This window comes from Phyllobacterium lublinensis, assembly GCF_020164435.1.
Taxonomy (GTDB): Bacteria; Pseudomonadota; Alphaproteobacteria; order Rhizobiales; family Rhizobiaceae; genus Phyllobacterium; species Phyllobacterium lublinensis.
This window is the reverse complement of record NZ_JAIUDQ010000013.1, coordinates 1-56,842: the sequence shown is the minus strand read 5'-3', so window position 1 is coordinate 56,842 and position 56,842 is coordinate 1. Positions and strand designations below refer to the sequence as shown.

Annotated in this window: 55 protein-coding genes, 1 other RNA gene, 1 pseudogene and 1 riboswitch (1 of these 58 cut by a window edge); of the genes and pseudogenes, 28 read left to right on the top strand and 29 right to left on the bottom strand. The window is 57.8% G+C overall.

From position 1 onward, the window contains the following. The 4 genes and pseudogenes from K9U38_RS15915 to K9U38_RS15900 all read right to left on the bottom strand — a co-directional run. Positions 1 to 114, bottom strand: partial view of a response regulator transcription factor gene (locus tag K9U38_RS15915; protein WP_224495329.1) — the 5' portion only. 612 nt of this gene lie to the left of the window's left edge; only the first 114 of its 726 coding nucleotides appear in the window; its start codon is at positions 112 to 114; the stop codon falls past the left edge of the window. Next, positions 111 to 488: a response regulator transcription factor gene (locus tag K9U38_RS15910; protein ID WP_224495328.1), complete on the bottom strand. Its 378-nt coding sequence runs from the start codon at positions 486 to 488 to the stop codon at positions 111 to 113. Before K9U38_RS15910 ends, K9U38_RS15915 begins: the two co-directional genes overlap by 4 nt. Next, positions 464 to 1,132 carry a response regulator transcription factor gene (locus K9U38_RS15905; RefSeq protein ID WP_224495327.1) on the bottom strand — a complete coding sequence of 223 codons (669 nt, stop codon included), beginning with the start codon at positions 1,130 to 1,132 and terminating at the stop codon, positions 464 to 466. Before K9U38_RS15905 ends, K9U38_RS15910 begins: the two co-directional genes overlap by 25 nt. Further along, positions 1,129 to 3,030 (bottom strand): annotated as a pseudogene (locus K9U38_RS15900) (PAS domain-containing sensor histidine kinase); the annotation flags it as partial. The pseudogene K9U38_RS15900 and the gene K9U38_RS15905, both read right to left, overlap by 4 nt. A gap of 399 nt (positions 3,031 to 3,429) precedes the next feature. Here K9U38_RS15900 and K9U38_RS15895 point away from each other — a divergent pair. Together K9U38_RS15895 and K9U38_RS15890 are read left to right on the top strand one after the other, a co-directional pair. After that, positions 3,430 to 3,888, top strand: coding sequence for a carboxymuconolactone decarboxylase family protein (locus K9U38_RS15895; RefSeq protein ID WP_224495325.1), 459 nt, complete (start codon positions 3,430 to 3,432; stop codon positions 3,886 to 3,888). 58 nt (positions 3,889 to 3,946) lie between these two features. Beyond that, positions 3,947 to 4,228, top strand: a complete 282-nt coding sequence (locus K9U38_RS15890; RefSeq protein ID WP_224495324.1) for a GNAT family N-acetyltransferase — start codon at positions 3,947 to 3,949, stop codon at positions 4,226 to 4,228. Positions 4,229 to 4,490: 262 nt separating this feature from the next. On the opposite strand, the gene K9U38_RS15885 is transcribed toward K9U38_RS15890, so the two are convergent. Beyond that, positions 4,491 to 4,667, bottom strand: coding sequence for a hypothetical protein (locus K9U38_RS15885; RefSeq protein WP_224495323.1), 177 nt, complete (start codon positions 4,665 to 4,667; stop codon positions 4,491 to 4,493). Positions 4,668 to 4,714: 47 nt separating this feature from the next. On the opposite strand from K9U38_RS15885, the gene K9U38_RS15880 reads away from it, so the two are divergent. The 6 genes from K9U38_RS15880 to K9U38_RS15855 all read left to right on the top strand — a co-directional run bounded on the left by K9U38_RS15880 (position 4,715) and on the right by K9U38_RS15855 (position 10,446). After that, entirely contained in the window at positions 4,715 to 5,128 is a 414-nt protein-coding gene (locus tag K9U38_RS15880; RefSeq protein ID WP_224495322.1) for a cupin domain-containing protein, read from the top strand. A gap of 353 nt (positions 5,129 to 5,481) precedes the next feature. Then, positions 5,482 to 6,234 (top strand): SDR family oxidoreductase, encoded by a 753-nt coding sequence (locus K9U38_RS15875; RefSeq protein ID WP_224495321.1) that lies wholly within the window; start codon positions 5,482 to 5,484, stop codon positions 6,232 to 6,234. Positions 6,235 to 6,394: 160 nt separating this feature from the next. After that, the gene (locus K9U38_RS15870) at positions 6,395 to 7,072 is read left to right on the top strand and encodes a response regulator transcription factor (protein WP_370631964.1); all 678 of its coding nucleotides are present in this window, start codon (positions 6,395 to 6,397) and stop codon (positions 7,070 to 7,072) included. Positions 7,073 to 7,139: 67 nt separating this feature from the next. Then, positions 7,140 to 7,547 carry a response regulator transcription factor gene (locus K9U38_RS15865; protein ID WP_224495319.1) on the top strand — a complete coding sequence of 136 codons (408 nt, stop codon included), beginning with the start codon at positions 7,140 to 7,142 and terminating at the stop codon, positions 7,545 to 7,547. Between the two features lie 75 nt (positions 7,548 to 7,622). Further along, positions 7,623 to 9,632: a PAS domain-containing sensor histidine kinase gene (locus K9U38_RS15860; RefSeq protein WP_224495318.1), complete on the top strand. Its 2,010-nt coding sequence runs from the start codon at positions 7,623 to 7,625 to the stop codon at positions 9,630 to 9,632. 214 nt (positions 9,633 to 9,846) lie between these two features. Then, on the top strand, positions 9,847 to 10,446 hold the full coding sequence (locus K9U38_RS15855) for a glutathione S-transferase C-terminal domain-containing protein (protein ID WP_224495317.1): 600 nt from the start codon (positions 9,847 to 9,849) through the stop codon (positions 10,444 to 10,446). A 225-nt stretch (positions 10,447 to 10,671) separates the two neighbouring features. Here K9U38_RS15855 and K9U38_RS15850 read toward each other — a convergent pair whose 3' ends face one another. The 3 genes from K9U38_RS15850 to K9U38_RS15840 all read right to left on the bottom strand — a co-directional run bounded on the left by K9U38_RS15850 (position 10,672) and on the right by K9U38_RS15840 (position 13,037). After that, entirely contained in the window at positions 10,672 to 11,493 is an 822-nt protein-coding gene (locus K9U38_RS15850) for an alpha/beta fold hydrolase (RefSeq protein WP_224495414.1), read from the bottom strand. A 586-nt stretch (positions 11,494 to 12,079) separates the two neighbouring features. After that, positions 12,080 to 12,313 (bottom strand): tautomerase family protein, encoded by a 234-nt coding sequence (locus K9U38_RS15845; RefSeq protein ID WP_224495316.1) that lies wholly within the window; start codon positions 12,311 to 12,313, stop codon positions 12,080 to 12,082. A gap of 13 nt (positions 12,314 to 12,326) precedes the next feature. Then, positions 12,327 to 13,037 (bottom strand): SDR family NAD(P)-dependent oxidoreductase, encoded by a 711-nt coding sequence (locus K9U38_RS15840; protein ID WP_224495315.1) that lies wholly within the window; start codon positions 13,035 to 13,037, stop codon positions 12,327 to 12,329. Between the two features lie 242 nt (positions 13,038 to 13,279). Here K9U38_RS15840 and K9U38_RS15835 point away from each other — a divergent pair, with 242 nt between their 5' ends. Together K9U38_RS15835 and K9U38_RS15830 are read left to right on the top strand one after the other, a co-directional pair. Further along, on the top strand, positions 13,280 to 14,212 hold the full coding sequence (locus K9U38_RS15835) for a LysR family transcriptional regulator (protein WP_224495314.1): 933 nt from the start codon (positions 13,280 to 13,282) through the stop codon (positions 14,210 to 14,212). 296 nt (positions 14,213 to 14,508) lie between these two features. Further along, complete coding sequence (locus K9U38_RS15830) at positions 14,509 to 15,534, top strand: DUF3095 family protein (protein WP_224495313.1); 1,026 nt, start codon at positions 14,509 to 14,511, stop codon at positions 15,532 to 15,534. Positions 15,535 to 15,597: 63 nt separating this feature from the next. Here K9U38_RS15830 and msrA read toward each other — a convergent pair whose 3' ends face one another. The 3 genes from msrA to K9U38_RS15815 are packed head-to-tail and all read right to left on the bottom strand — an operon-like array spanning position 15,598 to position 16,781. Next, the gene (gene msrA, locus K9U38_RS15825) at positions 15,598 to 16,107 is read right to left on the bottom strand and encodes a peptide-methionine (S)-S-oxide reductase MsrA (RefSeq protein WP_224495312.1); all 510 of its coding nucleotides are present in this window, start codon (positions 16,105 to 16,107) and stop codon (positions 15,598 to 15,600) included. Then, on the bottom strand, positions 16,104 to 16,553 hold the full coding sequence (msrB, locus tag K9U38_RS15820) for a peptide-methionine (R)-S-oxide reductase MsrB (RefSeq protein WP_224495311.1): 450 nt from the start codon (positions 16,551 to 16,553) through the stop codon (positions 16,104 to 16,106). Before msrB ends, msrA begins: the two co-directional genes overlap by 4 nt. 57 nt (positions 16,554 to 16,610) lie before the next feature. Next, positions 16,611 to 16,781 (bottom strand): hypothetical protein, encoded by a 171-nt coding sequence (locus K9U38_RS15815; protein ID WP_224495310.1) that lies wholly within the window; start codon positions 16,779 to 16,781, stop codon positions 16,611 to 16,613. A gap of 119 nt (positions 16,782 to 16,900) precedes the next feature. Here K9U38_RS15815 and K9U38_RS15810 point away from each other — a divergent pair, with 119 nt between their 5' ends. Continuing rightward, positions 16,901 to 17,368: a MarR family winged helix-turn-helix transcriptional regulator gene (locus K9U38_RS15810; protein WP_224495309.1), complete on the top strand. Its 468-nt coding sequence runs from the start codon at positions 16,901 to 16,903 to the stop codon at positions 17,366 to 17,368. A 51-nt stretch (positions 17,369 to 17,419) separates the two neighbouring features. Here K9U38_RS15810 and K9U38_RS15805 read toward each other — a convergent pair whose 3' ends face one another. The 5 genes from K9U38_RS15805 to K9U38_RS15785 form a co-directional block, all read right to left on the bottom strand. Further along, positions 17,420 to 17,836: an organic hydroperoxide resistance protein gene (locus K9U38_RS15805; protein ID WP_224495308.1), complete on the bottom strand. Its 417-nt coding sequence runs from the start codon at positions 17,834 to 17,836 to the stop codon at positions 17,420 to 17,422. A 211-nt stretch (positions 17,837 to 18,047) separates the two neighbouring features. Beyond that, a complete protein-coding gene (locus tag K9U38_RS15800; RefSeq protein ID WP_224495307.1) occupies positions 18,048 to 19,808 on the bottom strand; it encodes a cytochrome c biogenesis protein DipZ in 1,761 nt (586 codons plus the stop codon). A 249-nt stretch (positions 19,809 to 20,057) separates the two neighbouring features. Next, a complete protein-coding gene (locus tag K9U38_RS15795) occupies positions 20,058 to 21,380 on the bottom strand; it encodes a sensor histidine kinase (RefSeq protein WP_224495306.1) in 1,323 nt (440 codons plus the stop codon). Further along, positions 21,377 to 22,117, bottom strand: a complete 741-nt coding sequence (locus tag K9U38_RS15790; protein ID WP_224495305.1) for a response regulator — start codon at positions 22,115 to 22,117, stop codon at positions 21,377 to 21,379. Before K9U38_RS15790 ends, K9U38_RS15795 begins: the two co-directional genes overlap by 4 nt. A gap of 43 nt (positions 22,118 to 22,160) precedes the next feature. Beyond that, positions 22,161 to 23,213, bottom strand: a complete 1,053-nt coding sequence (locus K9U38_RS15785; protein ID WP_224495304.1) for an alpha/beta fold hydrolase — start codon at positions 23,211 to 23,213, stop codon at positions 22,161 to 22,163. A gap of 253 nt (positions 23,214 to 23,466) precedes the next feature. Between K9U38_RS15785 and K9U38_RS15780 the strand changes: the two genes are divergently transcribed. From K9U38_RS15780 to K9U38_RS15760, 5 genes are all read left to right on the top strand, one after another. Beyond that, positions 23,467 to 24,534: a porin gene (locus K9U38_RS15780; protein WP_224495303.1), complete on the top strand. Its 1,068-nt coding sequence runs from the start codon at positions 23,467 to 23,469 to the stop codon at positions 24,532 to 24,534. A 100-nt stretch (positions 24,535 to 24,634) separates the two neighbouring features. Next, entirely contained in the window at positions 24,635 to 25,552 is a 918-nt protein-coding gene (locus tag K9U38_RS15775) for a bifunctional helix-turn-helix transcriptional regulator/GNAT family N-acetyltransferase (RefSeq protein ID WP_224495302.1), read from the top strand. Positions 25,553 to 25,690: 138 nt separating this feature from the next. After that, the gene (locus K9U38_RS15770; protein ID WP_224495301.1) at positions 25,691 to 26,155 is read left to right on the top strand and encodes a MarR family winged helix-turn-helix transcriptional regulator; all 465 of its coding nucleotides are present in this window, start codon (positions 25,691 to 25,693) and stop codon (positions 26,153 to 26,155) included. Then, positions 26,148 to 27,353 carry an HlyD family secretion protein gene (locus K9U38_RS15765; protein ID WP_224495300.1) on the top strand — a complete coding sequence of 402 codons (1,206 nt, stop codon included), beginning with the start codon at positions 26,148 to 26,150 and terminating at the stop codon, positions 27,351 to 27,353. The genes K9U38_RS15770 and K9U38_RS15765 overlap by 8 nt, the downstream gene beginning before the upstream one ends. Then, positions 27,346 to 28,899, top strand: coding sequence for a DHA2 family efflux MFS transporter permease subunit (locus K9U38_RS15760; protein ID WP_224495299.1), 1,554 nt, complete (start codon positions 27,346 to 27,348; stop codon positions 28,897 to 28,899). The genes K9U38_RS15765 and K9U38_RS15760 overlap by 8 nt, the downstream gene beginning before the upstream one ends. A gap of 23 nt (positions 28,900 to 28,922) precedes the next feature. On the opposite strand, the gene K9U38_RS15755 is transcribed toward K9U38_RS15760, so the two are convergent. After that, entirely contained in the window at positions 28,923 to 30,302 is a 1,380-nt protein-coding gene (locus tag K9U38_RS15755) for an FAD-containing oxidoreductase (RefSeq protein WP_224495298.1), read from the bottom strand. Positions 30,303 to 31,085: 783 nt separating this feature from the next. On the opposite strand from K9U38_RS15755, the gene K9U38_RS15750 reads away from it, so the two are divergent. Continuing rightward, positions 31,086 to 32,012 carry a transglutaminase-like domain-containing protein gene (locus tag K9U38_RS15750; RefSeq protein ID WP_224495297.1) on the top strand — a complete coding sequence of 309 codons (927 nt, stop codon included), beginning with the start codon at positions 31,086 to 31,088 and terminating at the stop codon, positions 32,010 to 32,012. A gap of 200 nt (positions 32,013 to 32,212) precedes the next feature. After that, complete coding sequence (locus K9U38_RS15745) at positions 32,213 to 32,473, top strand: hypothetical protein (RefSeq protein WP_224495296.1); 261 nt, start codon at positions 32,213 to 32,215, stop codon at positions 32,471 to 32,473. A 294-nt stretch (positions 32,474 to 32,767) separates the two neighbouring features. Here K9U38_RS15745 and K9U38_RS15740 read toward each other — a convergent pair whose 3' ends face one another. From K9U38_RS15740 to ffs, 10 genes are all read right to left on the bottom strand, one after another. Beyond that, positions 32,768 to 33,883, bottom strand: coding sequence for an ABC transporter substrate-binding protein (locus K9U38_RS15740; RefSeq protein ID WP_224495413.1), 1,116 nt, complete (start codon positions 33,881 to 33,883; stop codon positions 32,768 to 32,770). Positions 33,884 to 33,903: 20 nt separating this feature from the next. Further along, positions 33,904 to 35,064: a CaiB/BaiF CoA transferase family protein gene (locus K9U38_RS15735; RefSeq protein WP_224495295.1), complete on the bottom strand. Its 1,161-nt coding sequence runs from the start codon at positions 35,062 to 35,064 to the stop codon at positions 33,904 to 33,906. Beyond that, positions 35,061 to 35,615 (bottom strand): MaoC family dehydratase, encoded by a 555-nt coding sequence (locus K9U38_RS15730; protein WP_224495294.1) that lies wholly within the window; start codon positions 35,613 to 35,615, stop codon positions 35,061 to 35,063. Before K9U38_RS15730 ends, K9U38_RS15735 begins: the two co-directional genes overlap by 4 nt. 211 nt (positions 35,616 to 35,826) lie before the next feature. Continuing rightward, positions 35,827 to 36,825 carry a glutathione S-transferase family protein gene (locus tag K9U38_RS15725; protein ID WP_224495293.1) on the bottom strand — a complete coding sequence of 333 codons (999 nt, stop codon included), beginning with the start codon at positions 36,823 to 36,825 and terminating at the stop codon, positions 35,827 to 35,829. 104 nt (positions 36,826 to 36,929) lie between these two features. After that, complete coding sequence (gene ilvD, locus K9U38_RS15720; RefSeq protein WP_224495292.1) at positions 36,930 to 38,603, bottom strand: dihydroxy-acid dehydratase; 1,674 nt, start codon at positions 38,601 to 38,603, stop codon at positions 36,930 to 36,932. 67 nt (positions 38,604 to 38,670) lie between these two features. Beyond that, complete coding sequence (locus K9U38_RS15715) at positions 38,671 to 39,927, bottom strand: lytic murein transglycosylase (protein ID WP_370631963.1); 1,257 nt, start codon at positions 39,925 to 39,927, stop codon at positions 38,671 to 38,673. A 9-nt stretch (positions 39,928 to 39,936) separates the two neighbouring features. Next, complete coding sequence (recR, locus tag K9U38_RS15710; RefSeq protein ID WP_224495291.1) at positions 39,937 to 40,542, bottom strand: recombination mediator RecR; 606 nt, start codon at positions 40,540 to 40,542, stop codon at positions 39,937 to 39,939. A 420-nt stretch (positions 40,543 to 40,962) separates the two neighbouring features. Further along, entirely contained in the window at positions 40,963 to 41,286 is a 324-nt protein-coding gene (locus K9U38_RS15705; RefSeq protein WP_106711780.1) for a YbaB/EbfC family nucleoid-associated protein, read from the bottom strand. Between the two features lie 19 nt (positions 41,287 to 41,305). Beyond that, entirely contained in the window at positions 41,306 to 43,168 is a 1,863-nt protein-coding gene (locus K9U38_RS15700; RefSeq protein WP_255607315.1) for a DNA polymerase III subunit gamma/tau, read from the bottom strand. A 73-nt stretch (positions 43,169 to 43,241) separates the two neighbouring features. After that, an RNA gene (ffs, locus tag K9U38_RS15695) (signal recognition particle sRNA small type) lies at positions 43,242 to 43,338 on the bottom strand. Between the two features lie 69 nt (positions 43,339 to 43,407). Here ffs and K9U38_RS15690 point away from each other — a divergent pair. Then, the gene (locus K9U38_RS15690) at positions 43,408 to 43,812 is read left to right on the top strand and encodes an HIT domain-containing protein (protein WP_224495410.1); all 405 of its coding nucleotides are present in this window, start codon (positions 43,408 to 43,410) and stop codon (positions 43,810 to 43,812) included. A 53-nt stretch (positions 43,813 to 43,865) separates the two neighbouring features. Next, positions 43,866 to 44,807, top strand: a complete 942-nt coding sequence (nudC, locus tag K9U38_RS15685; RefSeq protein ID WP_224495290.1) for an NAD(+) diphosphatase — start codon at positions 43,866 to 43,868, stop codon at positions 44,805 to 44,807. Here the strand turns inward: nudC and K9U38_RS15680 are convergent. After that, on the bottom strand, positions 44,804 to 45,661 hold the full coding sequence (locus K9U38_RS15680; protein ID WP_224495289.1) for a prephenate dehydratase: 858 nt from the start codon (positions 45,659 to 45,661) through the stop codon (positions 44,804 to 44,806). The two genes, nudC and K9U38_RS15680, sit on opposite strands and share 4 nt — an antisense overlap. A gap of 2 nt (positions 45,662 to 45,663) precedes the next feature. Beyond that, the gene (locus K9U38_RS15675) at positions 45,664 to 46,401 is read right to left on the bottom strand and encodes a 3-deoxy-manno-octulosonate cytidylyltransferase (protein ID WP_224495288.1); all 738 of its coding nucleotides are present in this window, start codon (positions 46,399 to 46,401) and stop codon (positions 45,664 to 45,666) included. A 258-nt stretch (positions 46,402 to 46,659) separates the two neighbouring features. Between K9U38_RS15675 and K9U38_RS15670 the strand changes: the two genes are divergently transcribed. The 8 genes from K9U38_RS15670 to K9U38_RS15635 all read left to right on the top strand — a co-directional run. Next, positions 46,660 to 47,289 carry a c-type cytochrome gene (locus tag K9U38_RS15670; protein ID WP_224495287.1) on the top strand — a complete coding sequence of 210 codons (630 nt, stop codon included), beginning with the start codon at positions 46,660 to 46,662 and terminating at the stop codon, positions 47,287 to 47,289. Between the two features lie 162 nt (positions 47,290 to 47,451). Next, positions 47,452 to 49,326, top strand: a complete 1,875-nt coding sequence (locus K9U38_RS15665; protein ID WP_255607302.1) for an extracellular solute-binding protein — start codon at positions 47,452 to 47,454, stop codon at positions 49,324 to 49,326. Further along, complete coding sequence (locus tag K9U38_RS15660) at positions 49,323 to 51,194, top strand: extracellular solute-binding protein (RefSeq protein WP_224495286.1); 1,872 nt, start codon at positions 49,323 to 49,325, stop codon at positions 51,192 to 51,194. The genes K9U38_RS15665 and K9U38_RS15660 overlap by 4 nt, the downstream gene beginning before the upstream one ends. 30 nt (positions 51,195 to 51,224) lie before the next feature. Continuing rightward, positions 51,225 to 52,328, top strand: a complete 1,104-nt coding sequence (locus K9U38_RS15655) for a microcin C ABC transporter permease YejB (protein WP_224495285.1) — start codon at positions 51,225 to 51,227, stop codon at positions 52,326 to 52,328. After that, positions 52,328 to 53,467, top strand: a complete 1,140-nt coding sequence (locus K9U38_RS15650; RefSeq protein WP_224495284.1) for an ABC transporter permease — start codon at positions 52,328 to 52,330, stop codon at positions 53,465 to 53,467. Before K9U38_RS15655 ends, K9U38_RS15650 begins: the two co-directional genes overlap by 1 nt. Then, positions 53,464 to 55,092 (top strand): ABC transporter ATP-binding protein, encoded by a 1,629-nt coding sequence (locus K9U38_RS15645; protein ID WP_224495283.1) that lies wholly within the window; start codon positions 53,464 to 53,466, stop codon positions 55,090 to 55,092. Before K9U38_RS15650 ends, K9U38_RS15645 begins: the two co-directional genes overlap by 4 nt. After that, a complete protein-coding gene (locus K9U38_RS15640; RefSeq protein WP_224495282.1) occupies positions 55,089 to 56,048 on the top strand; it encodes a 2-hydroxyacid dehydrogenase in 960 nt (319 codons plus the stop codon). Before K9U38_RS15645 ends, K9U38_RS15640 begins: the two co-directional genes overlap by 4 nt. A 70-nt stretch (positions 56,049 to 56,118) precedes the next feature. Next, a riboswitch (FMN riboswitch) is annotated at positions 56,119 to 56,280 on the top strand. Between the two features lie 79 nt (positions 56,281 to 56,359). Continuing rightward, the coding region (locus K9U38_RS15635) for a 6,7-dimethyl-8-ribityllumazine synthase (RefSeq protein ID WP_224495281.1) at positions 56,360 to 56,842 on the top strand (483 nt) is incomplete at its 3' end.

The window sequence follows — 56,842 nt, the reverse complement described above, 5'->3', positions numbered from 1 at the left end:
CACAAGGATGACCAAGGGACGATCAACCTCTTCGCCGACCCACTTTCCCGCGGTTTGGGATCGTTTCAGTACCGTGTTTTTGTAGCTGTCACTCATTTGATAACTAACACTCATCGGGAATCCTCCTTTCCAGTCAGAGCGTCACCAATCGCTGCGAGCAATGCCTGCCCGTCGAATGGCTTTCTAAAAAACCGGTTGTGCTTTGCCTGCGGCAGCTCGGCAATTTCGTGGCGGCCGGTGATCAGGATCACGGGTAGGCCAGGGCGTCTCTCGCCCAGTAAGCGTTGCAACTCGAAGCCATCCATGCCGGGCATGCCGATATCGGTGATCAGACAATCGATTTCCGGCAGCGCGTCGCTGTTCAGCAGCATCTGACCCGATGAGAACGGCCGCACAGCGTGCCCCGCCGACTCAAGCAGGTCGGCGAGGGATTCGAGCAGGCGCCGATCATCATCGACAATCGCTACCACGGATTTCGAGTTGTACATTCTTGTAAGCTTCCTGAACGTCTGGAATGAGTGATCGGGATCTGCAGCTTTTCAGCAATTCGCACGAGGTCGGCGAACGATGCTGCTTGCATCTTGTGCATTATCTTGCTGCGGTGGATTTCAAGTGTGATTTCACTGATGCCGAGTTCTGCGGCTGCCTGCTTGTTGAGTAGCCCACTGACGACAAGCGGCAATACCTCGCGTTCCCGGGGTGTAAGGGCATCCAACCGGCGAACAAGTTCGGCCAGTTCCGCGCGCACCGATCGCTGTTCGCGGTCCCGGTTGATTGCCGCCCGAACCGCCGTAACGAGCTCTTGCTCTCCAACCGGCTTGGTCAGAAAATCCACAGCACCGCCCTGAATAGCCCGAACGGACGATGGTATGTCGCCATGGCCGGTAATGAATACGATCGGCGGATGGACGTCGTCGGAGAGCTGCTTCTGAAACTCCAGGCCGTTGATGTCAGGCAACTCGATATCCAGGATGAGGCATGCAGGAAGATCCGGTTTCACAGCGGCGATATAGTCCGCGGCGACGGCAAATGTTCTGGATTGCCACCCCAACGACTCGAGCAACTCGCTGATTGCCTCGCGCACCCTTGCGTCGTCGTCCACAACAAATACGATTTCATCCAGCAGGCTCATGGCGCCTCGCTTGCCTCCAACGGCAGCGTGAAGGCGACGGTCGCTCCCCGCGTCTCGTTGTTGGCAGTCCAGAGCCGGCCGCCATGCGATTCGACAATCGAACGGCAGATGGCGAGGCCCATGCCCATACCGTGTTGCTTGGTGGTGAAGAACGGCTCGAATACGCGCTCGACGTCCTCAAAACCCGTTCCCTCGTCGCGAACCTCGATGCGTATTGCGTCGGATCCATGTCGCGCTGACTGTATTTCGAGTTCTCGTGCACCGCCGACCACGGTGTCCATGGCGTCGACCCCGTTGCGGATCAGGTTGACGAGCACCTGCTGCACCTGGACACGGTCGAGCGCCGCAGATGGCAGGCCCAGCTCGAGATTTGTCTTGATGCGAACCCGCCTTGCTGCCGTCTCGTCAGCCATAAATCTGCAGACTTCACTGATCAACCGGTTGGCATCTTCGGGTAACCTGGCGTGTGGTGTCTGGCGGAAAAGCGCACGGATGCGGCCGACAACGTCAGCTGCCGAGTTGGCGTCGCGGGTAATGCGCTCGGCCGTAATCTTGGCGCGGTCGATGTTGGGGGGATCTGCGGACAGCCAACGGTGGCAAGCGTGCGAATTGGCCACGATAGCGGCTAACGGCTGATTTACTTCATGCGCGATGGATGCCGAAAGTTCGGCCAGGCTTGCTGCCCTGGTCGCCTGAGCGAGTCTGTCCGAAGTGCGCCGCAAAGCTTCCTCGGCATGCACCTGATCGTCGATGTCATGACAAAGTCCGAACCACTGCACAATGCGTCCGCTTTCGTCGCGCAGCGGCGCGGCACGACCCGACATCCAGCGGTAGACGCCATCCGCACGGCGCAGGCGATACTTCATGGAGAAGCGCTCGCCGGTGCGAAGGCAGCGCGCCAGGCCATCCCAAACCGTTTCGACATCGTCCGGGTGAAAAATGGTGTCGAACACCTCCGACAACTGCTGCTTGTCTTCCAGGTCCATGCCGAGAAAGTCCGCCATGTGCCTGTTGGCGAGGGTTGTCTCGCCCTCCGGCGTCAAGCGCCAGAGGTTACTCGGAACCATGTCCACGAGCAGTGAAAGCTCCCGCTCCCGCTCGCGCAGTGTCTGCTGCACGGTCATGAGATCATGAATGTCAACGCTTACGCCATACCATTGGAGAATGTTGCCGGCCTCGTCACGCAATGGCTCTGCGCGGCTTTCGACCCAACGATGGGGGCCGTCGGATCGGCACTGGCGATATCTCCCGACGAAAGGTTCCCCGGTCTCGATCGAGCGCGCCAACGCCCGATCGATCGCGTCCCGGTCATCCGGATGGATGACCGTCAGGGATCGCGCTCCGTCTGGCGCGATCAGATCTTCCAAAGCGATACCGGTGATGTCCGAGACCCGTTTGTTGAGGTAGCACGGTATTCCTTCTGGCGTCATGCACCAGATCAGAGCGGGCACAGCGTCGATGAGCTGCTGGAGTTGCCGCTCGCTGCGTCTCAGCGCCTCCTCCGCATGCACCTGGTCGTCAATGTCGTGGCAAAGGCCATACCATTGGACAATGTGGCCCGCTTGATCCCGCATCGGCTCTGCACGGCTCGACATCCAGCGATACACGCCGTCACTGCGGCGCAGGCGATATCGAATGGAAAAGTCCTTGCCAGTGACGAGGCTGCACCTGAGTGTTTCACCAAACTCCGCTGCATCATCAGGGTGAATGACTGCCTCAATGACGGCCTGCAATCGGCTCACTCCCGGCCTGTCCGCATCCGCCACGTCCAGCCCGAGAAAGCCAACCATGCGTTTGTTGAAGAAAGTCGGCTCGCCATCCGGGGTCAGCCGCCATAGGTGGCCTGGAACCAAGTCTACGAGCTGCGAGAGTTCCCACTCGCGATCGCGAAGTGTTTCCTCGACCGGCTTATGGTCGTCAACTTTGATCTGCATATTCGACTGCTCCCGCCCGGCAAAGCAAACTTCGGGATCTTCCAGGTTTGTCACACCATTGGTAGTCGATATTTGGGCTGGCGCAAACATACAACAGCTTAATCCAGCTCTGCATCAACCGCACCTCATGGAAATCCATGATTGCACTGAGTTGTGGTGAAGCATGCGCTGCTCGCAACCCGGCGTTGGTGCATCTCATCTGTCTGACTGCACGGGAGGACGCGCTGCAACGAGTTCTATCGACTGCGGATAGGCCACCCTAAACGAAGGAATAGCGCCCCTCTACATTCAGTAGGATAGCCGTCGCCAGCATCCCGGGATCATGATGGTACAATTCCAACGCCATCCTAAAGGGGGACAAAAATGACTCCGCGCTTCATGCCTTTCAAAATTGCGCCTGGCATCACCAAGGCATTGGTCGATCTCGAGCAAGTCCTCGCCGCCGGCGGCCTTGAGCACAGTCTCGTAGAGCTGGTGAGAATGCGGGCCTCTCAAATTAATGGATGTGCTTACTGCATCCATATGCACGCGACTGACGCGCGTTCGCACGGCGAAAGCGAGATGCGCCTGCTGATGCTCGATGCTTGGCGGGAATCGCCATTGTATACCGATCGTGAGAGAGCCGCCCTGGCTTGGACCGAGTCGCTGACCTTGGTGGCCGAGACCCGAGCACCAGATGACGACTATGCCCTGGTAAAGAAGCAATTCAATGAGAGCGAGCTCGTTAACCTGACCGTAGCGATTGGAGCGATCAACCTCTGGAACCGCCTGCAGATTGCTTCCCGGGCTGTCCATCCGGTTGCCACGATGGCCGCGGCATGAGGGGTCCGGAGACGTTTCCACCCGGCTTCGTTTGATTAGCGACCGCGCAGGAAAGCTCATGAACAGTTCCGTCAAAGACAACGCTACCTATAGCCGGTACGAGATGCCTATTTCCGACGACCTCATCGCCGCCGCCTATTACAGGATCGAGGATGGCGTAGTCATACTGGTCCATACCGAGGTGCCATTCGAATACTCGGGACAAGGAATTGGTTCGAGACTGGCAGAGGGCGTGTTCGAGCTGATCCGCGCGAGCGGTCGCAAAATCATGCCGAAATGCACCTTCATGGCCAGATTCTCGGCTCGGCATCCGGAATATCGTGACTTGGTCGTGAGTTGAGTCTCGAACCGGATGTGATCGTGCAAATCAGCGCATCCCCCCTCGCCACCATACCGGGGCGATGGCCAACATTTTCTTGTGCCGTTCCTAACCTTCGGGATGGGTTGACTAAACCTGCGGATTAGAGCGTTCGGTCTCATGCATGATAGAATGATTTCACCACTCTGGTCATTCTCGGAAGTAGTCGAACGGGTTCGAATCCACCACGATGAGGAGAGAAGAATGGCGGAGCATGTCAACCGTGCCGACCGTCGACAGAGCTTCACAACTCACGGAAAAATGCGTCTCGCGCCCCGAGCTTCGCCATTCCGGTATCGGGTCCGACGATCAGTCGCTGGTGCCAGGCGAAGGCGCACGCATTGGCAAAATCGGGTTCAAGGATTGGCTGCACCAATCCCAGCAACTGCAACCTGCGAAGTAACCCATACGCAACGGACATACCCGTTCCGATGTCCCAATTGGGGTCACAGCCAAAGGAAAATTCAAATGATCAAAACCATCCTACTGTCCACTGCCATTGTCCTGTCTGCCACCGTGTCCGGGTTTGCCGACGGCGCCAAGGCGGCCAAGGTAACACTCGTCTACGACCACGAGCTGCCGAATGTCCCCGGCAAAAGCCTTAGAGGCGTGCTTGTCGAGTATGGTCCAGGTGGATCGTCCCCGGCCCACAGGCATCCAAGTTCCGCATTCATCTATGCGACCGTGCTGGAGGGAGCGTTCAAAAGCCAGGTCAATGACGGGCCCGTCAAACTCTATAAAGTCGGAGAGAGCTGGTCAGAGGCCCCAGGCGACCGTCACAAAGTCAGTGCAAATGCCAGCACAACCGAGCGTGCACAACTGCTGGCGGTGTTCGTCGTCGACACCAACGAGAAAGACATTGTTCTGCCCTATCACGAATAGCAGAGCGGCCCCGGCAGAAATGCTGGTCTCGCCCATAATCCACGCCGGCCGGGTTGCCTTGGCCGGCACTATTGTCACGCGCGATGGCACCGATGAGTGCGCGGTAGTAAACTTTCTCACTATTCTCAACCACAGAGCCAACTTGGCCAAAGGCTTTCCGGCGAAGCTCGGCCTCTCAAGCGTCACCCCATCCAAGGCGAACATATGGAATATCCGTACGGCTTGCGTCTGCCAGGGCTTGGTCAGCCATCGTCCAGTGCTCGGGCCCAGATGGTTCGCCTTGAATAAGGCCCTACCTCTAACGCCGGACGGCACGTAAATTTCGTCACAGCACATTCTGGAAGGAAGAAGCAATGAAAATCACGGTCATGGGAGCGAGTGGGCTCATCGGAACGCACGTTGTCCAGAAACTCCGGCACGCGGGCATGGACGTGGTCGCCGCGTCCCCGTCACTCGGCGTCGACAGTGTGACTGGAGAAAACCTCAGGGCAGCCATTTCCGGAGCGGAGGTTGTTGTTGATGTGACCAACACCACGTCGTTCGGTGATGACTCGGCCCTCGGATTCTTCAAGACCTCCACCCGCAATCTGCTGGCCGCGTCAGCAGGTTCCGGTGTCCGGCACTACCTGGCTCTCTCCGTGGTGGGAACGCCGCGTCTTGTGGAGAGCGATTATTTTCGTGCAAAGATGGTGCAGGAAAATCTTATCAGGGCAGCCCGTCGCCCCTACACCATTCTTCACTCCACGCAATTTTTTGAATTTATCAACGGTGTAGTCGAGATGGGCGCCGATGGAGACGACTTCCGGTTACCCTCAGCGTATGTCAAGCCCATTGCGGCGGACAATGTCGCTGAAATACTGGCCGAGCTCGCAATTGGGGCACCACGGAATGAGACCGTGGAGATCAGCGGTCCCGAACGCTTCGGTCTAGACGAGATTGCTCGCGTCCAGCTCACGGCCAACGAGGACAGACGCCAGGTGATCAGCGATGATGGCGCGCGCTACTTTGGTGTCGTGCTGAACGATGACACGCTGCTACCGGTTCCGGGTTCGCGGGTCGGTTCGTTGCGCTTCGGCGATTGGCTGTATCAATCCATGGCTGGCTGAGGTTGCAAATTCGGTTTGGCGGGGCAGAAACGTAGGCCGGACAAATAATCAATGGAAAACCAAGGGATTTTGGAGGCTGCTGCAAGGACTCATGGCGGCTCTGAAGGCAATGTTTCATCCAAGCAACGGGCTATGCCTTGTAACGCATGGGATGGACAGGATGAACATTTCGACGGGGACTTTCGTGACTGCCAAAGAAGATCGTTTCGAACAAAATCCAATCGTGCTGGTGGTGGACGATGACGAGCCGCTGCGGCTCTCTATTTGCGAACTGCTGGAATCTGTCGGCATCGAGGCGTCCGGGTTTGCCTCGACACAGGCCCTCATGGATGCCGATGTTCTCGACCGGCCAGGCTGCATGATCCTCGATGTTCGCATGCCGGGTCTGAGCGGCCTTGATTTTCAATCCCGACTGGCCGCGAGCGGCATTTCCGCATCGATCATTTTTCTCACGGGCTACGGCGATATTCCGATGACCGTGCAGGCAATGAAGGCCGGCGCAGTCGAGTTCCTCACCAAGCCGGTTCGCGAGCAGACATTGCTAGATGCCGTCAGCAAGGCCATCGAGATCGACAAGGAAAAGCGCGCCGAGCAGCTGGCGTCCAACACCAACATCGCTCTTTACGCCACTCTCACGCCCCGCGAGCGGCAAGTTATGGACGCAGTCGTGCGCGGCAGCTTGAGCAAGCAAATAGCGTTTGATCTCAACATATCGGAAATCACTGTCAAACTTCACCGAAGCAGTGTGATGCGAAAGATGAAAACCCCTTTCGTCACGCACTTGGTTCGAGCCTGGCAGTCGATACCTGCCGATATACGTGATGATTACTCGGACTAGACTTTGGTATGGCTTTGTCAAAATCCGGACTCAGCAGATATTGAAACGGTGTGACTACGTACGCGGTGTGAAAGTATCAAATTTGGCCCTTGTTCCCAAGATTGCAGTCGTCGACGACGACGCCAGCCTCCGCGACGCACTTGTGGAATTGCTCGAGGTGTTCGACTTCAAGTGCCAAGCGTTCGAAGGCGCCGAGCTGTTCCTTGCGGCACACACCAAGAATCGGTTCGATTGCCTGATCACGGATCTGAACATGAAGGGTTGCAGCGGTCTCCAGCTACAGCAGAAATTGGCCACCCTTGATCCGAGGTTACCTGTGATTTTCATTTCTGCGCAGTCGGATTCCGAAGCAAGATCAAAGGCGCTTCGCTCCGGCGCAGTCGCCTTTCTCAGCAAGCCGATCAACGATGATGTGCTCTACAGGCACATCATTGCCGCGCTCAGTCGGGGTATGAGCCGACCCGTTGATGATTAGTGCAGCGGCGCTATCCGGTTCGGGAATCGCAACGATTACAACACAACGACCATGACTTTGTGATCGGGGGTCGCAATGGAATTAGCAGATTACGCGACCGACAGTGTCATTCGCTACGATCTCGACGGAACGATTCGATACTGCAACCCCGCTTCAGAAACCCAATTCGGGTGGAAGGCGGCCAAGTTGCTGGGCCGGCATTTCCACGACCTGATGCCCGATCGCGCAGAAGCTTCCAGCCTGTGGAAAAATCTTCTCAGGATTGGGCGATGGGACGGGCTCCTGCAGCGGCGCTTGCAATCGGAGGTCGAAATCGGCGCCTATGTTCGCTTGACGGTGAGGCATGACAGTCGTGGCAGACCGTTGGACGTGGTCGAATATGCTGCGTTATCAATGAATTCGCCCGTACCCTCGCTGCCTGTGCCGCCCTTGATCGCGGAACGGGGAGGTGCCGCCTGCTGGCAATTCAATATCAAACGTGCCCGACCCTTGCTTGATGCGGACGCGGCGGCGACGGGTTACGATGCCAACGAGCAGGAATGGCACCCCGATCGACTGGATACGCTGCTCGCTGCAGTCCAGATTGTCGACGTCAATGACGAGGCAATTCGATTGTTTGGCCTGCCAGCCGATCGCGACAAGATTGTAGACCGCCGGGTAGCGAGCCTGTGGCCAGAACAGAGCCGCGCAGCACTCGGGGACCTGCTCACCGCCATAGCCGCAAAAACTGACACCGAGCCCGAAACACGCGAAATTCCCGTGGTCGACCGATTGCAGCATGTGGTCCTGACAGGCTGGAGAGCTGCAGATCCACGATGTCCCGATATCGTGTTTGTCCGCGTCAACGCCATCTTGAACGCCCCCAATGCCGTTATCGAGCTCGAGGCCAGCCAGAACCGTTATCGCAATCTCATTTCCTTTCTGCCGGTTCCCGTCTGGCAGATCGATGCGCGTGCCGCTGGCCGCATCTTCGACCGCCTTAAAGCCAGTGGTATAACCGACCTGGCAGCCTACTCGGAGGAACATCCAGAGCTGGTAGATCTTACCTGCGACATTGTGCAGGTTTTCGACGTCAATGACGAAGCCATGCAGCTTTTCGGGGGACGGCAGCGTTCGGATTTCATTGGCCCGGCACGGTATCTGTTTGACGGTACCCCCGGGGCTGCAAGACGCGTGATGCTGGCGCACTTCTCCGGTGTTCGGAACCACGTCGAAGAGTTGAAGGTGAAGACCTTCGACGGCCGCCTTATCGATGTATTGTTGTTGATGACCTTTCCGGTACCAGGCGAACGTCGGGACACCACGATCGTGATGATGATGGACAACTCGGCGCGCCTAGAGGCAGAAGCCAAGTTGCGCATAGTCGAAGGCGACTTTTCCCACGCGGCAAGACTATCCACATTGGGAGAAATGACCACTTCAATCGCCCATGAGATCAAGCAGCCGCTTTCTGCAATCCTGATGAATGCTCAGACCAGCCTGAGATACCTCAGGAAGGCTGATCCAAACCTTGAGAAGGCCGATCAATTGACGTCCCGCATCGTCGAAAGCGCCCAGCGAGCCAACGACATAATCGGCAGGATCCAGGATATGGCCGGCAAGCGCGATCCGATCTATACATTGCTGGATTTTAACGACGTGGTTCACCAATGCCTTGTTTTCCTTCGCCACGAGAGTGAAGAGAAACTCGTTGTCATCAAGGCCAGGCTCCAGCCTGACCTTCCACCCATCCATGGCGATCGGATTCAACTGCAGCAGGTGATCGTCAACCTGATCGTCAACAGCATCCAGGCAATGAACACTGCTCCACAAACGCAGCGCGAGATCTACCTCGAAACCAGCGTGGACGAGGACGATCATGTTGCCTGTTCGATCAGGGATACAGGCACCGGCATCCCCGCTGATCACATGGATCAGATCTTCGACGGGTTTTTCACGACAAAGGAGGACGGGTTGGGCATAGGTCTGGCAATTTGCCAATCCATTGTCAGAGCCCATGGAGGCGAGATAACCGCGGCCAATCACCCTGAAGGCGGAGCCGTGTTCCGCTTCTGGATCCCGACAGGAAGCACCGCGGAGTTGTAGTGTCCTCGACCTTTGCCCAGCCAGTGCCAGAGGCTCGCCCCTATCAGGTTCGATTTGCCCGTCCTGTCTCAAGGCAGTGGAGGACATAATCGCGGGTATAATACCGTTGGGCTTCATAACTACGCATTGTGGAGGATGCGATGCGGCCTCGAACCGCCCTCTCCCACCGGTTCGGACGCTTGCTTGACCCTTCAATCCTCAACAGGAAACCATTATGAAGCTTTACTACAGTCCGTTGGCATGCAGCCTGGCCGATCACATTGCGCTTGAGGAAGTCGGTTTGTCCTTTGAACGCGAACGCGTCAACCTCAAGACAAAGCGAACTGAGTCGGGTCGCGACTTCAACGAAATAACCTCCAAGGGTTACGTGCCCGCCCTCATTCTCGACAACGGCGAAACGCTGACGGAAAATATCGCAATCCTCGACTGGATAGCGTCGCAATATCCAGCGTTGAGCGTACCCGGCCCACTCGGGCGCACTCGCCTTTTGGAGACTTTGACATATCTCTCGACCGAACTGCATCGCAGCTTCAAGTCTATGCTGCACGCCAACGGCGATGCCGAGCGGGCGAGTGCGGCAGCGACTATTGGCGGACATCTGAGTTTCTTGTCGAACCAATTCAAGGGAGACTTCCTGTTCGGCAGCACTCCAACCGTGGCCGATTTCTATCTGTTCGTGATGCTTCTCTGGGCGGAACATTTTGATCTGGCGGTACCTTCTCCATTGGCCATGTTCCGCGACCTTCTGAAGTCAAGGCCGGCCGTTCAAAGGGCCATGCGAGCCGAAGGGCTTCACCAGAAGGAGGATGCATGAACGATGAATATAATTTGCGACGCTTCATAGACGCGCAAAGAAACTGCATGCGTCTTTGATGCTTATTTCAGAAGCAAACAGCAACGAGTTCCTGCTCGAGACCATGTTTGACGTGGTTCGACGGTCTGCTCGATCAAGCCACAATGGATAGTCTCGGCTCGTCCCGCTGAATAAGCCTGCCGTGGTTCCGGCCGATGCTGATTTGCACCGGCCGGAGACCATTACTCAGCTTTTTATGAACGCCAACAGATCAGGATTTATGACGTCGGCATGGGTTGCGCACATGCCATGCGGAAACCCTTCATAGACCTTCAAGGTGCCGTTCTTCAAAAGCTTCACCGACAGGAGTGCGGAATCCGCAATCGGGACGATCTGGTCGTCGTCGCCGTGCATGACAAGCGTTGGGACTTCAATCACCTTAAGGTCCTCGGTGAAATCGGTTTCGGAGAAAGCCTTGATGCAATCGTAATGCGCCTTTGCACCGCCCATCATGCCCTGTCGCCACCAATTCGCGCGTATCGGTTCGGATAGTGTCGCGCCCTCGCGATTGAATCCGTAGAACGGGATCGGGAAGTTCCAATAGAATTCCGCGCGGTTGGCAGCAAGTTGAGCACGTAGACCATCGAGAACCTCAATTGGCAGGCCCCCAGGATTTGCCGCCGTTTTCACCATGATCGGCGGAACGGCACCAATGAGAACCAGCTTGGCCACGCGACCCTTGCCATGGCGTGCGACGTAGTGGGCGGCTTCACCGCCACCTGTCGAATGTCCGACATGAATGGCGTCGCGCAGGTCGAGTGACTCGGCCAGCTGGGCAAAGTCGTCGGCGTAGGTGTCCATGTCGTTGCCGGTCGCAGTTTGCGTCGAACGTCCGTGTCCACGGCGATCGTGGGCGATAACGCGGTAGCCCTTGCTCAGAAAGAAGAGCATCTGCGTATCCCAATCGTCGCTTGAAAGGGGCCAGCCGTGGTGGAAGACGATCGGCTGACCCGTTCCCCAGTCCTTGTAAAAGATTTCCGTACCATCCTTGGTCTTGAACATACCCATGTCGTGACGCCTTTCGTTTTGGTTGCTGGTGTTGCTCGGTGCGGCAGGTTGTGCGCCCAATGCCAGCGAAGGCATTGCGGCAAGGATCGTTGCGCTGGCCCCTAGCAAAAGGAGTTCGCGGCGGGACGCATCGATCATCTCAATCGGTCTGTGTTCTTTCATGAAGAGATCTCCTTGCGGGATTGATCCGGACAGCTTGGATGATCGCCTGCCATTTCGTAGGCTGCAGGAAGAAACCGGAAAAACCCCTGCATTCACCATCACTGTCGCGTCCGGTTAACACGGCTCGCTGATGAAAATTAGCGGCAACAGCAAGCGCCGACATCCCATCCATAGGTTTGGACGGGTTATACGGAAGGTCACGTCACATTGGAGAAACGGGATGGTGCGTTGGCGCCAGTGTCTGGCTTCCATGTCCGAAGAGCGATCCCGACTATAGCCGGTCAATGGGTATAACCGGCAAAGCGAACTCAATGGCGCTCGCAGAATTCTGCACAATAAACTTCAATATGCCGAATGAATCAGCGTCGTTTTGGGTCAGCAGTTTGCTGCCACTGCCTTATGGGCAATGGCAGCTTTGCTGTCGCTAGTCGCCTTTGGCAAGCCGTTTGCGGTATTCGGGGACGGGAAGTCCGCCCCAGCCCCAGTTCTCCAGTTCAACCTCCTCGATGACAACGAAGGTCGATTGGAGCGGCTTGTTGAGAACGTCGAGGAGGAGTTGGCTGACCCCAGCGATGAGGCTGGCTTTCTCCTCGGCGGTTACGGAATCGCGGCCGGGGCCGGATCCTTCCCGAGTGACCTGTATAGTGACAATGGGCATGGTATCAGCTCCTTTAGTGGCCGGCGCTCTGGCCACCGTCTACATGAAGAATCTCGCCCGTCACGAAGCCGGCGGACTCCAGATAGAGCACCGCATCGACAATATCGCGAATCTCGCCCATGTGCTTGACCGGATGCAGATTGGAGAGAAACTCATGAGTCTCGGGGGTATGCATCGGTGTCTTGATGATGCCTGGCGAGACCGCATTCACCCGGATGCCCCGTGTGGCGTATTCGATGGCGAGTGCCTTGGTGGCCGAGTTGATGCCGCCCTTGGTCAGGTTGGCCAGCACCGTGGGAACTCCGGCGACGGGGTTGTCGGTCAGGCTCGTCGTAATGCTGAGGATATGGCCCGAACCCTGGGTCAACATCTCGGCAACAACGCGCTGGGTGATGTGGAAGAAGCCCGCCACATTGGTTGCCATTTTCGAGGCGAAGTCCTCGACAGTGTATTCGGTGAAAGGCTTGGCAATGAAGATGCCGGCATTGTTGACCAGCGTATCGACCCGGCCAAAGCGCGAAATGGCCTCCTTGACCACGCGTTCGGCGGTCTGGGGATCGCTGATGTCGCCAGCAACCGCCAGAATGTCAGGATCGCCGCCCTGCTTGATTGAACGGGATGTTGCTACCACCCGGTAGTTGCGATCCCGATAGGCCTTTACCAGGCCGGCACCAATGCCCTGCGATGCACCGGTAATTATTGCTACTTTACGTTCGTTACTCATGATCGACCTCAATCGCTTTTCCGGTCAACGGGAGTGTTGCCGGCGGTCCGCTTTGGGACAGGTCGCCAATCTAGAGCTTTCCGCATATCGACTGAATATTCGTTGGCAGGGATGCATTATTCCGCAAAGTGGCATAATGCGCTGGCTCGTTGGCCCTCGAAGATGGAGCAATGCACTCTTGCTCATTTCAACGGTATGCTTGATTATTCGCCTTCAGTGCTACGTTTTGCGGAAGAATTCTCATGGATCGCATTGATGCTATGAAGGTTTTCGTTGCGGCCATCGACGAAGGTAGCCTTGCTGGAGCGGGGCGACGGCTAGGTCGTTCGCCAGCAGCGGTTAGCCGGGCAATTGCCTTTCTGGAGCACCATGTCGGGGCCGAACTCCTCCACCGCACAACCCGTTCGATCAAACTGAGCGAGGCAGGAGAGCGCTATGCCTCGGGCTGCAGGCGAGTCCTGGTCGATCTGGAGGAAGCTGACTTGGCTGTTGCAGGCGAACGCACAGCACCACGAGGGACCCTCACCTTGACCGCGCCGCCCATCAGCGGCGAGGAGATTTTGCGGCCGATCGTCGATGCCTATCTTGATGCTTTCCCGGCAGTCTCCGTAAACCTCATATTGCTCGACCGACACGCGAACCTGGTCGAAGAAGGGATCGATATCGCACTTCGTGTCGCTCAGCTCCCGGACTCCTCGATGATTGCCGTCCGGGTCGGTGGCGGCGTAAAGCGCGTCATCGTCGCGTCGCCTCGATACGTCGCGGAGCACCCCCGCATCGTCGAACCCGGAGACCTGACGAAACACCAGATTGTCACCACGACGCATTTTGGCCAGGACGCATGGGTCTTTCCGCCTCCGCCGGGCAGTTCCATCGCGCGGTCCGTCCACTTCAAGCCGCGGCTCGTCGTCAACAGTGTTCGGGCTGCCCTCGCCTCAGCGATCGGCGGACGTGGCGTTACGCGTCTATATACATATCATGTAAATGACAGTGTTCAGGCGGGGCTACTCCAGATCCTGTTGCGCAATGCTGAGCCGGCCCCCATGCCGGTTCATCTCGTCACACCCCATGGCAGAATGGCGGTACCGAAAGTGCGCGCTTTCGTCGACTTCGCCGTGCCCCGCCTCCGTGCGGAGTTCGCCCGGCTCTCGTCGGAAGCCGACTTGGTAGAGTGAAGGAGTGGGAAATGCACGGGGACGGCGCCTCATAGGGCTTGCCACCCAGTAAGGCAATCCCCATCTATGGGACGCGACGCGACCATGACGTGGATCGGCCAGACCGATGGAGATTCTCCACTCGGTCCGGTCCGGCATATTGCCCGGAAAATTGTACGCTCACGTATCTCGACGTCCGATTCCTACAACAGGATGCAACTCGACGTGGCAAGCCACATATGAGAGATACACGCACAACATCTGTACGGCACTAGAGGGTCACTGGACCCAGATAAGTTATTAACAAGGAAGCCGGAATGGACAGCTCATTGAACGAACACTCTCGCACATACAGCGACTTTTCCAGCATCCTGGACTACTCGGCTTATGAACCCCTTCCCGACGACTGGCTGATTGGCATCACGGACGTGGTGGACTCAGGGTCCGCGATCCGGCGCGGCGCGTATGAGGACGTCAACTATGCTGGCGTTTCGGTCATTGCTGCCGTCGGCAACTCCTGGGGCAGCTACGACTTCCCATTTACATTTGGTGGTGATGGGGCGGCATTTGCATTGCCGGCCGAGGGTGTGGAGCAAGCAACAGGAGCGTTGAGGCAGGTAGCTGCCCTGGCGGAGACGAAGTTCGGCTTGACCCTGCGTGCGGGCTTGCTCCGTGTAAGCGAAATTCGGGCTCATGGTCACGATGTCAGGGTTGCACGATATGCAGCATCCAGCCGTGCAAGCTTTTCAATGTTTGCAGGTGGCGGGCTTAAATGGGCTGAGCGGGAACTGAAAAAGGGCCGGTATGCGGTTGAAGCGGCGGCAATGTCGCCGAAGCCGGACCTGAAGGGCCTTTCCTGTGACTGGCTTCCGATTCCCAACCGGCACGGCATGATCCTGTCGCTTCTGGTCGAACCAACTGAAAGTACAAGCAGCGAAACCTTCGCCGCCCTGGCACGGCGCATCCTTGCCATTTTCGACGCAAGCGCGCGCCAGGGTCACCCCTTGCCCGAGAAGCCCCCCACGCCGAAAGAGCCGAACAGACATGTCGACGACGCGACCTGGCTGGAAGTAGCCTTGCATTCCGATTTCAAAAAATACGATGATGTGTTGCGTCTGACTCTGGACTGCTCCGAGGAACAGGCCGTCGCGGCCGAAATCGTCCTGAAGGAGGCTGCTGAGCGCGGCGAGATCAACTTTGGCATGCATCGCCAGTCGCATGCGGTAATGACATGTCTGGTACCGGCCGCAAGCCCGCAATCTCATTTGCATTTCCTGGACGGACAGGACGGCGGATATTCCAAGGCGGCCGAGATGTTGAACAGGATGCGCAGCAGGCATTGATGCACATGAAAAAGGGCCGATGAAACCATCGGCCCTTTGATGTTCCCAAACAGCGTTGAGCCGTCAGGCAGTCTTTTCCCGAACGGGCAGTTTCCAGTTGGGACGGATGAAGTGGCACGTATAGCCGTTCGGGATACGCTCCAGATAATCCTGATGCTCGGGCTCGGCCTCCCAGAAATCCGAAACAGGCGTGACTTCCGTTACAACCTTCCCCGGCCACAGTCCTGACGCATCGACGTCCGCAATCGTATCGATCGCGACGCGCTTCTGCTCCTCGTTCGTATAAAAGATCGCCGATCGATAGCTCAACCCGACATCATTGCCCTGACGGTTGCTCGTGCTCGGATCGTGGATCTGAAAGAAGAACTCGAGTATCTTCCGATAACTGATCCGGGCCGGGTCATAAATGATCTCGATGGCCTCTGCATGGGTACCGTGATTGCGGTACGTTGCGTTTGGCACATCGCCGCCGGTGTATCCAACACGCGTCGAAATCACACCGTCATAGCGCCGGATGAGGTCTTGCATACCCCAGAAGCATCCGCCGGCAAGGACTGCTCGTTCTTCGGTCATTTGATATTCTCCACTTGATCAAGATAGGCGCCGTATCCCTCCGCTTCCATATTATCGCGATGAACAAAGCGAAGCGAGGCAGAATTGATGCAATAGCGCAGGCCACCGTGTTCTGCGGGACCGTCAGGAAAGACGTGTCCAAGGTGGCTGTCACCCGCCGCAGAGCGCACTTCGGTGTTGATCCTGCCAAGCCGCTTGTCAGGCAATTCCCTGACGTTGGCGTGCTCGATCGGCTTGGTGAAACTCGGCCAGCCAGAGCCCGAATCGAACTTGTCGGAGGAGGCAAACAGCGGTTCCCCAGACACCACATCGACATAGATGCCGGGTTGCTTGTTGTTCAGGTATTCGCCTGTCCCAGGGTACTCGGTGGCGCCTTCCTGCGTCACGCGGTACTGTTCGGGCGACAGGCCCGATATTGCTTCCGTCGTTTTCTGATATTTAGACATTTATGGACCTTCCTATACAGAGATTGCAAAGGCAGAGCACCAAGTCAGTAGTAGGGCCTAAGGAACTATGGCCGACACTTTGTCATTCACCAGGTCGAGTTCCGTGCCCGGTGTCGACAACTTGACGATCATGGCGGCGATGGCGGTGGTTTCGCGCGGGTCGCTGTCATAGACGCACGGTGACGCGATTACCGCAATCCCGATCAGGCTCATGATGACAAATCGCATGGGTGCTTCCCTTTGTTTTGTTATTACAATAATTATTATGATCGCAACCATATCATCGCGGCCTTGCCTTTACAAGCACGATAATCATTTGTATCATAATCGTTTCAGCGGAGTATCTGATGGCCAAGCAAGACCTTACCCCCACAGACCATGCCAGACTGACCGATTTCCTGTGTTTCTCGATCTACTCGGCGAACCTTGCCTACTCGCGGGTCTACAGGCCGGTGCTTGATGCACTTGGTTTGACCTATCCTCAATACATAACCATCATATCCCTCTGGGAAGAGGACCAGCAGACCGTCAAGAGCTTGAGCGAAAAGCTGTTCCTGGAACCCAGCACCATGACGCCGATGCTGAAACGGCTCGAAGCCATGGGATATCTTAGCCGGACAAGGGACATTGAAGATGAGCGCAATGTCCGGATATCGCTCACCACTGCTGGACGAAGCCTTCGCGAAAAGGCCTTTGACTTCGGTGAGGTAACCAGGAAAGCCACCGGACTTACAGCCGAGGAATTTCCGGTTCTGCAAAAGGCCATCGCAAATCTTCGCGATAACCTCATGAAGGCAAGCAAGGCAGAGCCTTGAAGCGGGCCGTTCCGGCAGAAGGGCCCGCCCCTGTCGTGCAAGAAGACTGGGCTAGACCAGCGTGATCACGACATCGATGTTGCCATGTGTGGCCTTGGAATAAGGGCACGTCTGATGAGCCGCTTCCGTCAAGGCTAGAGCAACATCGCGATCGAGACCCGGCAGGCTGACATTGAGGCGAGCCTGGAGCCGGTAGGCACCGGCCTCCGCCACGAGATCTACTTCTGCGTCGATTGCCGTATCTTCGGGCATTGCCACCTTCAACTGCCGGGCGGCGATGCCCATTGCACCCTCGAAACATGCTGACCAGCCGGCAGCGAACAGCTGTTCCGGATTGGTGCCGCTACCACTGCTGCCCGGCGACGAAAGCTTGACATCGAGGCGACCGTCCGAACTGCGTGACGCGCCGTCCCGTCCGCCCGTGGTGCGGGTCTTGCCCGTGTAGACTACTTTTGCAACTTCGCTCATCTGTGTATCCTCTTGAAGCTGTTGATCGGCCTTGGTCAACCGATGCGCGCATAAAGCGCTTCAGTCGTATCCCGTATGTGTCCGGATTGAGTGGAAATGTAACGAATTGTGGGGCGGTGGCCTTCCTGTACATTGCGATACAAGTGTGGGCGGCCACCCGCCATTTGGATTTCCCGTTTCGCAGCAACGCTGGTCGCAGAGATTTTGTTGCTCAGCCGAAGGTGAAAACGAAAGCTTCAACGCCCGGGTCGAGGAACCGAACTTCGAATGTACGTTGTTTCACATCGCCCGCCTGACGCACCAACTGGTAGAGGCGTGTCTGAGTGACAGTACCGTTGCCGTCGATATCGACATCGGAGCCGTGGCTGTCGCCAGGTACCTTGCCATCGACTTTCACCTGAAAGCGCACCGGCTTGCCGTCCTTGCTTGGTCCCAGAACAAGATGCAGATCGCGAGCCAGGAATTTGTAGGTAATGGCCCCGCCCGGTCGATTGAGCGTCGCCTGTTCGGGTCCGATCGTCCAACTGCCCGCCAGTCCCCACTCATTGAGCCCCGGCTCCGCCGTCGTATAATCCTGCGGAGCATCAGTGCTCACCCCTTCCGGGGATATGAAGTTCGAAGCGCGCTGGTAGCCGATATATGTCTCGGACGATCCTATATTGCCAAGGTCGGGTGCTGCCTGCGCACCGGAGAGTTCCGGCTTAAGCGTCTCATTCTCCGCCCTCAGGCTTCCAGCTTCCGCCAGCAACTCCTGGATGACTTTCTCCGACTTGTCGTAGTCGCCCTCACCGAAATGCTGGTATCTGATCTGCCCCTTTGCATCGATGAAGTAATGGGCCGGCCAGTAGCTGTTCTGGAACGCCCGCCAGATCTTGAAATTGTTGTCGATCGCCACCGGATATCCGATCTCAAAGTCCTTGATCGCCTTCTTGACGTTGTCGATCTTCTTTTCGAACGCAAATTCCGGGGCATGGACACCGATTACGACAAGACCCTGATCCTTGTACTTTTCCGACCAGGCCCGGACATAGGGCACAGTGCGAATGCAATTGATGCAGGAATATGTCCAGAAATCGATCAGAACGACCTTGCCACGCAATTGCTCGGTGGTCAGCGCCGGAGAATTGAGCCACTCGACCGCTCCATCAAGAGAAGGAAACTTGCCCTCGACCGGCAGATCGCTTTCAAACGCCTGCCCGCCACTTCCTGCCAGCACCAACGCGTCCTTGCGGATGTCAGGTGCAACCGTCGGCTTGAGTGCGCCAAGCAGTGCCTGTTCGATCCTGTTGGTGCCTGAACTGGAGAGACGTGTGAGCAACCCCGTATCGGCACCCAGGCCGATCGCGGCAACACCGCAAAGGACGGCGATGCCAAGCCCGCGACGCACCCACTCACCAGCACCAAGTGAACGTTTCATGGCGGCAAAGACCCGCCCGCCGACCAGGAGAGCCAGAGCGAGTGACGTCGCAGCACCGGCCGAATAGGCAAAGAGCAGCAGGGTCGTCTGGACATTCGCCCCCTGGAGTGCTGCTCCCGTCAGCACCAGACCAAGTATGGGTCCCGCGCAGGGTGCCCAGAGCAGTCCGGTTGCTACGCCAAGTATCAACGCGCTGCCCGCCGTCGGAACCTGACGCGGTCCATTTGTCGAGTTCAGCAATTTGTTCGCCAGGGCAATGATCGGCCTGGTGAGAACCGTGGCAAGTTGGGGTGAAACCAGTGTCAGGCCAAAAATGCCAAGCAATGCGATCGCGGCGTAGCGCCCATATTCGTTGGCATGGACCGCCCAGTTGCCTCCAACCGCAGCCAGCGTCGCAACACCGGCAAATGTAATTGCCATACCGGTTAGCATCGGAAGCGTGCTGGTGACGAAGGGGCGATCGGCACGGGCGAAGACGAATGGAAGGACTGGCAGTATGCACGGACTGAGGATTGTCAGCACACCTGCGAGGTAAGCAATAACCAAAAGGGTCATCATCAATTCCTTTGCAGTGGTTCAACGGCGCGAAGCGCAAGGCTGATGGCAGCCAGGCCGCATAAGACGCTGACGACGTATCCCGCATGTGTCCGGAATGATCCCTAAGTGTAACGAAGTGTGCAGTCGCCTTGCATCGCATCGCCGGGCTGGGGCTGCCGCGCTCCAATGAGCAATGAGCGTCGTGCTTATGGGCGAAAAGGAGTTGCAAGGCGCGTCTTGCATCACCTCAGGCTCACTTCGAGGCTATCAGCCGATAACGACTTCGGCCGAAAGTCCACCCCCCGCGCGATTGCGCAACTGGAGAGAGGCACCTATGGCAAGCGTCAATTGCTGGGCAATCGCCAGGCCCAGCCCCGTGCCGCCGGTGCCCCGGTTTCGGGACTGTTCGAGCCGGAAGAATGGCTGGAGCACCGCTTCGAGCTGATCTTCCGGAATGCCGGGTCCCCGGTCCAGCACCTTGATGACAACTGAGCCCGACGCATCCTTTTCCAGAAGCACGTCGGCGCTTCCGCCGAATTTCAACGCATTGTCGATGAGATTGGTGAAGATGCGGCGCAGTGCGTGCGGCCGCGTCTCGATCACGGATTTGACCTCACCAGTTATCGTTACGGCCTTGCCTGTATCCTGGTAGTCATAGACCAGGCTTTCCATGAACGACGCGATGTCGATCCTGGTGGTTTTCTCAGCACTACCGTGAGCGCTGCGGGCATAGGCTACGCCTTCATGGACAAGGCGCTCGATCTCGGCCAGGTCTTGCACAAGCTTGTACTTTTCAACCGAATCCTCGGCAAACTCGGCGCGGAGTTTCATGCGGGTGATGGGCGTTTGCAGGTCATGCGAGATCGCCGCAAGGATCTGCACCCGTTCTTCGAGGTATTGGGCAATGCGGTCCCGCATCGCATTGAACGCCGCCGCCGCATAGGCAACTTCGCTCGGTCCGGTTTCACTCAAACGCGGCGCGTTCTTGTTCGGATCGAGTGTGTCCGCGGCGTGAGCGAGGTTCGTCAGGGGCCGTATCGCCTGGCGCACGGCAAACCAGCTGCAAAGGATGAGGAGCGTGAGTTGTGCCGCCAGAACATAAGGCAACCATTGTGCCACCCGCATTATCGGGCCGGGATTCACGTCGATCGTCAGGGGGCTGCCGTCGCTCAGTGTCAAATGGGCCTGCAGTCGCTTGCCGTTTTGCGGAATGGCTTCGACTGTCAGCGGGAAACGTGGATCAACGGCTTCCCTGATCTTGGCTGCGATTTCGGCACCCCGCTCACTCGTGTCTGGAACGCCCGGCAAGCCGGGTCCCAACACAAATCGATACGATCCCCGGTCAAGCCGCGACAGCCACTGCGCCCTTTCATCGGCAGGCAGGCGATCGAGAATGGCGACCGAAGTCGCCACATCGTTCTCGAGCGTATTGTACATCATGCCCTTGGCCGCGACGTAGCGCTCGAAAAACAGGACGCTGAAGGACAGGCCGTGCGCGATGATCAGGCCAGCCAGAAGGATCAGGAACAGCCTCCACCCCAAGGTGCGCGGCCATGGCACAAAACGCCGCAGGAATGCAGTGTCGGTCATTGGCGGAGCTCGGAAATCTCGACAGGCATTGCAAAGACATAGCCTTCACTGCGAACAGTCTTGATATAGGCGGGCTCGCGCGCATCGTCCGACAGGCGCTGACGCAGACGGCTGACGAGCAGGTCTATGGACCTGTCAAACAGCTCGGCCTCGCGTCCTTGCGTAAGGTTCAGCAGTTGATCCCGATTGAGGACACGTTGCGGGTGGTCGACGAAAACGCGAAGCAATCGATACTCAGCCCCGCTAAGCGCGACAGCGGTACCGTTGCGGTCAAGCAAGTGGCGGGCGGTGGTATCCAGTTGCCAATCGCCAAAGCTCAGCAATTGCCCGACCTCCGTAATCTGCAGGTTGGGTGGAAGCATGCGGGTCCGGCGAAGAACCGCCTTGATGCGCGCCAGCAGTTCCCGGGCCGAAAATGGCTTGGCCAGATAATCGTCGGCACCCATCTCGAGGCCGACGATGCGGTCGGTTTCATCGCTGCGTGCCGTCAGCATGAGGATGGGCGTTGCCTTGTGCTTGCCTGCACGCAGTTCGCGGCACAGAACCAGGCCGTCATCGCCCGGCATCATCAGGTCCAGTACGATGAGATCGGCAGAATCTGCTTCCAGAAATGCGCGCATATGCCGGCCATCGGCTACGGCAGTGACGCGCAGACCATTCTTTTTCAGATAGCCAGCGACCAGCTCCCGAATTTCGCGATCGTCGTCAACGATCAGGATGTGATCGATATGATCCATGGCAAGGCACCTTCAATTCAACACCAGTTAGCGCAACACTGCGTCAGTATCCATCAACGTCCACGATAGCCTGCGCAAATGCCAGTGGGGCCTCTTGCGGAAGATTGTGTCCGATACCTCCCTCAACTGTCCGGTGGCTGTACTTACCCGAGAATTTCTTGGCGTATGACGCAGGATCCGGGTGGGGGGCGCCATTGGCATCGCTTTCAAGGGTAATGGTCGGAATGGAGATGACCGGCCCCTTGGCAAGCTGCCTTTCCATGTCATCATATTGCGGCTCACCATCGGCGAGGCCCAGCCGCCACCGGTAGTTATGGATCACGATGGCAACATGATCCGGGTTGTTGAAGGCTTGGGCGGATCGCTCGAACGTGGCATCGTCAAAGTTCCACTGCGGTGACGCGAGTTGCCAGATGAGCTTTGCAAATTCCTGCCTGTTGCTTTCGTAGCCTTGCCGCCCGCGTTCCGTGGCGAAGTAAAACTGATACCACCACGCGAGTTCGGCCTTGGGTGGCAGCGGCTTCTTGTTGACCTCCTGGCTGCCGATCAGATATCCGCTCACGGAAACCAGCGCCTTGCATCGCTCGGGCCAGAGCGCCGCCATGATATTCGCGGTGCGCGCGCCCCAATCGAATCCCGCGACAATTGCCGTACGGATATCGAGCGCATCCATCAACGCGATGATGTCGGTGGCGAGCACCGCTTGCTGGCCATTACGCACTGTGTCGTTTGACAGGAATCGCGTTGTACCGTAGCCGCGCAGATAGGGCATGATCACCCGGTAGCCTGCGGCCGCGAGCAGCGGCGCAACATCGGCAAAGCTGTAAATGTCGTACGGCCAACCGTGCAGGAGGATGACCGGCCGGCCATCGGCAGGTCCGGCTTCGGCATATCCAACATTGAGGAGACCTGCATCGATCTGCTTCAACGTACCCATCGACGTATTCGTCCCAGGCTTGATCGCAGGAAGGACCACTGACGCCGGGGTGCTGGCCTGCGCCCTTGCGGCACCGATCCTTCCGAACTCACCAACAGCGATGGTCATGGCCGCGAACCCGAGAAAGCGGCGGCGGCGATGATTGATTTCTCCAGACATTTTGGTCTCTCTCTGATTGGACATGGCACAGCGCGAAACGATCTCCCCGATGTATCGGCCGTGTGTCGCAGGCCGGTCAGATTTGCATGTTGAAGTAGCATTCATGCGTTGAGATACACTTGCATACAATTCCACCGAAGGTTAGGGGTTGACCCAATCTCCCATCAGCATATTGCGAGCATGTCCGTGACATGCTTGCCCAGGCAGGGATGTCGTGTCTAGATAGTTACGCGTGGCATGATGGAGTGGGAAAATGATTCTCAAAACTGTTCTTTTGGGCTCGTGTGCGGTGATCATTTCGGCCTCCGCCTCAGCCGCCGCCGATGCTGCCGTAGTGGCCGCTGAACCGGAACCAGTTGAATATGTCCGGGTCTGCGACGCGTATGGCATGGGCTACTTTTACATCCCCGGCACGGAAACTTGCCTGAAGATCAGCGGATACGTACGTTACGATATCAGGGCGGGCGACAATTCCTATACGGGTGCCGAGCGTGACACCTGGTCCAAGCGCTCGCGCGCAACGCTCCGTTTCGATGCGCGCTCCGATACAGATCTCGGGACACTCCGTTCCTATATCGAAACACAGATCCAATATACCAATGGCGACACGGTCTCTTATCTACCGCACGCCTATATCGAACTTGGCGGCTTTCGTGTTGGGTCGACCGACACCCAGTTCTCGTCATGGACAAATTATGCCGGCGATCTGATCAATGATGACGTGATCGGTTATGGCCCCTATTCCGATGCGCCCACGAACCAGATCAATTATACGTTCGCGGGCGGCAACGGCTTTTCCGCCATGATCGGCCTCGAACAGGGCAGCGACGGCGACTTTGGCTATTCGGATGAAGAGCTTGTGAAAAGCTATGTCATCGATGACTACATGCCCCATGTGGTTGCGGGTCTGAAGCTGGAGCAGGAATGGGGCTCGGTTGCCGCGGTCAGCGGATACGACTCGCTGGACGAGTCGTGGGCAGGTAAGGTTCGCGTTGACGTGAAGTTCACCGACGCGGTATCCGCCTTTGTCATGGGTGGCTATCAATCCGATTGGGACAGCGATGTCGGTGTAAACAGCTACTACGCCAACTGGGAGGGCGACTATGCGCTTTGGGCCGGTCTGTCCGCCAAGCTCTGGGACAAGACCACGTTGAACGGCCAGGTCGCCTATGAGGAATACGGCAATTTCTCCGCTTCGTTGAACGTCAGATACAAGGCCATTCCCGGCTTCGATATTACGCCGGAGATCACCTACACCAGCTATGATGATGATCGCGGCGATCCCATAGAGGGCAGACTTCGGCTGCAGCGTAACTTCTAGGCAGTTCCAGCGCCGCTGCCTTTGGAGGCGGCGTGCATTTCGCTTGCGATCCGGATCGGTTCGATTCTATGTTGTCAGTGACAACATAGGGGGATAGACCATGAGCGCGGTAGAGGAATTTCGCAGTTTCAATCGCTTCTTCACCAAGGAAATCGGGCTGCTCGACAAGCATCTCCTGGCCAGTGACTACACACTGGCGGAGGGACGGGTGCTTTATGAACTAGCCAAAAACCGCGAGCAGACAGCGGCCGACATCGGGCGCAGCCTTGGAATGGACAAGGCCCATCTCAGCCGTATTCTGGCGCGATTTGCCAAGCGCGACCTTGTACACGGTCGCGCCAGTCCGGATCACGGCAAGCAACGACTTATCTCGCTTACCGATGCCGGGCGCCGGGCATTCACCGTGCTGGACAATGGTTCGCAGTCGCAAATCGAAGGCCTGTTGGCGCCCATGGATGACACAATGCGCCGGCAACTGGTCACGTCGATGCGCCAGATCCAGGCGATCCTTGATGGCGAAAAGGAGCCTCGTCCGACCGTGACCTATCGTGATCTCCGGCCGGGAGATCTCGGCTGGGTCGCGCACCGTCAGGCTGTCCTTTACCATGAGGAGTATGGCTGGGACTGGACCTACGAAGGTCTCGCCTGCGATATCCTTGGCAAATTCGTCGCCAATTTCAAACCCGGCCGCGAAGCGGGCTGGATAGCCGAAAATGCCGGTACCGTCGCTGGTTCCGTTTTTCTCATGGAGAGTGAAGACCCGGCCGTAGCGAAATTGCGATTGCTCTATGTCGAGCCCGGTGCCCGGGGACTTGGCATCGGCCGCACATTGGTCGAGACGTGTGTCAATCGCGCCAGGGAAGTTGGATACCGGCAGATCAAACTCTGGACGAACGATGTCCTGGTCTCGGCCCGGCGCATTTACCAGGCGGTGGGCTTTCGGCTGGTGGACGAGGACAAGCATCATTCTTTCGGTCATGACTTGACAGGGCAGACATGGGTTCTCGATCTTCAGTGACGAGGACTGATCACCGTATGTTGATCGACAGCTCGCGCATTTTTGCGCTGGCGCAAGGCTGACACCTTCTTCTTGTCAAATCTGCATCCTATATGTATGCATGTCATAAGCATCCTTACGAGTTTCATACTACTCATCATGAACAACACACCGACCCTTGGCTTCCTGCTGCATGACGTTGCCCGGCTGCTGCGCAAGCGATTCGAGCAACGGGCAAAATGCCTTGGGCTCACAAGGTCCCAGTGGCAGACCCTGGCATATCTCGCCAACAATGAAGGCATCCATCAGGCGGGTCTCGCGGACATTCTCGAGATCGAGCCAATCACGCTGGTTCGCATTCTTGACAAGCTTGAGGAGCGCGGCCTGGTCGAGCGCCGCCGCCACCCCACGGACCGCCGGATCTGGCTGTTGTTCCTGCGCGAAGAGACCCGGTCGCTGCTTGCTTCGATGCGCGTGATTGGAGAGGCGACGCGCGGCGAAGCCCTTGCTGGCATTTCGGCGGAAGATCGCGAATTCCTGACACGTACCCTTACGCTCATGAAGACCAATTTGATCGACGCATGCCAGGCGCCGGTCGAGGACAAAGAGAAAAACAATGGCTGACGGTTCATCCTCCTTACGCATACCCGCCAATTCCGACACGGCCAATGATATGGTCATGGAAAAGCGCGACACCACAATAGAGGCCGCTCCGGCCTTGCCTGCATCCAGGGAATCCGTGCCGAGCCCGGCACGCCAGCGCCGCGACCTTAAGCGGCCGCTGCTCTTTGCACTGCTGCCCATCGTCCTGATCGCCGGTGGATATGCCTACGCGACCGGAGGGCAGGTCATGTCAACGGACAACGCCTATGTCCAGGCCGATATAGTCGGTGTCTCGACTGACGTCTCCGGGATAGTGCAGTCGATCGAGGTTCACGACAACGAGCAGGTGAAGCAGGGACAGGTGTTGCTCCGCCTTGATCCCGCTGTCTACAGCATCGCCCTTGCCGGAGCCAAAGCGCAGCTCGGCGTTGTTCGCAACCAGATCCTCAATCTCGAGGCAAGCTACAAGCAATCGCTCGCGGAGATAACGCAGGCCGAGGCAGACATACCGTTCTTCGAGAAGACGCTGCAGCGCCAGCAGGACCTGACGGCGAGCGCCGCCGCTTCCAAGGCCACCTTTGATCAGGCGAAGCACGATCTGGATGCCGCCCAGCAGAAAGTGGACGTCGCCAAGGCGGAGGCCGCGGCAACACGTGCGCAGCTTGGCAATGATCCCGACCAGCCTGTCGAGCAGAACCCATCTTACCTCCAGGCGCAATCGGCAGTGGACAATGCGCAGCGTAACCTTGATCGCACCATTGTGCGGGCGCCGTTCGACGGCATTGTCACGAATGTGAGCTCGCTGCAGGTCGGTGCTTACCTCCAGGCCTCGCAGCCGGGGTTCAGCCTTGTGTCGACAACCCATATGTGGATTGCCGCGAGCCCGAAGGAAACCGAGCTCACATATGTTCGCTCCGGCCAGCCTGTCGCTATCAGCGTCGACAGCTACCCCGGTGTCGAGTGGAAAGGCACGGTATCCAGCATCAGTCCGGCCTCCGGATCGAGTTTCTCACTGCTTCCCGCACAGAACACCACAGGCAACTGGGTAAAGGTGGTCCAGCGCATCCCGATGCTTGTCAGCATTGATGACATGGCGGGCAAGCCCCCCTTGCGGGTCGGCATGAGTGTGACCGTCGGCGTTGACACCGGCCACGCGCGCGGCCTGCCCAAATTCGCCGATGACATCCTCGGGCTTTTCGGTCGCAAGGATCATGTCTGATATTGTCGCAGTCCCCAGTTCCACACCGGCGGTTGCCAATCGCGGCGCCATAACGGCGTGTGTCATCCTTGCGGTGATCATGCAGGCGCTTGATACGACGATTGCCAATGTGGCGCTGCCCTATATCCAGGGCAGTGTCTCGGCCAGTGCTGACCAGATCAACTGGGTGCTGACATCCTATATCGTCGCTGCAGCCATCATGACGCCACCATCGGGCTTCCTCGCCGCACGCTTCGGCCGCAAGAATGTCCTTCTGACCGCCATTGTCGGTTTCGTCATCGCATCGGTTCTGTGCGGCCTTGCACAGTCGCTGCCGCAGATCGTGGTCTTCCGGCTCATGCAGGGCTTGTTCGGCGCTGCGCTGGTGCCATTGTCGCAGGGGATTCTGCTCGACATGTATGCGGTAGAAGAGCGCGGCAAGGCCATGGCGCTATTCGGCGTCTCGGTGATGGTCGGCCCGGTGCTGGGGCCCGTCATCGGCGGCTGGCTCACCGACAACATCAGCTGGCGCTGGGTGTTTTATATCAACGTGCCTATCGGCATGCTGGCATTCTTCGGTATTGTGGCCTTCGTTTCGGAAACGGCGCGTCAGGCAAGCGCAAGACTCGACTGGTTCGGCTTTGGCACATTGAGCCTTGCCATTGCCACGCTGCAGCTTTTTCTGGATCGAGGCGAACAGCTCGACTGGTTCTCGTCCGCCGAGATCCAGATCGAAGCCTTGATTTGCGCTGCGGCATTCTATCTGTTTCTGGTCCATACCTTCACCGCGAAGAATTCCTTCGTCAATCCGCGGCTATTCCTGGACCGCAACTTCTCCGTCTCCATGTTTTTCATCTTCGTCATCGGCGTGACCTATCTGGCTTCGCTGGCCCTGATGACGCCCTACCTGCAGACGCTGATGGATTATCCTGTCATTACCGCCGGCATCGTCATGGGTCCCCGGGGCGTCGGCACAATGCTCAGCATGTTCGTCGTCGGACGGCTGATCGGCCGAGTCGACACGCGGCTACTGCTGGTGCTCGGTTTCAGCCTGACCGCCTGGGCCATGTACGACATGACCGGCTGGACACCGGATGTCTCGCAGTGGACGATTGTATCCGTTGGCTTCATTCAGGGTGCGGGACTCGGGTTCCTGTTCGTGCCGCTGACGACGATAGCCTTCGCCACCCTGCCAGCCCATATGCGCGGTGAAGGAACAGGCCTGTACAATCTCTCGCGCAATATCGGTTCGAGTGTCGGCATTGCCGTCGTGACCGCACTGATAACCGAGAATGTCCAGAGCAATCACTCGTCCATCGCGGCCTATATCACGCCCTTCAATCACGCATTCGACAATCCCACGATCGTCCAGCATCTCGATCCGTTGAAAGCCGCGGGCCGCGCCGCCTTGGACGGAATGATTACGACTCAGGCGACAATCATTGCCTATATGGATGATTTCAAGCTGCTGATGATCATGTCGATCGTATCCATTCCGCTGGTCATGCTTTTGCGCAAGCCCGCTCGAAGCGCAGCGCCCGTCGAACACAGCCCGGTGATGGATTAGGCAGCCCTACACATTCTGCATCGTCACGAAACGGGCTTCAGGTCCCCCAACAGAGTCGGGATGAGTTCGGACACGGTTGGATGAATAGGCACGGCCCATTGCAGCGTCGGATAGGCCACATCCGCGTTCATGACATCGAGAATGCCATGGATTGCTTCGTCGCCTCCGGTTCCCAGGATCGCGGCTCCCAGAATCTTGCGAGTGTCGGCATCCGCGACAACCTTCATGAATCCTTGCGTCTCGTCTTTTTCCACGGCACGGCCCACGCGGGTCATGGGCCGCTTGGAAACCAAAAGCGGCTTACCGGTCTTGCGTGCTTCCGTTTCGGTCTTTCCGACCCGTCCAAGTGGCGGGTCAATGAAGAGGGCATAACCCGGGATACGGTCACTGACCCTGCGGTTTTGCCCATCGAGAAGGTTTGCGGCAATGATCTCGAAATCATTGTAGGCCGTGTGGGTAAACGCACCGCGTCCGTTGCAGTCGCCAAGCGCCCAGACCCCCTTCACATTTGTCGAAAGGTCATCGTCAACCCGGATATAGCCGCGCTCATCGGTCTCGATTCCCGCCTTGTCGAGACCGAGATCATCGGTATTCGGCCGCCTGCCAATCGCAAGCAGCACATGCGATCCAACCGTGTTCCTGTCGCCGGAGCTGCAGTCGAGGCCGACTTCTGTGCCCTCGGCGTGTGGTTTGAATGAGATGCATTCCGCATTGAGGCGACATGCGATGCCCTCCCCCTCAAGGATATCTTTCACCGCATCGGAAACATCCGGGTCTTCGCGCGCTATCAAACGCGGACCCTTTTCGACGATGGTTACCTCGGCACCAAAGCGCCGGTACATCTGCCCAAATTCGAGACCAATATAGCTGCCGCCGATAACGACCAGATGCCTTGGTACCGTATCAAGCTCAAGAATGGATGTATTGGTCAAATAGTCGACCTTGTCGATGCCGGGCATGGCGGGAACATTGGCGCGGCCGCCGGCATTGATGAAAATGCGCGGTGCCGTGAAAACTTCGCCATCTACAATGATTTCCTGTGGCGCCGTGAAACGGGCATGGCCTTGGACCACGGTGCAGCCATTCATACCCCGTAGCCAACTCTCTATACCTGTACGCGAATTCAGGGAGACCGTGGCCGCCCGCTGCTTGACCCGTTTCATATCGATGGCGATTGGCTCGGCGATCGTGACGCCATAATCGGCGCCGCGCCGGGCGAGATGCGCGGCGTAGGCGCTTGCTACCAGCGTCTTGGTCGGCATGCATCCGGTATTGACACAGGTCCCGCCGAACAGCTTGCGCTCGATGACAAGCACTTTCATGCCGGCTTCAGTCAATCGCCCTGCGAGTGATGGTCCAGCCTGTCCTGCTCCGATGATGATCGCGTCGAAGGCCTTGCTCATGGTGCTCTCCCCTCTGCTAGCATGCCAGCAACATAGATGAGTAGCGCGGCGGCGTCACGTCTGCACCACGGAAGCAAGGAACAGGTAATCAATCGAAATAGCGTGTGAACGGGCGGTTCAGGCCGCATTCAGGTCACGCCGAATATTCTTTTGCCCATCAGATGGGTGTGGTCATGTTGGTTCAGCGTCTAGGCATCGTGTTCTTTATCTTCCTCGCCTTCGCGTTATCGTTCGGCAACTATGTGAACCATGCGAAGTCGGGACGTTTTGCCCATACCGATGTTCAGGGTGATTTGATGCATCGAGGAAATTGAGCTTCGTCGTTTGAACGATTAGCGATCCTTTTTTTTGCGTCCTTCGGCTTGGTCGAGCCGGTCGAGAAGTTCGCGAAATCGCTTGGGGATGTCTTTGTTACCATGCGCTGAATTTGAAGTGTTCATCGCATGCTGAAAGTCCGGCCGCACGGCCTGATCGCGAACGACGCTCGCCACAGGGTGTCGTGAACCCACGTATTTTGCTGCCATGATCCTTCCAATCGCTTGAGCGAAGTATGAATCTCGCCAGGTTTCATGTCACACCGCCTGACAAGCCCGCTTACTGCACAAACCGGGCGAAAAGAGCTTTTGTTTCAAATTCTATGGGACTATGGTCAACAAATTCTGAAGATTACAGGCGTCGCGACTGAACCGCATCTGCGTATCAGGCTTATTTTATTTTTACTTACCGGTTCGGAACCCGAGGCTACCCGCGGCGTTCTGCTCTAAAGTTCAAAAGGATATGCCAATGTTGATCCGCGTCGGTTACGAGATTGCAATCAGGTGCAATGAGCCAACACCCACAACCACTTATCTCAATCTCGAATCGGCACGGATATCGGATATTCAGTGTGAAAGAGGTCCAACCGCCACGCCAGATGTGCACATCGAGACCTTCCGCGATCTGTTCGGCAATAACTGCCTGCGTTTCCTAGCGCCGGCCGGCAATCTGTCATTGACCTATGACGCGGTCGTCAAGGACAGCGGTCTGACGGACCCGGTGGAAGAGAACGCAACGGAGCTCAGCGTCGACAAGCTGCCAGTCGAATGTCTGGCCTATCTGACGGCCAGCCGCTACTGCGAAACGGATGAATTGAGCAACCTGGCATGGGAGTTGTTCGGTCAGGTGCCCCCCGGATGGAGACGCGTTCAGGCCATTTGCGATTACGTCAATCAGCGCCTGACGTTCAGCTATGGTTTCGCCCGGGCAACCCGTACGGCTGCCCAGGCGCATGAGGAGCGTGTCGGCGTGTGCCGGGACTTTGCCCACCTTGCGGTTGCATTCTGCCGGTGCATGAATATTCCGGCTCGTTATGTGAACGGCTATCTCGGAGATATCGGGGTGCCGGCCGATCCCGCGCCGATGGATTTCAACGCTTGGTTCGAGGTTTTCCTCGGTGGAAAATGGCACACATTCGACGCACGACACAACCAGCGCCGGATCGGCAGGATAGTCGTGGCACGCGGCCGTGATGCGGCTGATATCCCACTCATCCACACCTTCGGTCCACATGAGCTCACCAATTTCAAGGTCTGGACATTCGAAGAGCAGGAATCATCCTTCGCCCGCCAGCGCTTCGAAAAAGTGTCCCTGCTCACACCGTGGTTCAGCCCGCGATGGTCACGGCTGTCGCGACAGATCCGGGAGAGAACCGAGGCGGGGCGCACGCTTTGATTGCGCCCGGAGCCGCTGCAATGGCGGTCGTTTGAGCCGGCAAATCAGTGCCCTTGGTGGTTTGCCATATTTGAAGTAGCGCGCCTCGCTGTTGCGCTGCGGTAAGCCGTTTGAAAAGCGCGATTATCCGTTTCGAATTGCCATGTCGCATTTGGGGAACTACGCTTTTGGGGTCGCCTTATCGAGAAAGGAGCAGTTAAATGCCTTTCGATAATCCCCCCAATCCGACTTATTCCCAAGATGACTGGAATGTGATGCAGGCAGCCTACGACAAGGCCTCGGCAACACTCCTGGTAAAATCAAGCTCGGAAGACGAAGCCAAGATCATTTCCGAAACGGTTATGACGGCCTTCAACCGGGGCAACAGGGATGTGAACTCGCTGGCGGCGCTTGCAGTAATTACAGCGATCAATTCCCACCCGTCGGTAACAGGAGCCGAAAGGCAAAACCGCCGCGCCTGATATCAATCGGTTCAATAGGTCGTCCGTCCCCTGCACTTTGACTTTCGCTCGCGTTTGCGGCACATCAGCCGCAGCACCCCTTGTTGCAGCTGAGGCCAGAGAATGAAATTTGTCACTTTCGCAACCCTGTTGAGCACGCTTTTGTTGGGCGCCTGCGGATCTGGCTACGGGACCTGGTCGCCGCGACGGACAGAAGTCACGAACCCCAGCCCAGCAAATTGCCAGAGCGGTTACGGCATCTGCCCCGGCCAGTATGGCCGCGGCGGGCAGATGCGTCATTCGTCCTAGACCATTTCAGGCGGCGAAGCTCTGCCTGAACAATCTGTTCAGGTCATCAATGACTATTCTCGCTTCGTGTCCTCCGAGGAGGCCCGCATTGATGCGGTCCGACGCCTCCTGCTGAAAGGCCATATAGCCGTTATGGCGCGGACGGACCCAGCATCCCTCGAGCGTCGTGCGGGTCGCGAAATAGAAATCGGCTGTCCCGGCATTGACTGCTTCGTCATCCCAGGCGGCAGCATGGGCGGGCTGCCCGCCCGCCGCGGCATAGGGACCACGCTGTATGTCACCGCTGGCGATCCAGTAAGCGAAATCGACGGCCGATTCGCGCTGAGCCGAGAAGGCCGAGACCGCAATGCCTGTACCGCCAAGCGCCGAGCCCACCGGGCCGTTCTCCCCGGCTACGGGAATATCGGCGAATGCTACCAGATTGGGCCTGAACCCATCCATCGCGTAGCTGACATAGCCATAGATCAGGGGCGAATAGGCGATGGTGGAACCTGCCGCCGCCATTTGTTCCAAAACCGCAATCGGGTCCATGCCAAAACATGCTGGGTCGATGAGCGAAGAAATCTCGCGCATCATCCTGAACGTCCTTGCGCCGTGTTCAAGACTGATCAGGTCCCCGGATCTGCCTGAAGCACAAGGTGAGCCCAGATTGGCGCTAAGCGTATAGAATGTCATGAGCGTGTGCGGCGGCCGGAGCGGCAGCAACACTTTACCCTCCCGAGCGAGCAACAGAACATCGGTCCACGCCGCCGGAGGCTGGACAAGCATGTCTGGACGCCATGCCGCCACCTGCGATGCCGTGTCGATCGGGAAGGCCCATTGCCGGTCCTGCCAACGATAGCTTGAATAGGACTGCCCCACGCTGCTCTTGATGAGGGCAGATCGCTCGGCCTGTCTGCCCGCGACGTCAAGCGGCGCGAGGCAATTTTCAGCGGTGATCTGGCCGACATGCGGGTGGTCGATGACGATCAGGTCATATTCCTTCGCCAGTTCCTCTACCGGAAAGGTCTCGAAATCCTGAAGCGAACGTTGCTCCCAGTCGATGCTGACACCCGTTTCTGCCTTCCATAGTTTGGAGCAGGCAACCATGGGGTCATAGCCCCGCGGATGGCTCCAGGTCATGCCCTTCAACTTGATCTCGCTCACAGGCCGAATTCCTTGCGGATGGCATCGCTGTGTTCGCCGATGCGTGGTGCGGCGCGGTCAAACCGCGCCCGCTTGCCATTGACGCGGATAGGCGACCGGGTAGTGAGGATCGAAACGTCGTCCTCGCGGTTCACTGTCTGTAACATGTCGAGAACCTTGAAGCCCTCACTTTGCAATAGTTCCTCCCAGTTCAGCACCCGGGCGCACCAGATATCGGCGGGCTCGAGAATGGAAAGCCAGTGCTCCGTGGTTTCTATCGCGAGTCGGGTTGCAATGATGCGTTTTATCTCGTCGCGTGCAGTGAACCACGTGGCCGGAACATCGCGATACGGCTCAAGTTCATTCAATCCCAGAAGGTCCGCAAGCTTTGGCAGCGGTGTCATCGCGAGCGCGAGATAGCTGTCTTTTGTCTGATAGACGCCATAGGGAGCTGAAAGGTAGGCATGTGCGCTACGAAAATCCGAGCGCTTGGGCAGCCGGCGACCATCGTTAAGATGGGTCGTCAGCACCTCGAACTGGAAATCGATGAGCGATTCAAGGAGACTGGTCTCAACATGGCTGCCTTCGCCACTGATGCCACGCCGCACGAGCGCGGCGAGAATGCCTTGGACTGTCGCTGCTCCCGCAAGCATGTCGCCGACGGCAAGACCAAAGGGCACCGGCCCCTGGCTCTCGTCTCCATTCAGCCACATCAGGCCGGAGCGCGATTGTGCCAGCAGATCCTGGCCGGGGCGCGCCACCCATGGTCCTTCTTCGCCATAGCCACTTATGCCGGCATAGACGAGCCGCGGATTGATAGCCTTCACCGCCTCATAATCGAGACCCAGCCGGTTGATGACCCCCGGGCGAAAGTTCTGGATCAGGACGTCGGCCTTTGCCAGCAATGCTTTCAGCGTTGCGAGATCGGCGGGATCCTTCAAATCGATGGCGATGCTTTCCTTGGCGCGGTTGATTGCATGGAAAATGGTTGAATCTCCGCCGATTTCCGTGTCGCTGAGATAAAGGCGCCGGGAGAGGTCGCCGCCATCGGGACGTTCCACCTTGATCACGCGCGCACCCAGATCCATGAGGCGCAGCGATGCGTAAGGTCCAGACAGGAACTGGCTCATGTCAATGACGAGCAGGCCCGTCAGCGGCAAATCGTTCGTGGCAGTCATTGCTTTTCGGTCTTTCCAATGAAATTTTCGGGATTCTGGTACTTCACGGTCTGCAAATGCTCGCAGTAGAGGACAAGTTCCCCCTCGCTCTTGAAGACCTCATAACTGGCACGGATCAGGCCCAAATCCTTGTACCGCGGCCGTTTTTCCATATTGGTTCGGATCGTGTAGATCGTATCGTTAAGGAATACAGGCTTGATGAATCGCAACTTGTCATAGCCATAGGAAAAGGCATTGACGCAATTGGTGGCGACGAGGCCAAGGCCGGCAGAAAAGACGAACGCTCCTGCGACGAGACGCTTGCCGAAAATGCCTTCACTCTCGGCGAACATCTGGTCCTGCACGTAGGGGTGGATGTCGGTGACAAGCGTATTGAAGAGATGGCTGTCACTCTCCGAGATCGTCCGGCGCAGCGAGCGGATTTTCTGGCCGACCGGCCAATCCTCATAAAACCAGTTTTCAGCATTCCAGACCGGCAAGGCGGCATGATCGGAAGGCATGTTCTTCGGTCGGGTCGTGGAAATGCCCACGGTCGGCGCAAAACCGCTCATCGCGCAGCGCCTTGATGACCGCATATTCCAGACCGCATGATTGACCTCCCATATCTTTCCTTGTGAATAATATTTTCACATATGGGTATGAATAACAAGGCCGTAGTTCATGCGAAAGCGAAATGCACTACCCAGCGCTCGCTTCGGCATAACGCGTTTGGGTGGGCATGAAATACGTCCCGCCACTCCTGTGGCGGCCGAAATGGATTGATCAACGGCAGACGACGCCCTTGCCGAGCAACCGCTCGCGATCATGGGGTGCATCGAAATCGACGAGCGGTCCGAGAGGAATGATGCCGGTGGGATTGACGTGCGCGATCGAATAATACCCTGCCTTGATATGGTCGATCTTCACCGTGCCGCGTACATCCTGCCATTGGTAGAGCTCGCGCATGTAATTGGAAAGATTGTGATAATCGCTGAGGCGGCGAATGTTGCATTTGAACACGCCGTGATAGGCGGCGTCGAAACGAACCAGCGTCACAAACAGCCGCCAGTCGGCTTCGGTCAGGTGTTGGCCAGCGATATAGCGATGATCCTCAAGGTGGGCCTCGACCCTGTCCAGTGCCTCGAATACCCTGGTGGCCGCTTCCTCATAGGCCTGCTGCGATTTGGCGAAACCCGCACGATAGACCCCATTGTTGATGTTTTCGTAGATCATCCCATTCCAATGGTCGATCTGAGGGCGCAGCTGCTCTGGATAATAGTCGTGGTTGTCGCCTGTCAGGCCGTCGAATGCCGTATTGAGTATGCGGATGATATCGGCCGATTCATTGTTGACGATCCGGCCCTCTACGCGGTCCCACAACACAGGGACTGAGACCTTTCCGGTATAGCTTGGCTCGCTCTGGGTGTAGAGCTGGTGAAGATAGCGGATCGGCGGTGCCTTGGGACCGGCGTCCTGTTCGACAGCAAATGTCCAGCCATTTTCTCCGATCGCCGGTTCGGCAACCGAAATGCGTATTATGTCGCTGAGACCCTTGAGTTTTCGGAAGATCAAGGTGCGCGACGCCCATGGACACAGGTAAGACACGAACAGCTGATAGCGGCCGGGCTCTGCCGGCAGTGCGGGATTGCCCTGCGCATCAGGGCGGCCATCCGGCGTGATCCAACGGTGAAAATGCGTTGCCTCGCGGTGGAAGGCGCCGCCGCTTATTTCAGAGGCAGCCACATCGCCTTTTACCCATTGTCCATTTACCAAAGCCGGCATGTGCATGTTCCTGACGTTTGCAATGCCAGGATCGTTGCATTTCATGGCGCGTTTTCATACCGGCGAGTACTTTGACAGACTGTATTCGCCGCCGAAACGGCAGATCACCCGGTTACCGCGCCCTCGCTTGCCGATTTTGCCAGCTTGGCAAATTTTGCAAGTACGCCGCGCGTATATCGGGGTGGCGGCTGCTTCCAGTTTCTGCGGCGCTCGTCGATCTCTGCCTCGTCCACCTCAAGTTGTAGCAACTGCTGGCGCGCGTCGATCGTGATCATGTCGCCTTCCCTGACAAGGGCAATGGTGCCCCCCTCGAAGGCTTCCGGCGTGACATGGCCGACAACCATCCCCCAGGTCCCGCCAGAAAACCGTCCGTCAGTGATGAGACCCACGCTTTCGCCAAGGCCACGGCCAATGATTGCCGATGTCGGCGCCAACATTTCCGGCATGCCGGGCCCACCTTTCGGGCCAAGATAACGCAGGATCAGTACGTCGCCCGGCCTTATCTTATCGGAGAGGATTGCATCCATTGCCGACTGCTCGTCGTCGAAAACCCGTGCCGGGCCCTTGATCACCGGATTTTTAAGACCCGTGATCTTTGCAACCGCTCCACCGGTCGCAAGGTTACCCTTGAGGATCGCCAGGTGGCCTTCCTTGTAGAGCGGCTTGTCGATCGGGCGGATGATGTCCTGACCAGCGGGTGGGGCATCGCGGATCTCGGCCAGTTCCTCGGCGAGGGTACGCCCGGTAATTGTCAGACAATCGCCGTGCAGAAGGCCGGCATTCAACAGGATCTTCAGGACCTGCGGAATGCCGCCGACCCTGTGCAGGTCCACAGCCATATATTGTCCGGACGGGCGCAAATTGCAAAGGACCGGAACCTTCCGGCGCACGCGCTCGAAATCCTCGAGCTTCCATTCAACTTCCGCGGCATCGGCGATTGCAAGGAAGTGCAAGACACCATTGGTCGAGCCGCCGGTCGCCATGATCAATGCCACGGCATTCTCGATCGATTTGCGCGTGATGATGTCGCGTGGACGGATATTCTTGCGCACGGCCTCAACGAGCACGCGGGCTGACGCCGCGGTACTGTCGATCTTCTCCGCATCAGGATTGGCCATGGTGGACGATGACATCAACGACATGCCCAGCGCCTCGAATGCCGAACTCATCGTGTTGGCGGTATACATGCCGCCGCATGAGCCCGTCGAGGGGCAGGCATGCCGCTCGATTCCCTCAAAATCCTCTTCGCTCATCTTCCCTGCCATGAAGGAACCAACGGCTTCGAAGGACGACACGATGGATAGATCCTTGCCCTTCCATTTTCCAGGCTTGATCGTGCCGCCGTAGACATAGATGGACGGGACATTGGTGCGGGCCATGGCAATCATGCCGCCGGGCATGTTCTTGTCGCAGCCGCCAATCACCAGAACCCCATCCATCCACTGGCCGTTGACACAGGTTTCGATGCAGTCGGCAATGACCTCACGCGAGATCAGCGAATACTTCATCCCTTCCGTGCCCATCGCCATTCCATCGGAGATGGTCGGCGTGCCGAATAATTGCGGGTTGCCGCCAGCCGCTTTGATCGCAACGACCGCTGCATCGGCCAGCGGCTGAAGGCCGGCATTGCAAGGCGTGATCGTCGAATGCCCATTGGCAATGCCGATCATCGGCTTTTCGAAATCCCCCTTCTCATAGCCAAGGGCATAATACATGGCACGATTGGGCGACCGTGCGACGCCTTCGGTGATGTGTTTCGATCGCTCGTTGGCTGGCATGGTGTGGCTCCCATTCTCGATCCTCAGGCAATTTAGAGCCTTTCCCGATGAGAACGAAAGGAATTCTTCAGCGTATAGCCTTGATCAAATCCCTGTCAGGAAAACAGGTGGCCGCCATGCCCTGCTTGGCTTGCCAGCTGCCGATGGAGCGACGCGTCTTGAAGCCGGGGAATCCATCGGCCCCGCCTGCATCGTAACCCATCTTTTCCAGCCGCTTTTGCAAACCGGCAATGTCCGAGCGATAGAGACCGCCGACATCGCCCCAACCTGCCGAAAAGCCTTGAGCACCATGGGCTATACGATCCCCGGCATGACCGATGAACAGCGCATAGAGATCGCTCATATTGTATTCCTTGAGCACATAAAAATTCTTGGTCACGATGAAAGCGGGACCATGCCGTCCGGCGGGCATCAACAGAAAGCCCTCGCGCTTGGTTTCGCTGGCCGGAAATGGCTTGCCGTTCACGCGGGTGATTCCAAGCTTTGACCAGGAAGCAAAAGGCTTGCCCTGGTCGGGACCTTCAAGGGCACAACTGACGCTATCCGGGACATTGACCTCATAGCCCCAATCGCGGCCGCGCTCCCAGCCATACTGAGCAAGGTAATGGGCAATCGATCCCAGCGTATCCGGCACCGAGTTCCAGATGTCGCGTCTGCCGTCACCATCGAAATCCACTGCGTGTTCGAGATACGAGGTCGGCATGAATTGCGGTTGGCCAAGTGCGCCCGCCCACGAGCTTTTCATGTTGGCTGGACCGATGTAACCGTTCTGGACGATTTCGAGTGCCGCAACAAGCTCGTCGCGGAACATTTCCTTGCGCGTTGCCATGAAGGCCTTCGTGCCAAGCACAGCAAATGCGTTGTAGGGAATCTTGACGCTGCCAAAACCGCTTTCGCGGCCCCAGATCGCAAGCACGATCTCGCCGGGCACACCATATCTGCTTTCAACGGCTTTCAATGTGCGCGAATACTGACCGGCGCGCGCGGCACCCCCTGATGTCACGGCGTTCACAGTCTTGGCATTGAAATATTTGCCGGGCGAGCCGAATTCGGATTGGGCTTGCTTCTGGGGTGTCTGCGGCTTTTCGCCCGGCATGACGAGGTCCGGCAGATCGAAGTTGAGCTTTACGCCCGCGAATGCCTCATCGAAAGTCGCCTTGGAAACCCCCTTTGCCTTGGCTTGGGGCCAAAGGTCATTCGCAAGCCAATTCTGAAACAGCGCTTCTGTTTCGGATTTTGACGTCGCGAAGCCAGTACTTGAACAGAGCGCAAAGGCCATTGCGATCCCTGCGGTGAGGCCAAGTCTCCAGCTACGCTTGCTCAAGCTGTTCTCCTAGAGTGTTGTCCGGGCTCGTAGAGCCGCTGCCAAGGTTCCTTCGTCGAGGTAATCCAGTTCGCCGCCCACGGGCACGCCATGGGCCAATCTGGTAATGCGGACATCAAGGCCCCCAAGCTGGTCGGTGATGTAGTGGGCCGTTGTCTGGCCTTCGACGGTAGCATTGACCGCGAGGATGACTTCCTTGATCTCGCCCTCCGCCACACGACCGACGAGCGTTGCTATGTTCAGGTCGTCTGGCCCTATGCCGTCGAGCGGCGACAGCCGGCCCCCCAGAACATGGTAACGCACATTCATTGAGCCGGCTCGCTCCAGCGCCCAAAGGTCCGATACATCTTCCACCACGATCAACGTCGTGCGCTCGCGTCGGGGATCGGTGCAGATCATGCAAGGATCCGAGGTGTCGACATTGCCGCACGTCGAGCAAACGCGCACTTTCTCGGCGGCGTCCTGCATGGCCGAGCCCAGCGGGATGAGCAGGGCTTCCTTTTTCTTGATCAAATGCAAGGCGGCCCTGCGGGCTGAGCGCGGCCCCAGCCCCGGCACTTTGGCGAGCAATTGGATAAGTCGTTCGATTTCCGGACCGGCGATTCGTTTGGACATGGCGAAGGTTTAGAGCAATTTGCGCCGTTATGAAATCAGTGAGGAGCAACCGCTGGCAATGAACCTCAAAAAAGCACAACCCTGCATTCGTTGCGGCGGACAGATGAACCGGCAATGATCCTTGAAGACCAAGCAATCAGGGTTCGAAGGCTAAGCAGCAGCATCGTGCCAGCCGATGCATCGGGAAGATGGGCTACCCGACTGCGGCAACAGCCTTGCCGTCGAACTTGGAGGTGATCTATGCGGAGATTTCCGTTTAGCATCATCCTTATTTTAAGGAGAACCCGGACGAGCTGGTCATGGACCGTCCGGGTTCAATTTAGCTAAGGACAGGGGACGGGCGATCGCTCGTTCCCACTCCAACTCCCAATATAACCGCCAAACACTCACATTCCAACAGCCTTGTGGTTGCAGGGCGGCTCAAAATGGGAGCTTGAAACCCGGCGGTATTGGCAGGCCGGCCGTCAATGCCTGCGTCTTCTCAGCCATGATTGCTTCGACCTTTGCCTTGGCCTCGTTATGGGCAGCGATGATGAGGTCCTCGATGACCTCGATATCGTCTTCCTTGAACAGCGACGGATCGATGGTCAGGCCGGTCAACGCGCCCTTGCCGGACAGTTTCACGGTGACGAGGCCGCCACCAGCATGCCCCTCGGCCTCGAGTGCAGCGATCTCTTCCTGCATGGCCGCCATCTTGGCCTGCATTTCCTTCGCCTGTTTCATCATGCCCATAATATCACGCATGGGGGGAGCTCCTGTTCGTTCAATCGTCTTCTTCTGCCGGTGCCAAGGTGTCGTCATCAGGCACAGGCCCACTTGTCATGTCGCCGTCAACTTGTCCGGCCGGAACGGCGATGCGAACGTTGATGATCTTGGCGCCTGGGAACTTCGATAATATCGCTGCAACATCCGGATCAGCGCGCGCATCGCTCAACAGGGAATCACGTTTGGCAGTTTCGGATTCGCTGACCGTTGCCGCGCCTTGCTCGCGCGACAACGATACCATCCAGCGCATACCGGTCCAGTCACTCAACTTCTGCGACAGGTCGGTCAAAAGCGTTTTCGGTGCGTTTTCCGTCAGGTTGATCTCGAGACGGCCGGGCTTGATACTGACCATGCGAACGCAGTTCTTGACCATGATCTTGAATTGCATGTCGCGTTGCTTGTCAGCGAGCGAGATGATGTCCTCGATGCTGCCAACCGGCACAGCCGGTGGAGCTTCCTCGACAGCCGGCACCGGCGGAACAATCTGCTCCGCATGTGGCGCAGATTCGACCAGCCGCATGGTTGCCCCGCCGTTCGACGTGACAGCAGGACGCGACGACGCAACGGCGTCCGCCGCAGCGCGTGTCATCGTCGTGCCGCCGTTTCCTGGACGCGGCCCATCACTTCGCGGCGCCGGGGTCGCGATCGAGCCGCCGTCTTCAATTGACTTCAACGCCTCGTCAAGTGTGGGGAGGTCGGCGGCATGGGCCAGCCGGATCAACAGCATTTCGGCTGCCTGAACCGGGCGGCTGGAACTGTCGACCTCGGCAATGCCCTTCAGCAGCATCTGCCAGGTGCGGGACAGGACGCGGATGGAAAGCCTCTCGGCAAAATCCCGGCCACGTATCCGTTCGTCTTCCGATAGAGAAATGTCACCAGCCACATCCGGAGTGAACCGGATACGGGTCACCAAATGGTTGAAATCGGCAAGATCGGCAAGCACGATGCTCGGATCGGCACCGACATCATACTGGGCACGAAATTCGCGCAACGCCGAGGCGACATCGCCGCCCATGAGCATCTCGAAAAGGTCGATGATGCGGGCGCGGTCGGCAAGGCCCAGCATCGAACGAACCGCCTCGGCTTCGACAGTGCCCGCGCCATGCGCAATGGCCTGGTCGAAGATCGACAGCGAGTCACGCACGGACCCTTCTCCCGCCCGGGCAATCATCGCAAGCGATGCGTCATCGACGGTAATCGCTTCAAGATCGGCAATTTTCTTGAGATGGCGGGTAAGGACGCTGGTGTCGATGCGGCGCAGGTCGAAACGCTGGCAGCGCGACAATACAGTGATCGGTACCTTGCGGATCTCCGTCGTTGCGAAGATGAACTTTACATGGGGTGGCGGTTCTTCCAGCGTTTTCAGCAGGCCGTTGAAGGCCTGATTGGAAAGCATGTGTACTTCGTCGATGATATAGACCTTGTAGCGCGCCGATACCGGGCGATATCGCACCTGCTCGATAATCTCTCGAATATCATCGATACCCGTATGCGAGGCCGCATCCATCTCGATCACATCGACATGGCGCCCCTCCATGATCGCCTGGCAGTGTTCGCCAGGGAATGTCAGGTCGATCGTCGGCTTGTCGATATCAGCAGTCTTGTAGTTGAGCGCCCTTGCAAGAATTCGAGCTGTCGTGGTCTTGCCGACACCACGCACGCCAGTCAGCATCCATGCTTGGGCGACGCGTCCGGTTTCGAACGCATTCGTTAGCGTTCGGACCATCGGCTCCTGACCTATCAGATCATCGAAATTCTGGGGGCGATATTTGCGGGCGAGCACGCGATAGGCGCTGTCTGGCGTTTTCGTGTCCATCGCGTTCGATTCCGCTCCTGCATTGACTTCTTGTGTCCGGCGCAAGTTTGGACTGCCATGCACCACAGCGTCAATGCCGCTTGCTGGCTTTGACACAGGCAGCTCACAAAGAAGAAGGGTGGGAGGCTGGCACGGCGACCCGTGCCTGGCTCGTTGGGGCTGCTTCCTTCCGGACCTGACCCGGTTGGCGAGTGGCTCGTCCACCACCAACCTCCCGAGGCTCATATCGTCAATTCAAACGCAAAAAGCAAGCGGAACGGCGAAAAAACTGTTATCAATTATGAATCATGACTTTTGTGCTAGACCGTAAACTTGCAGCAGACACTTTTTCAATTGCAAGGTTGGGCCTCTGCGATCTGCGCCTGATGAATGACCGGCGCTGGCCGTGGCTCATCCTGGTGCCGCAACGCGCCGGAATTTGCGAAATCCACGAACTGACGCCGCTCGACCAGACCATGCTGACGTTCGAGACCGGGATTGCGGCGCAAGCATTAAAATCTGTCGTGAACTGCGAAAAGATCAATACGGGAGCGCTCGGCAACATTGTTCGCCAGTTGCATTTGCATGTGATCGCCCGCAATACCGGTGATCCCGCATGGCCCGGCCCAGTCTGGGGCCATGGCACGCGTGAGCCTTACGGCGAAAAAGACGCAAGGGCCTTTGCGAACGCCATACTCAAGGCTATTTAACATATATCATTGCGTGCAGTCCCCTTCCGGACGGGTATCCTGGAGTTTTAGCCATGTCGTTTCGCCTTTTCGATGTCCCGGAAACGGAGGCGAGCCATTACGTCGGATTTGCCGGTAACAGGATCAACCGCCATTCAGAAAAGCGCAGTGACGATGTGGTGACTTTCGCGCTGGCAAACACCAATGCCCGCATGCTGCTCGTCAGCCAGGGCCAGCTACTGGTCAATATGAGCAGCGCGGGCGATGCGCTGTTCAACTTGAATGATGCGGCCACGCTTCTGCCCGTCCCCAACAAGACAATCTATCTCGGCATGCTGGATGACATGCCCATTCTTGCTACACCAAGCAGCATTGAATTGACGGCCTTGCCCGAACGCGTCAAGGCCATCGACTACCGCTCCGTCTATACGCAAGGCCTCATTCCAGCGGAACAGCTCGGAGCGATGGCCCAGGCGGTCTCGCTGCTCAGCTGGCACGACAATCACAGGTTCTGCGGTCGCTGTGGTTCGGAAACGGTTATGCGCGACGGCGGTTACCGCCGCACCTGTCCCAATTGCGATGCGCAGCACTTTCCCCGAACCGATCCCGTCGCGATCATGATGGTGGTGCGTGGCGATAAATGTTTGCTGGCGCGTGGACCGCATTTCGGTCCGGGCATGTATTCATGCTTGGCCGGCTTTATCGAGCCCGGCGAAACAATCGAGAATGCCGTGCGTCGCGAGACCCTCGAAGAGACTAACCTTCGCGTCGGGCGCGTACTCTACCACGCCAGTCAGCCATGGCCCTTCCCCTATTCGCTCATGATCGGGTGCCACGCCGAGGCTCTGTCCGACGACTACACGCTCGACAGGGACGAGCTTGAGGACGGCCGCTGGTTTGAACGCGCGGAAGTCGCCACCATGCTTGATCGCACCCATCCGGATGGGTTGATGACACCACCCCGGGGTGCGATCGCCGCTCACCTCATCCGTAGCTGGCTGGAAGGCGGCGCTTAGTCTTCCTCGTCCTGGGCGCCGCGGAAAGTCGTATCCGCCGGATAGACGCCAAGAACGCGCACTTCCTTGGAGAAGAATTCGAGCTCGTCGAGCGCATGGGCGACGTTTTTGTCATCCGGATGACCTTCGATATCGGCATAGAACTGGGTTGCCGTGAACTTTCCATCGATCTGATAGCTTTCGAGCTTCGTCATGTTGACGCCATTGGTGGCAAATCCGCCCATGGCCTTGTACAGCGCGGCAGGAACGTTACGCACTCGAAAGACGAAGGTTGTGATCGTCAGTTGGTCGGAAGTACGAGGCGCCCATTTTTTCGTCTTGTTGAGCACGACAAATCGGGTGACATTGTTGTCGGTGTCCTCGACATCCTCTTCCATTATGTCGAGACCGTAGAGATCAGCGGCAAGACGCGGGGCCAGGGCCGCCATGGACTTGTCCTTGACGTCCGCCACGAGCCGCGCGGCGCCTGCGGTATCGCCGGCGATCACCGGCTTCCATCCATTCTTGCGAATATATTTACGGCATTGCCCAAGCGCGTGGATGTGGCTGTGGACCGACGTGATCTCACTGCGCTTGGTACCGGGCAAGACCATCAAGTGAAAATGGATCGGCAGGAAATATTCGCCGACGATATGCAACCGCGATTCCGGCAGGAGGTGATGAATGTCAGCCACACGCCCCGCGATCGTGTTCTCGATGGGGATCATGGCAAGGTCTGCCGCGCCACTCTCAACCGCGTTGAATGCGTCTTCGAATGTCGGGCAAGGCATGGGCTCCATGTGAGGAAACATGTTTCGGCAGGCGGTATCGGAATTGGCGCCGGGTTCGCCCTGGAAGGAAATGCGGTTGGTCATTGTCAATTGCCTTTTGTGGTAAGAATTTCACGTGCACGTTCAAGATCTTCCGGCGTATCGACACCGAGCGGCACCGAATCCACGACTTCAACATCAATCCGCATGCCGGCCTCCAGCGCACGCAACTGTTCAAGCCGTTCGCGCCGCTCAAGCGGCGACGGGCCGAGCCCGACGAAGCGCTCGAGCGCGGCGCGACGATAGGCGTAAAGGCCGATGTGGTGGTAAAGAGGGCCATCACCCCACGGAGCCGTGGCCCGGGTGAAGTAGAGCGCACGCATCTGATCCTTGCCCGTTGGCGAGCCAATAATCTTCACCACGTTCGGGTTGGTTTTCTCATCTTCCCGGCGGATCTCCACTCCAAGCGTCCCGATGTCGGCCGGGCCGTTCTGCAGGGGCACCAATGCGCGCCTTATGATCGCGGCATCGATCGTCGGAAGGTCGCCCTGTACGTTGACGATGGCATCGACGGCTCCATCAGGGTCAAGGGCGATAAGCGCCTCGTAGATCCGGTCTGAGCCGGACTCGTGGTCATTGCGGGTCATGACCGCCTCAAGTCCATGCGCCTGAACGGCCGACTTGACGTCGAGGCTATCGGTCGCGACAACGGTGCGGCCAAGGCCCGCAGCCTTGGCGCGTTCGGCGACATGCACAATCATGGGCTTGCCGGCAATATCGGCCAACGGCTTGTCAGGCAGGCGAGTCGAAGCCATTCGGGCAGGTATTAGTGTCAATATTTTCATGCGTCACAGCCACCCACGGTGTCAAAAAGTCTCAGGCAGAACCGCCCTTATATGTGTTGCAAGTCGCGAGCAAAAGACCTAGTTTCCGCGCGATCACGAGGGGACTCTCACCGCAAATGCACTGATCTGCATTGACCAGATATTGAGAGCCTCCGCAAGTGTGCTGAACACAAAGCTCCTGCACTGCCAAGGCAAGTGCGCAAAGGAACTCTGCGCCCGGCACATTTGAACAAGACACAAATGGAGCAATGATCGACGATGGAATCGACACCATTCAACAAATATGCCATGGCGTTTCTGGCGACCGTCTTCGTTGTCATGACGGCAGGCATCCTGTCCGATTCTATATTCGACTCACACGCGCCCGAGAAGCCCGGCTTCATCATCGAGGCAGCAGAAGCCAGCGGTGAGGCGGAAGCTGGCGGTGCTCCTGCTACCGAGGCAGTGCCGATTGCAACGTTGCTTGCCTCGGCAGATGCAACACGCGGCGAAGCCATCTTCAAGCGTTGTGCTGCATGCCACACCGGCGACAAGGGCGGCGCGAACAAGGTTGGCCCCAATCTCTGGGACATCGTCGACCGTCCGATCGCGACCCATGCAGGCTTCAGCTATTCCGGCGCCATGAAGGATTTCTCCAAGGGCGGCCAGGAATTGTGGACCTATGATCATCTCAATCACTTCCTGACCTCGCCGAAGGGCTACATCAAAGGCACAGCCATGGGCTTTGCCGGCGACAAGAAAGACAATGAGCGTGCCGACCTGATCGCTTATCTGCGGACATTGTCCGATAGCCCCAAGCCGCTCCCGGCTGCTGATGCAGCACCTGCGGGTGATGCAGCGGCTCCGGCAGACGGTGCAGCAAAGCCAGCCGAAGGCACTGCCCACTAAGAAACCAAGATTCAGATCTGCAGGAGCCGGGCCAGTGCCCGGCTTTTTTGTATCAACAACCCCGTGTTTTTTCCGTCAGGGCCTGTTCTCTGCCGCATTTTATCTTAGACTGACGGCTAATCTCTTGGAACCAATCCTCAAAGAGAACCTGTGGAGACCGATTTGCGATTTCGCCCTGCCGTTGCCTGCTTCGCCATTGTTGCCCTTGCCGTCCTTGGCACTTACCAGAATGGGAATGCGGCAGAGCCGGAATGGCGGAAAGGGACGAGTCTCCTCGGCGAGCCCAAGTATGGCGACGACTTCAAGCACTATGACTATGTGAACCCGCAAGCGCCGAAAGGCGGCACGCTCAATCAAACGGTGGAAGGCAGCTTCGACAGTCTCAATCCCTATGTCGTGCAGGGAAGCCCGGCGGCCGGGCTCGTCGGATTCGGCGGGGGGCTGCTCTATGATACATTGATGAACCAGTCCATCGACCAGGGTTCAACCTCATACAGCATGATTGCTGAAGCGATTTCCTATCCGGAAGATTTCTCGTGGGTGAAGTTCCGTCTCGATCCGGCCGCCAAATGGCACGACGGGCAGCCGATCACCGTTGACGATGTCATATGGACTTTCAACGTCCTCAAGGCGCAAAGCCCGCTCTACAACAAGTACTACCATGATGTGGTCAAGGCAGAAAAATCTGGCGAGCGCGAGGTGACATTCACATTCAGCAGCGGCGGCAATCGCGAACTGCCCAATATCATGGGTGACTTGGTGGTGCTGCCGAAACACTGGTGGGAGGGGACTGATGCCAGCGGCAAGAAGCGCGACATATCCAAACCGACCACGGAAATTCCACTTGGCTCTTCCGCATACAAGATCGAAAGCATCGTTCCAGGCAAGACGGTGATCTGGAGCCGCGCCCCCGACTATTGGGCGAAGGATCTGCCCGTCAATGTGGGCAGAAACAATTACGACACGTTACGCTATGAATATTTCCGGGATGCCAATGCAAGTTGGGAGGCATTCAAGAAGGGCGGATTCCAGGATTATCGCCAGGAAAATCGTATCGGTCGCTGGATGCGTGAATATGACTTTCCCGCAGTCGCAAAGGGCGACGTCATCAAGAAGACCTTTCCCTACCGCGCCATCGGGCGAATGCAGGGCTATATCCTCAACAGCCGTCGCGACAAGTTCAAGGATCCAAGAGTACGCGAGGCCCTCACTTGGGCATATGATTTTGAGAACATGAACAAGAACATGTTCTTTGGCCAGTATAAGCGCATCGACAGCTACTTTGCCGGAATTGAGCTTGCGTCAAGCGGACTGCCGAGTGGCAAGGAGCTTGAAATCCTGGAAACTGTGCGCGGTCAGGTGCCGGACGAGGTCTTTACCAAGGAGTTTAAGCTCCCCGTCTATGATACGCCGCAAGCAGCACGTGAGAATCTTCGCCGCGCAGTCACTCTGTTGCGTGAGGCAGGATACGCGCAGAAGGACGGAAAGCTGGTGAACACCGAGACCGGCCAACCTCTGACCATCGAATTTCTGGGTGACGATCCCAGCGATGAGCGCGTTTTCGGACCGTTCATCGACAATCTGCGGCGTATCGGTATCCAGGGATCGATACGCGTGGTCGATAGCAATCAGTACACTGCGCGCGTGAATGATTTCGACTACGACGCGATCATGATCGTCATGGCCCAGACTCAGTCACCCGGTAATGAGCAACGTGAGTTTTGGGGGTCGGCGGCTGCGGATGCGCCGGGCAGCCGCAACTACATGGGAATCAAGAATCCCGCCATTGACAAGCTTATCGATAGCGTCATCTTTGCCAAGGATCGCGACGAACTGGTGGCCGCGACCCACGCGCTCGACCGGGTTCTGCTGTGGAATTTCTACGCTGTGCCGCAATGGTACGATGATAAGATCAACGTTGCCTACTGGAACAAATTCGGCATGCCGGGGAAACAGCCTGAATATAGCGGTATTGATCCGTTTTCGTGGTGGATCGATCCCGCCAGGGAAAAGGCAATCAAGGCGCGTACCGAATGACACTTTTCAACCGCCGTGACGTGCTCAGGATTTCCAGCGCGACGATCCTGGCGGCGATGACCCCGCGCTTCGCCCTGGCTGACGTCGCAACCGATGTGCCGTTGCATGGCCTCTCAGCTTTTGGCGAACTGAAATATCCGAAGGACTTCACGCATTTCGACTATGCCAGTCCCGAGGCACCGAAGGGAGGCACATTCGCCTTCTCGCCGCCAACATGGCTTTACAACCAGTCTCCGCAGACCTTCAACACGCTCAATACATTTTCCGCCAAGGGCGATGCGCCGCCACGCATGGAACTTTGCTACGACACGCTGATGACTTCGGCGTTGGACGAGCCCGATTCCATCTACGGGCTGGTGGCCGAAACGGTGACCGTCTCCGCTGACCGCAACACATTCACCTTCAGGCTGCGGCCTGAAGCAAGGTTCCACGACGGTTCCAGCCTGACCGCACATGATGTGGTATTCAGCTTCCAGACACTGCAGAAAAAAGGCCATCCCGAGCTTTTGCTGCTGCTCACGCAGATGAAGGAAATCATCGCAGAGGACGACCACACGCTGCGGCTGACATTTACAGGCCAACACTCCGACCGGGCCATCCTCGACATTGCGAGCGCCATGCCCATTCTGTCCAGGACCTGGTTTGCTACCCGCGAATTCGATGCTTCGACCATTGAGCCACCGCTCGGTTCGGGTGCCTGGCGCGCCGACAGCATCCACGCCGGCCAAGGCATCGAATATGAGCGCGTTGCCGATTACTGGGCGAAGGACCTGCCGGTCCAGCGCGGTTTGAGCCACTTCGACCGCATCAGGATCGACTTCTACCGTGACCGCCAGCCGGAGTTCGAAGCCTTCAAGAAGGGCGACATTTTCTGGCGCAGGGAATCTACTGCCAAGACATGGGTCACCGAGTATAATTTCCCTGCCGTCCAGCAACAACGCGTCATCAAGCGCGAGTTCGCTGCCGAAAAGCGCCCCCAACTTCAGGCATGGGCGGTGAACCAGCGTCGGGAGCATTTCCGCGACCCACGTGTTCGCGAGGCCATCGCGCTCTGCTTCGATTTCGAATGGACGCAGAAAAATCTGTTCTACGGCATGTATGAGCGATCGCAATCGCTTTTCGAGCGGTCGGATTTTCGCGCCACCGGCAAACCGTCGCCGGAAGAGCTCGCCATCATGGAACCTTTCCGGGACCGGCTGCCGGAGGCTATTTTCGGTGACGCGATTGTCCAGGCGCAGTCCGATGGCTCGGGCCGCGACCGCAAAAACCTGCGGCGCGCCGTGGAACTATTGAATGAGGCGGGTTTCAAGCGCGACGCCAACCGTTTTGTGGATGGTGCCGGCAAACCGCTCAATCTCGAGATGCTGATTCAGGCCGAGGTATTCGTTCGCGTCTATACGCCGTTCATCAACAATCTCCAGGCGATCGGCATCAATGCATCCTTGCGGCTTGTCGATCCGGCGCAATACCAGATCAGGCTGCAGGATTTCGATTTCGACATCATGGGCATGGCAGTCCTGCTCAGCCCGACGCCGACGAGGGAATCGCTTGAGGCCATGTTCGGTTCCGTGTCGGCTTCAGCTCCCAGTTCATACAATTTGCCGGGCATTGCCGATCCCGTGATCGATGCCTTGATCGCCAAGGTCAGCGAGGCAGGCTCGCGGGCCGAACTGGTGACAATCATGCAAGTTCTTGATCGGCTCTTGCGTATAAGACGCGACTGGATTCCAAATTGGTACTCAGCGAATCATCTGGTCGCCTATTGGGACATGTTCGGCTTCAAGGAGCCGAAACCCGATTATGGTTTTCCGGCAGAAACGCTATGGTGGTTTGACGAAGCAAAGGCAAAAGCTATTGGTAAGGTTTGATAGGACTGCATTGCACGGAGCGCTCATCTGATGGGAGCGTACATTCTCCGTCGCCTTGCCCTGATGGTTCCGACCCTGTTCGGAGTACTGCTCGTCTGCTTCGTTATCGTGCAATTCGTACCAGGCGGCCCCGTCCAGCGGATTATCGGCCAGCTGACCGGACAGGGCGGCAATGCCATGGACCGCATCGGTGGCAACAGCTCCGACTTCGGCCAGGGCCAGGATCAGCTTGGCGTCGGGACCAACAACTCGAAATATCGCGGCGCACAGGGTCTGGATCCAGCCTTCATCGCCAGTCTCGAAAAACAGTTCGGCCTCGACAAGCCGCCGCTGGAACGATTCGGGCTGCTCGTCTGGAACTACGTGCGCTTCGATTTCGGCAAGAGTTATTTCCGCGATATCAGCGTCGTGGACCTGATCAAGGAGAAGCTGCCGGTCTCCATATCGCTCGGCCTCTGGATGACACTGCTTTCCTACATGATTTCAATACCCCTCGGCATCCGCAAGGCAATCCACGACGGCTCCACCTTTGACATCTGGACGAGCGCCATAATCATTGTCGGCTACGCGATCCCCGGATTCCTCTTCGGCATAATGCTGATCGTTTTCTTTGCCGGTGGGTCTTTCTTCGACTGGTTTCCGCTACGAGGCCTCACCTCGAACAATTTCTCGCAGCTCTCGCTGGGGGGCAAGATCGTGGATTATGCCTGGCATCTGGTCCTGCCGCTCACCGCCATGCTGCTTTCGGCCTTTGCGACGACGACGCTGCTCACCAAGAATTCGTTCCTGGACGAAATTCGCAAGCAATATGTCACGACCGCACGCGCCAAGGGCCTGAGCGAGCGCAAGATCCTCTATGGGCACGTCTTCCGCAACGCCATGCTGATCGTCATTTCTGGTTTTCCGAGCGCCTTCATTTCCATCTTCTTTACCGGGCAGCTGTTGATTGAGGCGATCTTCTCGCTCGACGGACTCGGCCTGCTCGGATACGAGTCCATCATCAACCGCGACTACCCCGTGGTGATTGCCACCGTCTATATCTTTGCGCTTGTCGGTGTGGTCGTCAGTCTCCTGTCCGATTTGCTCTACACCTGGATCGATCCGCGGATCGATTTCGAGCGGAGGGACGTCTGATGACCGATATTGTCGGCGCTACGCCCGCGCTCCCCGTCAAACGCCCGCGTCTGTCACCACTCAATGCGCGCCGCTGGCAGAACTTCAAGGCCAACCGGCGCGGCTGGTGGGCACTTTGGATCTTCCTTTTCCTGTTTGTGGCCTCGCTGTTCGCCGAGTTCATCGCCAATGACAGACCAATCCTCGTTTCCTACAAGGGCGAGATCCTGTTTCCTGTCCTTGTCGATTACCCGGAAGAAAAGTTCGGCGGTTTCTACGCGGTAACGGACTACCGCGACCCCGTGATCCAGGACGAGATCAATGCCAATGGCTGGGCAATCTGGCCGCCGGTCCGATATTCCTACCGCACTGTCAACAACGAGTTGCCCGATACCGCCCCTTCGAAGCCGTTCTGGCTGTTCACGCCCGAAGAACGTTGCGCACGCTATCCACAAGGCGTCAACGATCCGAACTGTACCTTCGGCAACATGAATATCCTCGGCACCGATGACCAGGCGCGCGATGTGTTCGCGCGTGCACTCTACGGTTTCCGCATCTCGGTTCTGTTCGGACTCATCCTGACGGCGGCATCTGCGGTCATCGGCGTGACGGCCGGGGCACTGCAGGGCTATTTCGGCGGCTGGCTCGATCTGATCGCCCAGCGCTTCATCGAAATATGGTCATCGGTCCCAACCCTTTATCTTCTCCTGATCATGGCCTCGATCCTGCCGCCAGGGTTCTGGATCCTGCTTTGCATCATGCTGCTGTTTTCCTGGGTCAGCTTCGTCGGCATTGTCCGCGCCGAATTCCTGCGCGCCCGCAATTTTGAGTATGTCAACGCCGCCCGCGCACTTGGTGTGCGCGACCGTACGATCATGTTCCGGCACCTCTTGCCCAACGCCATGGTGACGACGCTGACCTTCCTGCCCTTCATTCTCAACGGATCGATCACCACATTGACCTCGCTTGATTTTCTAGGTTTCGGGCTCCCGCCTGGATCGCCCTCGCTTGGCGAATTGCTTGCCCAGGGCAAGAACAATCTCCAGGCGCCGTGGCTCGGGCTCACGGGCTTTGTTGTCATCTCATTGATGCTGTCGCTGTTGATCTTTGTCGGTGAAGCAACCCGCGATGCCTTCGATCCACGCAAGGCTTTCAAATGAGTGCGCCTCTCCTCTCGGTCCGCGACCTTTCCGTTGCCTTCACGCAGGGCGGGCGCGACACGCTGGCTGTCGATCGCATATCCTTCGACATTGCCGAGGGCGAAACCCTTGCCCTTGTCGGCGAATCCGGTTCGGGCAAATCGGTATCGGCGCTGTCGATTCTCAAGCTCTTGCCTTATCCGCCAGCCTCGCATCCTTCAGGCCAGATCCTCTTCAAGGGCGAAGACCTTCTCGACAAGGATGAGACTGACCTGCGCCGGGTGCGCGGCAATGACATCACGATGATCTTTCAGGAGCCGATGACCTCGCTCAATCCGCTCCACACGATCGAGGACCAGATCGGTGAAGTGCTCAAACTGCATCAGGGCATGGGCGACAGGGCGGCACGGCAGCGGACCCTGGCCTTGCTTGAGGAAGTCGGCATTCGCGACCCCGAAAAACGCATGTCAGCTTATCCGCACCAGCTCTCCGGTGGCCAGCGCCAGCGCGTGATGATCGCCATGGCACTTGCCAACAAACCGAAGCTTTTGATCGCCGACGAGCCGACCACTGCACTCGACGTTACGGTGCAGGCGCAAATCCTAAAGCTCTTGGCGGACCTCAAGGCCGCGCAGGGCATGTCGATGTTGTTCATCACCCATGATCTCGGGATCGTTCGCAAGATCGCGGACCGCGTCTGCGTCATGACCGGCGGCAAGATCGTCGAGACCGGCCCAACCCGGCAGATCTTCGACAATCCGCAGCACGCCTACACCCGCCACCTGCTTGCGGCAGAGCCAAAGGGCAATCCGCCATCGGCTGATACTACATCTGAACCCGTCATGCATGGCGAGCAGATCAAGGTCTGGTTCCCGATCAAGCAGGGGTTCCTGCGCAGGACCGTCGATCATGTGAAGGCAGTGGACGGCATCGATGTCACGATCCGCGCCGGTCAGACGCTCGGCGTCGTCGGCGAATCCGGTTCGGGCAAGACGACCCTCGGGCTGGCCCTGTCGCGGATGATTTCGTCCGAAGGCGTCATCCGTTTCGGCGACAAGGATATCAACAAATATTCCTTCCGTGAGATGCGGCCGCTGCGGCGTGCACTGCAGATCGTTTTCCAGGATCCCTATGGTTCGCTGTCACCGCGCATGTCGATCTCCGACATCATCGCGGAGGGACTCCAGGTGCATGAACCTCACCTTTCCGCGGACCAGCGGGATGAACGCGTGGTGGCGGCCCTGAAGGAAGTCAATCTCGATCCGGACAACCGCTTCCGCTATCCGCATGAGTTCTCCGGCGGCCAGCGGCAACGCATCGCAATCGCCCGGGCGATGGTCCTCAATCCGCGCTTCGTCATGCTCGATGAGCCCACATCGGCGCTCGACATGAGCGTACAGGCTCAGGTCGTCGACCTTTTGCGCGCATTGCAGCAAAAGCACAATCTGGCATATCTTTTCATCAGCCACGACCTGAAGGTGGTCAAGGCGCTTGCCAATGACGTGCTGGTGATGCGCAATGGCAAGGCCGTGGAGTACGGACCTTCGGAGGAGATCTTCGCGAGACCCAAGACCGACTACACAAAAGCCCTGATGGCCGCTGCCTTCAGGATAGAAACGGCCGAACAGGGAGCGGTGAGTGAATGACGAAAAGCGTGAGCGACAATATCCTTTTGGCGGTGACCGGATGGGATCCGGAAATCTGGCGTTCCGAGTTTGCCAAGGCCGCGCCCGGCCGCAAGCTCGTGCTGGATACCGATACCGACAAGGAGAAAATTCGCTACGCGCTCGTCTGGAAACAGCGGCAGGGATCGCTCGCGGGGCTGCCCAATCTGGAGGTCATCTTTTCGCTCGGCGCCGGCGTCGACCACGTGTTCCATGACCACCAGATTCCGGATGTTCCCATTGTCCGCATCGTGTCGCCCGACCTGACCATGCGCATGAGCGAGTACGTGGTCTGGCAGGTACTCGATCATCAGCGGCTCGGGCATCGCTATCGACAGCAGCAGCGCCAGAAAGTCTGGCATGAGGATCGGCGGCAGCCCGCAGCCCATGAGGTGACCGTCGGCATACTCGGCCTCGGCGTGCTTGGACGCGATGCGGCACAGAAATTGCGCATGCTTGGATTCAGGGTCAGCGGCTGGAGCCGCCGGCTGCAAACCATCGAAGGTGTAACCACGCATTTCGGCAAGGATGGCTTCAAGGAGTTCCTCAAGGACGTGGACATCGTGGTCTGCCTGCTCCCGCTGACGCCTGATACAAAGGGCATCCTTTCGATGACGATGTTCGCGCAGATGAAAGCGGAAGGGCCGCTTGGCGCTCCGACACTCATCAATGCCGGCCGCGGTGGACTGCAGAACGAAGCCGATATCCTGTCAGCGCTGGATCGCGGCATGCTGTCGGTCGCGACGCTGGATGTTTTCAACAAGGAACCCCTGCCGAAAGACAGTCCCCTGTGGACGCATCCCCAGGTCATGATCACGCCGCACGCGGCAGCGAGTTCGAGCCCTCAGGCGCTTGTTCCCGAGATCATCGCCCAGATCGAATCCTATGAGCGCGGTGAGCCCCTGAAGAACATCGTTGACCGGGCGGCGCAGTATTAAGCGCCGTCGTCTCACAAGTTCCGGAACCAGCGCTTGACCCGTAAAGGCAATCCATTAAGGTGCCAGCGTTAAGTGTTCTCAGGGCGGGGTGCAATTCCCCACCGGCGGTAATCACTGCATGTCGGAAGACACCGGTGCGAGCCCGCGAGCGCTTTCCAGTCCGCTGGAAAGGTCAGCAGATTTCGGTGCGATCCCGAAGCCGACGGTGTAGTCCGGATGAAAGAGAACAACTGAAAGGCCGGATCGCTGCAGGGCGGTCATGAGCCCCATTTGGTTGTGCCCTGATTCACGTCCACTCGAAGGAGAAAGACATGGATCAGTTCCAGAATAGCAATACCCCAAACACCCCAACACCAAGGCCGCGCATCGCCTTTATCCAGGCGCGTTGGCATGCGGACATCGTCGACCAGTGCCGCATCGGCTTTGAGGGCGAACTGCAGCGCCAGGGCGTCAAGCCGGAAAGATTCGACGTCTACGATGCACCGGGTTCGTTCGACACTCCGCTACTTGCCAAAAGGCTGGCGGAAACCGGACGCTACGAAGCCATCATCGCTGCCGGCCTCGTCGTCGATGGCGGAATCTACCGGCATGATTTCGTTGCAGGAAGCGTCGTGAATGCTTTGCTCACGGTGCAGTTGGAAACCGGCGTGCCGATCCTGTCAGCGGTGCTGACGCCGCATCACTTCCAGGAACACGCGCAGCACATCGACTTTTTCACTCGGCATTTTCTGACCAAGGGTCAGGAAGCGGCCCGTGCCTGTCTGCAGATTATCCAGACGTTTCGGCAGGTGGCT

Coding starts and splice junctions, on each gene's coding strand:
- K9U38_RS15780 (WP_224495303.1), top strand. CDS start 23,467: ATGATTCTCAAAACTGTTCTTTTGGGCTCGTGTGCGGTGATCATTTCG.
- K9U38_RS15760 (WP_224495299.1), top strand. CDS start 27,346: ATGTCTGATATTGTCGCAGTCCCCAGTTCCACACCGGCGGTTGCCAAT.
- K9U38_RS15765 (WP_224495300.1), top strand. CDS start 26,148: ATGGCTGACGGTTCATCCTCCTTACGCATACCCGCCAATTCCGACACG.
- K9U38_RS15845 (WP_224495316.1), bottom strand. CDS start 12,313: ATGCCCATTGTCACTATACAGGTCACTCGGGAAGGATCCGGCCCCGGC.
- K9U38_RS15645 (WP_224495283.1), top strand. CDS start 53,464: ATGAGTGCGCCTCTCCTCTCGGTCCGCGACCTTTCCGTTGCCTTCACG.
- K9U38_RS15735 (WP_224495295.1), bottom strand. CDS start 35,064: ATGACTGCCACGAACGATTTGCCGCTGACGGGCCTGCTCGTCATTGAC.
- K9U38_RS15655 (WP_224495285.1), top strand. CDS start 51,225: ATGGGAGCGTACATTCTCCGTCGCCTTGCCCTGATGGTTCCGACCCTG.
- K9U38_RS15895 (WP_224495325.1), top strand. CDS start 3,430: ATGACTCCGCGCTTCATGCCTTTCAAAATTGCGCCTGGCATCACCAAG.
- K9U38_RS15905 (WP_224495327.1), bottom strand. CDS start 1,132: ATGAGCCTGCTGGATGAAATCGTATTTGTTGTGGACGACGACGCAAGG.
- K9U38_RS15870 (WP_370631964.1), top strand. CDS start 6,395: ATGAACATTTCGACGGGGACTTTCGTGACTGCCAAAGAAGATCGTTTC.
- K9U38_RS15885 (WP_224495323.1), bottom strand. CDS start 4,667: ATGTCCGTTGCGTATGGGTTACTTCGCAGGTTGCAGTTGCTGGGATTG.
- K9U38_RS15705 (WP_106711780.1), bottom strand. CDS start 41,286: ATGCGTGATATTATGGGCATGATGAAACAGGCGAAGGAAATGCAGGCC.
- K9U38_RS15855 (WP_224495317.1), top strand. CDS start 9,847: ATGAAGCTTTACTACAGTCCGTTGGCATGCAGCCTGGCCGATCACATT.
- K9U38_RS15785 (WP_224495304.1), bottom strand. CDS start 23,213: ATGTCTGGAGAAATCAATCATCGCCGCCGCCGCTTTCTCGGGTTCGCG.
- K9U38_RS15725 (WP_224495293.1), bottom strand. CDS start 36,825: ATGCCGGCTTTGGTAAATGGACAATGGGTAAAAGGCGATGTGGCTGCC.
- K9U38_RS15810 (WP_224495309.1), top strand. CDS start 16,901: ATGGCCAAGCAAGACCTTACCCCCACAGACCATGCCAGACTGACCGAT.
- K9U38_RS15755 (WP_224495298.1), bottom strand. CDS start 30,302: ATGAGCAAGGCCTTCGACGCGATCATCATCGGAGCAGGACAGGCTGGA.
- K9U38_RS15775 (WP_224495302.1), top strand. CDS start 24,635: ATGAGCGCGGTAGAGGAATTTCGCAGTTTCAATCGCTTCTTCACCAAG.
- K9U38_RS15815 (WP_224495310.1), bottom strand. CDS start 16,781: ATGCGATTTGTCATCATGAGCCTGATCGGGATTGCGGTAATCGCGTCA.
- K9U38_RS15660 (WP_224495286.1), top strand. CDS start 49,323: ATGACACTTTTCAACCGCCGTGACGTGCTCAGGATTTCCAGCGCGACG.
- K9U38_RS15795 (WP_224495306.1), bottom strand. CDS start 21,380: ATGACCGACACTGCATTCCTGCGGCGTTTTGTGCCATGGCCGCGCACC.
- K9U38_RS15730 (WP_224495294.1), bottom strand. CDS start 35,615: ATGAGCGGTTTTGCGCCGACCGTGGGCATTTCCACGACCCGACCGAAG.
- recR (WP_224495291.1), bottom strand. CDS start 40,542: ATGTCCAAACGAATCGCCGGTCCGGAAATCGAACGACTTATCCAATTG.
- K9U38_RS15875 (WP_224495321.1), top strand. CDS start 5,482: ATGAAAATCACGGTCATGGGAGCGAGTGGGCTCATCGGAACGCACGTT.
- K9U38_RS15880 (WP_224495322.1), top strand. CDS start 4,715: ATGATCAAAACCATCCTACTGTCCACTGCCATTGTCCTGTCTGCCACC.
- K9U38_RS15745 (WP_224495296.1), top strand. CDS start 32,213: ATGCCTTTCGATAATCCCCCCAATCCGACTTATTCCCAAGATGACTGG.
- K9U38_RS15910 (WP_224495328.1), bottom strand. CDS start 488: ATGTACAACTCGAAATCCGTGGTAGCGATTGTCGATGATGATCGGCGC.
- K9U38_RS15860 (WP_224495318.1), top strand. CDS start 7,623: ATGGAATTAGCAGATTACGCGACCGACAGTGTCATTCGCTACGATCTC.
- K9U38_RS15850 (WP_224495414.1), bottom strand. CDS start 11,493: ATGGGTATGTTCAAGACCAAGGATGGTACGGAAATCTTTTACAAGGAC.
- K9U38_RS15800 (WP_224495307.1), bottom strand. CDS start 19,808: ATGACCCTTTTGGTTATTGCTTACCTCGCAGGTGTGCTGACAATCCTC.
- K9U38_RS15740 (WP_224495413.1), bottom strand. CDS start 33,883: ATGACCTGGAGCCATCCGCGGGGCTATGACCCCATGGTTGCCTGCTCC.
- K9U38_RS15805 (WP_224495308.1), bottom strand. CDS start 17,836: ATGAGCGAAGTTGCAAAAGTAGTCTACACGGGCAAGACCCGCACCACG.
- ilvD (WP_224495292.1), bottom strand. CDS start 38,603: ATGCCAGCCAACGAGCGATCGAAACACATCACCGAAGGCGTCGCACGG.
- msrA (WP_224495312.1), bottom strand. CDS start 16,107: ATGACCGAAGAACGAGCAGTCCTTGCCGGCGGATGCTTCTGGGGTATG.
- K9U38_RS15640 (WP_224495282.1), top strand. CDS start 55,089: ATGACGAAAAGCGTGAGCGACAATATCCTTTTGGCGGTGACCGGATGG.
- K9U38_RS15840 (WP_224495315.1), bottom strand. CDS start 13,037: ATGAGTAACGAACGTAAAGTAGCAATAATTACCGGTGCATCGCAGGGC.
- K9U38_RS15770 (WP_224495301.1), top strand. CDS start 25,691: ATGAACAACACACCGACCCTTGGCTTCCTGCTGCATGACGTTGCCCGG.
- K9U38_RS15890 (WP_224495324.1), top strand. CDS start 3,947: ATGAACAGTTCCGTCAAAGACAACGCTACCTATAGCCGGTACGAGATG.
- K9U38_RS15830 (WP_224495313.1), top strand. CDS start 14,509: ATGGACAGCTCATTGAACGAACACTCTCGCACATACAGCGACTTTTCC.
- K9U38_RS15835 (WP_224495314.1), top strand. CDS start 13,280: ATGGATCGCATTGATGCTATGAAGGTTTTCGTTGCGGCCATCGACGAA.
- msrB (WP_224495311.1), bottom strand. CDS start 16,553: ATGTCTAAATATCAGAAAACGACGGAAGCAATATCGGGCCTGTCGCCC.
- K9U38_RS15675 (WP_224495288.1), bottom strand. CDS start 46,401: ATGAAAATATTGACACTAATACCTGCCCGAATGGCTTCGACTCGCCTG.
- K9U38_RS15680 (WP_224495289.1), bottom strand. CDS start 45,661: ATGACCAACCGCATTTCCTTCCAGGGCGAACCCGGCGCCAATTCCGAT.
- K9U38_RS15790 (WP_224495305.1), bottom strand. CDS start 22,117: ATGGATCATATCGATCACATCCTGATCGTTGACGACGATCGCGAAATT.
- nudC (WP_224495290.1), top strand. CDS start 43,866: ATGTCGTTTCGCCTTTTCGATGTCCCGGAAACGGAGGCGAGCCATTAC.
- K9U38_RS15670 (WP_224495287.1), top strand. CDS start 46,660: ATGGAATCGACACCATTCAACAAATATGCCATGGCGTTTCTGGCGACC.
- K9U38_RS15650 (WP_224495284.1), top strand. CDS start 52,328: ATGACCGATATTGTCGGCGCTACGCCCGCGCTCCCCGTCAAACGCCCG.
- K9U38_RS15750 (WP_224495297.1), top strand. CDS start 31,086: ATGTTGATCCGCGTCGGTTACGAGATTGCAATCAGGTGCAATGAGCCA.